Here is a 55638-nt window from a genome sequence, read left to right on the forward strand (position 1 = left end):
CAAAAATGCTGAAGCGATCATGAACGAAGAAATGGATGCAGAAGAATTAGGCGTTAAAGCAATTGATGAGAAGACATTGGAAGTTACCTTAGAGGCAGCAAATCCATTGTTCCAGTCATTGATGACATTCCCGACTTTCCTGCCTCAAAACCAGAAGTTTGTTGAAGAGCAAGGGGACCAATACGCATTGGAAGCGGAAAACATCCTGTTCAACGGACCATTTACATTGGTTGATTGGACACATGAGCAAGGTTGGAAGTACGAAAAGAACGAAGATTACTGGGATGCAGATACAGTTCAGCTTGATGCAGTGAATGCCTATGTCGTCAAAGACCCGGCAGCTGGTGTCAACTTGTACGAAACAAACAAAGTGGATCGCATTGTCTTAAGTTCAGAGGCCGTTGACCAGAACAAAGACGACGAAAACTTTGACACAATCCTGGAACCGGAAATCATTTTCCTTCGCTTCAATCATAACCATCCGGTACTGGGCAATAAAAACATCCGCCAAGCAGTCAATATGGCGATTGATAAAGAAAGTTTAACAGATGTTATTTTGAAGAACGGTTCTACAGCATTAAACGGTGTGGTTCCGGAAGGGTTCTTTAAATCTCCGTCAGGCGAAGATTTCCGTGACTTGAACGGGGACTTTAACACAGGCACGGTTGAAGAAGCTCAAGCACTTTGGGAAAAGGGCTTGAAAGAAACCGGCGCAACAGAAGTCACAGTCTCCATTAACATCGCGGATTCTGAAGACCATAAAAAAGTGGCTGAGTACATCCAGGCACAATTGGAAGACAATCTTCCAGGATTCAAATTGGATATCAAAGCAGTTCCTTTCGCACAGCGTCTGGAAATCGAAAAGGCAGTCGAGTACGACTTGTCCCTTTCCTCATGGGGACCGGATTACAGCGACCCGATGACGTATTTGGATATGTGGCTGGAAGGCGGATCCGCTAACCGCATGGATTATTCAAATGCCAAGTTGGAAGAATTGGTATCAGCAGCAAGAACGGAAACAGATCTTGAAGCCCGCTACCAAATGCTGTTGGACATTGAGAAAATCCTGTTGGAAGAAGATGCAGCAATCGTGCCGCTTTACCAAGAAGGCGCAGCTGTCTTGATGAGAAGCAAAATCAAAAATCTATTGGTGCATCCAACTGGGGCTTCATTCTCCTACAAATGGGTGACGATCGAAGAATAAAGACAGGTTTACAGCTTATAGATACGAGGGTGTAGCCGATTGACGGGCGCCCTCGTATTTTTTGATGACTTGCGCATTTCGGGTTGTCGGGGCTTAACAGGCGCTTGCGCTTTTCTTCCTTGTCCAGGCTTCAGCGCCCAGCTCTTTGGGTCATAAGCCAACTCAGCTGTGCGGCTGAAAACATGCCACTTCGCTGATTCGTCTTATGCCCGGCAGAGCTACACGGGCGCTTGCGCTTTTCTTCCTTGTCCAGGCTTCAGCGCCCAGCTCTTTGGGTCATAAGCCAACTCAGCTGTGCGGCTGAAAACATGCCACTTCGCTGATTCGTCTTATGCCCGGCAGAGCTACACGGGCGCTTGCGCTTTTCTTATTACCCTACAGAACTGAGGTGTTCGCATGAAACGTTATTTACTGCAGCGAATCGGCTTTATGCTCATTACGCTTTTCATCATTGTGACAGCGACCTTTTTCCTGATGCAGCTGTTGCCGGGTACGCCATTCACCAATCCGGAGAAATTGACCGATAGCCAGCTGGCTATTTTGAACGCTAAATATGGGCTGGATCAGCCGGTCGCCATCCAATACATCCAGTACATCGGCAACCTGGTACAAGGTGACTTGGGTTATTCGTTTCAGCATGAAGGACGGACGGTCACCAGCATGATCAGTGATCGGATCGGCCCTTCAGCATTTATCGGGTTGCAGGCGTTGGTTATTGGAGCAATTATCGGGCTTGTATTAGGAATTGTTTCCGCCTTGAAGCATAATTCCGTTCTGGATTATGGCTCAGTGACATTAGCCGTCTTGGGAATGTCAATTCCGTCATTCGTCTTCGCAGCATTGCTGCAATACTATGTGGGCGTTAAATTGGAATGGCTGCCTGTCGCTTTATGGGAAGGCTATTCTAGTACGCTGCTGCCCTCGATTGCTTTGTCAGTGACCGTGACGGCTACAGTTGCAAGATTTATCCGCAGTGAAATGCTCGAAGTGATCGGCCAGGATTACATCATCACAGCGAGAGCAAAGGGTTTGAAAGAAAATCAGGTCATTGTGAAGCACGTCATCCGCAATGCACTGATTCCGGTGGTCACGATGCTTGGGCCGCTTGCGGTGTCGATTATGACGGGAACCTTGGTCATCGAAAAGATATTCGCAGTGCCCGGACTTGGTGAACAATTCACCTTGTCGATTCTGGTATTGGATTATAGCGTAATCATGGGAATCACCATTTTCTATAGCGCTTTGTTCATTTTTGTGGTCTTTGTTGTAGACATTATCTACAGCTTCCTGGATCCACGCATTAATTATAAGGGGGAATCAGCATGACGAAAAACACACCACACCTTCCCCCGCATCAGGACCTGCAGGCACAAAATCAATATGCCTACGATGACATTCCATCAGACTTATTTGTGAAAGCGCCGCTGGATCAGCGAAAAAGCGAAGAAATCGGAACGCCGTCGGTATCTTTCTGGAAAGAAGCTTTTCAGCGTCTCGTCAAAAATAAAGGGGCCATGATTTCGCTCGTACTGCTCATTTTCTTGATTGTGCTGGCGTTGATTGGGCCAAGCATGAATGAGTTTTCCTACCGCGAACAAAATCTGGTGCATTCCAACATGCCACCGAAAGTTCAAGGCTTGGAATGGCTGGGCTTCAATGGTCAAAATTCCCAGGGCGTGGATGAGTACGCTGAGCGGGAAGTCCAGATCAATTACTGGTTCGGAACAGATGAATTCGGCCGCGATCTTTGGACGCGGGTATGGAAAGGGACGCAAATTTCCTTGTTCATCGCTTTAGTGGCCGCCTTTCTCGATTTGGTGATCGGCGTCATTTATGGCGGCATCTCTTCATTTTATGGAGGGCGCATCGATAATGTCATGCAGCGGATCATCGAAATCCTGATGGGAATTCCGAACTTGATTGTCATCATCCTCTTCATCCTGGTCCTGGAGCCGGGCATTACCTCTATTATTCTCGCGATGGTCATCACTGGCTGGGTCGGCATGGCACGTGTGGTGCGTGGCCAGGTGCTGCAGTTGAAAGGGCAGGAATTTGTACTGGCGTCACGGACGCTTGGTGCCTCGAATCCACGGCTGATTTCAAAGCATCTTCTGCCGAATGTCATGGGACCGATCATCGTAACAGTCATGTTCACGATTCCGACCGCTATTTTCTTTGAAGCGTTTTTGAGTTTTATCGGCCTTGGGCTGCAGGCGCCTCTCGCATCGCTTGGTGTATTGATTGAAGACGGCTACAAATCAATGCGGTATTTTCCGTATAAATTGATTTTCCCGGCTTTGGTCATCAGCATCATCATGATTTCATTCAACTTGCTTGGCGACGGTCTGCGTGATGCATTAGATCCGAAAATGAGAAAATAGGGGAGGGTTCACCATGAGCAATACTATTCTGACAGTCGATAACCTGCACGTGGCATTTAAAACCCAAACCGGTAAACTGACAGCGGTGCGGGGAGTCAACTTTGAATTGAAAAAAGGCGAGACGCTGGCGATTGTCGGCGAATCCGGTTCAGGCAAGTCGGTCACCGCCAAATCCATTATGCAGCTGTTGCCGGCAGCCACTACCGAAGTGACCAAAGGCGACATTGTCTATAATGGCAACAGTTTGTTGAAGATGTCCAAACGACAAATCACCGACTTGCGTGGCTCTGAAATTTCGATGGTTTTCCAGGATCCGATGACTTCGCTGAATCCGACAATGAAAGTCGGCAAACAGATCATGGAAGGCGTTCAACGTCATGAGCAGCTGACAAAAGCGCAGGCGCGTGAGCGGGCGCTGGAAATGCTCAAGCTGGTCGGGATTCCGCAAGCGGAAAGCCGGCTCGACAATTACCCGCATCAATTTTCGGGCGGTATGAGGCAGCGCGTGGTCATTGCATTGGCGCTTGCCTGCAACCCGAAAGTGCTGATTGCGGACGAACCGACAACGGCACTTGATGTCACCATTCAGGCGCAGATTCTGGATTTGATGAAGGATCTGCAAAAGAAAACGGAAACTGCCATCATTTTGATCACCCATGATTTGGGCGTGGTCGCCAATATGGCCGATCGGGTCGCTGTCATGTATGGCGGCAAAATTGTGGAGCAGGGAACGCTGGATGAAATCTTTTACAATCCGCAGCATCCCTATACATTGGGCCTGCTGCAATCCATGCCGAAGCTCAATGAAGACCGATCGCAGCCGCTTATGCCGATCGCAGGCTCACCGCCCAATCTGGCAACGCTTGGAGAAGGCTGTGCATTTGCTGCACGGTGTCCGCATACGATGTCGGTATGCCATACCTATACACCGCGCGATACGGTGACGGAAACAGGCCATTCTGTGGCTTGCTGGCTACAGGATGATCGGGTATCGGCATCACGTGATCTTGTAGAGACAGGCAGTTCTTCTTCGTAAACTAGACAGTCAAAAAACCAGTAAGGCCAATTGGCCTTACTGGTTTTTTTTGCTGTGGGCAAGAGGCTTAAAAAAGTCTGTTGTTGCCGTTATTAAACGAATTCGCCTACTTTTGCGATGTCGATCCCGGCTTCTTTCAAGGATTTTGAAATCCGGATGGCAAAATCTAGTGCGTGGATACCGTCACCGTGAATGCAGATGGTATCCGCCTGTAGCTCAGTATCGGTCTGGTCAACGGTCGCCACTTTGTTTTCCTTGACCATCCGAATGACTTGGTCGATGGCAACCTGCGAATCGGTGATCAACGCGTTGCTTTGTGTCCTCGGTGTCAACGAGCCGTCCCTTTGATAAGTTCGGTCGGAAAACACTTCATTGGCCGTCCGCAATCCTATTTTCTCTCCGGCTTTGATGATTTCACTGCCGGATAATCCGAACAGCACCAGCTCCGGATCGATTTTGTAGACAGCTTCCGCAATGGCTTCAGACAAGGCAGCATCTTTAACTGCCATATTGTATAAGGCGCCATGCGCTTTGACATGCTGCAGCTGTCCGCCTTCGGCTTTGACAAAGCCCGACAAGGCACCAATCTGATACACGGTCAAATCGTAGGCTTCCTGAGGCGACAAGGCGATGTTCCGGCGGCCAAAGCCAACCAGGTCCTGCAAACCGGGATGGGCACCAATCCCGACGTTCTTATCGAGAGCCAGTTGAACTGTTTTTCGCATCGTCGACGGATCGCCGGCGTGGAAGCCGCAGGCGATATTCGCTGATGTTATGTAATCGAGTATTTCTTCATCATTGCCCATCCGGTAGGCTCCGAAACTTTCTCCCATATCGCAATTCAAATCCACTTTATTGATCATGTCCATTCCTCCCATTTTAATTGGATGGCGGCTTTCAATTCCCGGATCGATTGTTCCTGCTCGATCAACCGCTGCTGGGCATTGGCCAGGGAAATCTCCTTGAAGCGCAACTGCTGGCCAGGCTTTAATTGGCTGATGAGCGGCAAATCGACAGAAGCGGCCTGTCCGATTTTTGGATAGCCTCCTGTCGTTTGGCGGTCTGCCAGCAATACAATCGGATTGCCGTCTGCTGGTACTTGGACAGAGCCGAAAGCCACCGCTTCCGAAATCAGTTCTGCAGGAGTTTCGAGTGACAGGCGAGGACCTTCCAACCGGTAGCCCATGCGGTCTGAGTTGGAAGAAACGGCAAAAGCTTCATTGAAAATCCGCTTTTTGCTGTCTGCATCGAATACATCGAATTGTCGTCCCGTCATCATGCGAATCACCGGTTCATCAAAATAACGGACAGGCGGCACAAGCCAATCAAACTCGTTTTCGGTGTTCTGTTGTAATGCTTTTTGCTGCTGAGGTGTCATTTGGCCAACTGCAAGCAAGTCTCCTTTTTCCAGCGCGCGCCCTTGAAAACCACCAATTCCAGCACGCAGGTAAGTGGATCTGCTGCCCATAACTAGCGGAACATCGATGCCGCCCGCAATTGCCAAGTAACAGCGGGCGCCTATTCGAGGCTCACCAAACGTTAGGGTGCTGCCTTTGGCGACAGTGAGCATCCGCCACATTTTAACGGCCACGCCATCTATCTCAGGTTCCAGGTCTCCACCGCATAAAGCGATGTTGGCATCTTCGGCGAATTCGATCACCGGCCCCATCAAGGTGATTTCAAGTGTGGCAGCCTGTTCCTCATTGCCGACCAACAAATTGGCTAGCCGGTGTGCAATAGGATCCATAGCGCCGCTGGCAATGACGCCATATTTCTGGAAGCCGGTCCGACCCAGATCCTGTACAGTGGTCTGCAGGCCGCTTTTACGGATTTTCAGCATCTGGATCTTCCCCCCCCCACGTATGATAGTCTTCTTCTGAAATTTCCCGGAAAATAACTTTGTCTCCTGCCCGAAGCAGGCTGGGAATTTCGTTTTCAGGCCGAAACAGGCGAAGCGGCGTTCTGCCGATCAATTGCCAGCCGCCCGGTGTTTCGATCGGATAGACGCCGGTCTGCATACCGGCAATGCCTACTGTCCGTTCGGGAATGCGGAGACGCGGCGAATCGCGCCTTGGTGCTGAAATTTGTTCGGACATCCCGCTGAGAAAAGGAAAACCGGGGGCGAAACCGATCATGTTGACCGAATAAGTGCCTGCGGTATGGATGTCGATGACTTCGCGTGGAGTCAGTCCATTATGCTGCGCTACGAACTCCAGATCAGGACCGAACTCACCGCCATAACAGACGGGAATTTCAACGGTGCTAAATTCGACAGCCAGATCATCGCCGGGATGCATCAGTAGTTCCGCCAGTTCCATTTGGACATTCTCGTATAGAGCCACGCAAGGATTATAGAAGACTGTAACGGTCACGAATGCGGGAATAAATTCAATCATCCATTCCGGCTGCCGGCTTTCCAGCAGAGCCGAGACTTTTCTGACCAGCTGTTCTGTGTGTGCATTGATGTCATTGCCGAGTTCAATGACAATCGCCTGATCACCGAGCGGCGAAAAAGAAGGGTTCATCTACTCATCTCCATTTACAGACTATTCGTGCTTATTCCATTTAGTATAAAGCTTTTGGGAGAACAGGGAAAGATGGGGCAGGTGCAGCTTTCCTGTCGACTGAAAGTATCTGGGCGGTATTGGTAAGTATTCCGGCTCAATTGAAAAGTATGTTGGGTGAAATGGAAAGTATTTTTGCCCAATCAGAAAGTATCTCCAATTAATTGGAAGAAGCCACCCGGCAACAGAAAAAGAAGCCACTCCATCAAGAGCGGCTTCTTTTGTCTCATTCTTCAATATCAACTTGTTCTGTCACATCAGCGCCGTTAAAGAACTCTGCTGAAATTTCGGCGATTGTGCCGTCTTCCAGCATTTCTTCGATTACGCGATTAACGTTTTCGGCCAGCTCTTCGTTGTTTTCATTCATAACAACGCCAACCTCGGATGGACTGTACTTCAAATCCGGATGGATAGTGATCTCCAGTTCCGGAAATGCAGCAATCGCTAATGTCTGCAGGTAATAATCGTTCAAGATGACATCCGTGCGGCCGATGGCAACATCACGCAAATAGGTTTCATTGGTCGCATTGTCGTAGACCACTTCTTCAGCGCCATATTCACGTGCGGTCTCCATATAGACGGAAGTTGAAGCACCAGCAGCTTTTTTGCCTTCCAGGTCCTCCAATGTCTCGATGCCGGACAAGTCACCTGAACGGACGATTGCCGTGCCGTAAGAATATTTGAACGGTGTAGAGAAAATAAAGTTATCTTGGCGGTCTTCCGTAATTTCAATATCGTTGGCCGCAATGTCCACTTGGCCAGTTTGGACGGACGTCAGCATTTCATCAAATCCGAGTTCCGTGAATTCGACTTCCAATTCAAGGCGTTCCCCGATTGCGCGAACCACTTCCACTTCGAAGCCGGTCAATTCGTCCGATCCTTCTTCGCGGTAGGAGGTAGGGTACAAGGTACCTGATGTCGCGACAGTCAGGCTCCCTTCTTCCTGGATTTCATCCCAGGCGGTTGTTGTTTCTTCAGAAGCTGTATCGTCGTTGTTTCCACAAGCACCCACGAGCAATAACGTCATCAGGCCGGCAACTGCTGCAGCATTTTTACGGGAAAATAATGTTTTCAATGAGTCTTCCTCCTCTAATATGATTGCACCTAAAAGATAGCATTCTATGAGAGCGGGAGCAACGGTTTAATCTGCAAATTAAGAAATCAGATTATTTAGATGAATGTATTGACCCGTATGGTCGAAAGGTGTATTCTGTAGTCGACCACGTTGGTCTAAAGTTCAGAAAGAGGGCATGGATATGGAGAAATTTGAGAATCTCGATCCTCAAAAGCAGCAGAAAATCCTTGAATCGGCATTGATGGAATTTGCCGAAAATGGTTATGGGAAAGCTTCGACCAATCGCATCGTCAAACAGGCGGGTATTGGGAAAGGGATGCTGTTCTACTACTTTAAAAATAAAAAAGACTTATATGAATACCTCATTGAATACAGTTTGAATTTCATCATCGATGAATACTTGAGTTTGGTGGATATCAATGAAACCGATTTTATCAAGCGGCTGAAAGGAGCAGCTCAAATAAAAATGAAAGCGCAGTTGGAAAACGAGCAAGTCTTCAACTTTATGGTGACCTTCATGCTGACGAAAGATCTGGATCTGCCTCCACATCTGCAGAAGCGCTATGAACAATTGCAACAGCAGGGATATGCATTGCTGTACGAAGGCATCGATAAAAAGCTTTTTAGAAAAGACGTGGACGTGGACAAGGCGTTCAATTTAATCCGTTGGGGAGTTGATGGCTATCAGCGAGATCTCCTGCAAAGGTTGCAGGGGAAAAAGATGACCGAACTGGATTTCGCACCGTACTGGGATGAATTTTATGAATACCTCGATATTTTGAAGAAAAGTTTCTATACGAATTGAGGAGGGTTAGCCATGACAGTTTTGAGAACGATCGATCTGACGAAGAAGTTTGGGGATTTTGCGGCGTTGGACGGAGTGAACATTGAAGTGGGCGAAGGAGAGATCTACGGCTTCATCGGACCGAACGGGGCAGGAAAGTCAACGACGCTGCGTGTTCTTCTCGGTATTTTGAAAGCTACTGACGGCCGTGCTGAAATTTTCGGAAAGGATTCCTGGAAAGACGCCGTGGAAATCCACAAACGGGTGGCTTATGTGCCGGGGGATATCAGTCTATGGCCAAACCTCACAGGGGGAGAGGTCATTGACCTGTTCGTCAAATTGCGTGGGGGCAATAATTTGGACCGGCGGCAGGAATTGATCCAGAAATTCGATTTGGATCCGACAAAGAAATGCCGCACCTATTCCAAAGGAAATCGGCAGAAAGTGGCTTTGATTGCAGCATTCTCGTCCGATGTGGATCTGTATGTCCTGGACGAGCCGACTTCTGGACTCGATCCCCTCATGGAACGGGTTTTCCAGGAATATGCGATGGAAGCGAAAAAACAAGGGAAAAGTATTTTGTTATCCAGCCACATCTTGTCGGAAGTTGAAAAGCTCTGTGACAAAGTGGCGATTATCCGCGAAGGGAAAATCATTGAAACGGGCACGCTGAAAGAACTTCGGCATTTGACGGGAACGATTCTGCTGGTCGAAACCAAAGAGCCGATTGCCGGTCTGGAAGAACTCAAAGGAGTCAGTGGCATCCAGCAGAAAGGTTCGGCCCTGTCCTTTCAGGTCGAAACAAGCGAAGTGGATCATGTCATCCGCTACATCAGCCGGTTTGGCGTGAGCCGAATCGAAAGCTCGCCGCCAACTCTGGAAGAGCTGTTCATGCGCCATTATGAGGGAACCGGCAAAGCGGTGGAATCAGGAGCAGGAGGCGAATCATAATGACCAGACATCTTTTTGATGGCACCGGAACACTGATTCGTTTTGTCTTGCGCCGCGACCGTCTGCGCTTGCCGATCTGGCTGGTGTCGTTTGCGGCTGTTTCTGCAATCATCGCCTTAGCTTTTGTTGGACTGTATCAGAACCAGGAAGAACGGCAGGCGATGGCTGAAACGATGCGCAATCCAGCCATGACTGCGATGGTGGGGCCAGGCTATGGGCTTGATAATTATACGGTCGGAGCCATGACAGCCCACGAGATGCTGTTGATGACTGCAGTGGTGGTCGGCTTGATGAGCATTTTGCTGGTGACCCGCCATACGCGGACAGACGAAGAAGATGGGCGCATTGAAATGGTCCGTTCGTTGCCTGTAGGGCGCTTGTCGAATCTCCTGTCGATTTTGCTGGTATTGACTGGCGCCAATATTGTTCTGGCGCTGTTGACTGCTTTTTCCTTAACCGCTTTAGGCATTGACAGTGTAGATTTGGAGGGGTCTCTTGTGTACGGTGCTGCTTTGGGAGCCACCGGAATGGTCTTTGCCGGCATTGCGGCTGTCTGTGCACAGCTGTCGCCGAATGCCAGAACTGCGCTTGGCTTGTCGATTACCGTTTTGCTGCTGGCCTATATGATCCGGGCCATCGGGGACGTAACAAACGAAACCTTGTCCTGGTTTTCACCGCTTGGCTGGATTTTACGGTCTGAAGCGTATGTGAATAATTATTGGTGGCCGATTTTATTGACGGTGGCGGGAGCGGTGCTGTTGATGGCACTGGCTTTGTATCTCAATTCCATTCGTGATCTCGGCTCCGGTTTTCTACCTTCACGGGCTGGAAAGGCAAATGCCTCCAGGTCACTGTTAAGCCCATTCGGACTTGTCTTCCGGCTACAGCGGACCGGACTGATCGCCTGGGCAGTGGGATTGCTGCTGATCGGTGCTTCGTATGGTTCGGTTCTTGGAGACCTGGAGTTGTTTTTTGAAGACATTGACCTGATGCAGCAAATGATTGTTCAAGCAGAAGGATTTTCACTGACAGAACAATTTATTCCGGTGCTGATGGCTGTCATGGCTATTTTAGGGACCATTCCTGTGTTGTTGGCTGTTCTTAAACTGAAGACTGAGGAAAAGAACGACCGGCTTGAACATGTCGTAAGCCGATCGGTTTCCAGAAACCACGTGATGGGCAGTTACCTTGGGATGTCTGTGTTGACCGGGTTCATCATGCTGTCTTTAGCAGCGCTTGGCCTTGGATTGGTGGGGAATGCCATGATGGATGAGCAGCTGTCGCTGGGCATGTACTACGGCTCCGCAATGGCTTACTTGCCTGCGATGCTTGCCATGATCGGCTTGGCGGTGGTGCTTCTTGGCTGGGCTCCGAATCTGGCCAGTGCCATGTGGCTGTATCTGGCTTTCTCATTTTTCGTCATTTACTTGGGCGGCCTGTTCCAGTTTCCGGAATGGGTAGGGAAATTGACGCCTTTCGGCTATGTATCTGAAATACCGATTGAAGAAATGAATTATCTCAACGCGGTCATGCTGACGGTAGTGGCAGTGATTCTGACGGCAATTGGCTTCGTTGGTTTCAATCGCCGGGATATTGGAAGGTGATGATAGGTTTGAACAACATGAAAAGGATATTTATATTAATTAAGTAATGAAGATTCATTTCATCATTTTTAAACCGGATGCTGCGCTTCAGGCGGACGCTTTCCGCGGGTTCGCGCCGAACTAACTCGGACTGGCGCCCGAGTGGATTTCGGCACTTCACTGTTCCCGCAGGAGTCGCCGCCTGGCGCTCCGGATCCTTGAGTGAAGGATTTACCAGGTTTGTAGAGACTACATTTCCTGATATTGACTAGCAAGCTTCTCTCTTTGATTGAAGCAGCATGCCCCCAACCGGGCTGGCCACGAAGACTCCTGTGGGAGCAGCGCAGCGACGAAAGCTGAAGACCCCGCAGGAAAGGCAATGGCCGAAACTTGTGAGGCCAAGCCTTTGCGACGAAGCTAGCGCAGCGATGCAGGAGCATGGTTTTCAGTGACGAGGAGGCTGAAGCTGAGCCCACGGAAAGCGAAGTGGCTGGACCGGTTGGGAATTGTGTACCGCTGTTTATTTTGGATAAATTTTGTCTACAGTAAAAGAGCCCTCTTTCCAATTTGGAAAGAGGGCTCTTTTAGGTTTTACAAAAGCAGCAGCCAAGCAGCTACTGGGCCTAATAAGGCGCCGAATACTGCACTCAAGGTCATCGCAACCGAGCTCATCGAGGCTTCCTGTTGGCCATATTCAAATGCTTTTGCAGTTCCCATGCCATGTGCCGAAGTACCAAGGCCGATGCCGCGGCCGATCGCCGAGTCAATATGCAGCCAGTTGAGCAGGGCAGGCCCGACGATATAGCCCGTGAATCCCGCCACCATCACGAAAACTGCGGCTAGTGAAGGGATGCCGCCAAGGTTGCCGGCAACCTGCATGGCGACTGGTGTCGTTAGTGATTTCGGCAATACCGTCAGAATCAGCTCTTCTGAAAAGCGGAACAGCTGAGTAAACAGAATACCGCTTGCCATCCCAACAACTACGCCTGTCGCAATACCCGAAACAATGGGCAGCAGGTTAGTGAAAAGCAACTTCCTTTGTTTGTAGAGCGGTACCGCCAAGGCGACAACTGCAGGGCCGAGGAGTGTGCCGATCCAGCTTCCGCCCATCATATAAGTATCGTAAGGAATGTTTCCCACTACTAAAATAACGGCGATGATCGCTGTAGAAGCAAGTACCGGATTCAGTAAGGTCTTTCTGTACTTTAGATACAAGGAGTTGGTCAGCAAGTAAATCGCAACGGTCAGAACTGCGAAAAAAGCGGCCAGCAGATTGAATTCCATAATCAGGATCGCTCCTTTCGTTCGGGACTTGCTTTCGCTGTATATTGGCTGACCCACCCCGCAGCCGCCATTGTGAGGAATGTACTGATTATCACAATCGGAATCAGCAGCATGCCTTTCCCTGAAAACAACTCCCCGTATTCAACAACGCCAACGGTAGCCGGGATAAAGTAAAGGGAAAGGAATGCCAGCAGGAAATGCGCTCCGGAGTCGATCCATTGGAGTGGATAGATTTTCAGCATAAGTGCAGCAAACAACAAAAGGAACCCGACGATGCTTCCTGGCAACGGAATGTTGAAAAAGTCCTGTACCCCTTCTCCGATCAAATAAAATCCGGTGATGGCGAGAAGCTGAAGAATGATGTGAATGATTTTCAAAGGGAACGCCACCTTCCGGTTAGTTATGAAATGAAAGCCAAATTGTTTCCATAATGAGTTATTTTACAGCATTTCATTTGAAAAGCGAGGACAGATTCCATGCTTCTTCAATTGAATCAGAAATTTCAATGAAAAGTCGGTGAATGTATTTTTAGTGGATAGCTGCATGTCTAGGAGAGTCTTGCAACCTTATGGAATGCTGTCTTAAACTGCATCAGTTTATCTCCCGCAATCGAGTTTTTATGCAGCTCAAAGTATATATACTATATTAAAAAAATGAAGATAAAATTCCGATTCCCGAAATAGACAGAATTTAAGAAAACTTTGAATTATAAAGCTTGCTTTTTAAACGATTTGTTGTATTATTACTTTATGCAATATATCGCATACATTTTTTAAAACGAAAATGTATTATTTCAAGATTATGGATAAGATGATTCAAGCCATCGGCTTTAAATTTAGGAGGAAATGGAAATGGATAGTAAGTTGTCATTTAAATCGTATGCAATAGTAGGGATGATGTTGTTTGCATTGTTCTTTGGAGCAGGAAACTTAATTTTCCCCGCTCAGCTAGGGCAATACGCAGGAACGAATGTCTGGATAGCGATATTCGGATTCTTGATTACCGGTGTCGGTTTGCCTTTGCTTGGAATATTGGCAATCGGTTATTCGAAAAGCAACGACTTGCAAGATTTATCGAGCCGTGTACATCCGGTATATGGACTGATCTTTACAGCCATGCTGTATTTGACAATCGGACCCTTCTTCGCATTGCCAAGAACAGGCGCAGTTTCATATGAAGTGGGGATTGCACCATTTGTTGGGGAAGGGAATGCCGTAATCGGTCTTCTTGTATTCTCCCTCATCTTCTTTGCAGTGTCGTTGGTTGTATCACTGAATCCATCAAAAATGGTGGACAGCATCGGGAAGATTCTTTCACCGGCAATTCTTCTTACGTTGGGAGCATTACTGGTTACAGCCTTTGTCAATCCAATGGGCAAGCAGGAAGCACCACAGCCTGCTTATGCAAATGATGCGTTCTTTACGGGCTTCACGGAAGGCTATAACACGATGGATGCACTCGCTTCATTGGTTTTCGGGATTATCGTCATTTCAGCCGTCCGCAAACTGGGTGTGAATTCGCCTAAAGGCGTCTTAGCTGCTACGTTGAAAAGTGGAGTGGTGGCAGCGGCAATTTTAGCAATCGTCTACACGGGAATTGCTTTACTCGGATCAACAAGTACAGGAACTTTGGGCCTTTTGGACACAGGCGGACCTGTTTTAAGTGGAGCTTCCAATCATTACTTTGGAACTTTCGGTGCCACTTTATTGGCGGTCATCATCATCTTGGCTTGTTTAACAACTGCAATCGGCTTAACAGTGGCCAATGCTGAATTTTTCCATAAACTGACGCCGAAAATCAGTTACAAGACTTATGTGGTCATTTTCTCTGTCTTTTCGCTGGTTGTCACCAATGCCGGCCTTTCGAATATCATTACGTATTCGATTCCTGTCCTGATGTTCCTTTACCCATTGGCGATCGTGCTGATCATTTTGGCTTTCTTGTCGCCATTGTTCAGACACGCTCAGTTGGTTTACGTATCGACAATCGTCGTTACGTTCTTCATCAGCATCATCGACGGATTGAAGACCTTGACTTCTTCGCTGGGTGTCGCTAATCCGACTTGGCTGCAGGCAGTTGTCGATTTTTACACAGCTTCCTTGCCACTCTACAACAACGGTCTTGGATGGCTCTTGCCTGCATTGATCGTCATTGCAATTACGACTGTCATTGCCCGCAGCAAGAAACATGTGAAGGTCCAAACGGCTCAACACAACGCTTAATCATCGGCAACAATGGCTGGTCCGGAAAACCGGATCAGCTGCAAAATAAAAAGCTGTATCAAAAGCCCCCTCGCTTTTGATACAGCTTTTTCAATTGTTTAAACACTTATACAGCCGTAAGCTCTTCTATGGTGCGTACCCAATTGGATTTCATGATCTGTGACACTTTTTCCGGATCTCTTTCCTTCAGCGTTTGAATGATCTGGACATGCTCGTCGTAGGAGCTTTTGGTCAACATCAGTGAATGATGGAAAAATTGTCTTCTGACATGGGATTGAAGGCTGCCGAGCATTGAATGGATATAAGAATTATTTGCAGCATCAACGATGATCTGATGGAACTCCTGATCAATTTTTAAAGCTGAAAAACCGTCCTGGCTATCAATCGCTTTGATGAACCGCTCATTGGTTTCATGCATTAATTGGAACGTCTGATCATCGAGATTGGGAATGGCCAGCTCCGCTGCAAGTGCCTGCAGAACAGCAAGTGGCGGCAGAAGATTCTTGAGATCATCTTTTTTTATGTTCGTGACACGAGTGGCTTTGCCAGGAAACATCTCGACAAATCCCTGAACTTCCAATAATTGAAGTGCTTCACGGATAGGGGTTCTGCTTAAGCTCAAAGCTTGTGCCAGTTCCGTATCGATTAATTTTTCTTCTGGTTGCAGAGTGCCGTCAATGATCCATTGCTGCAATTGAAGATAAGCGCTTTCTTTTGCTGAGACACGAACGGGCTTCGAATGATCGACTGGAATAGGCATTGAAAGCTCTCCTTTTTTACTGCTTTTTTTATCAAGCTCCGAGGAACAGCGGGATTGAAAAGTTCCTGCTAAATTGAAGTTGTTGTTTGTCCCATTATACACCAATTCAGACTACCAATGAAATATTTTATGCAATATATCAGTGAATAGCATCAATATGTCTATAGGCTGCCGTTTGCTGACTGCCAAATAGGGAATAGGAAAAGTAACATCAGACCTATAACGGATGGAGAGGAATAGAAATGCTGTCATTTATTCCGAGTCAGGATCCACAGACCCTCGCTTTTGAAGTGAGTGGGACGGTGACAAAAGAAGACCTGCAAAAGCTGGAGCAGTCGATTGAAGAGAACTTTTCAAAAGATCAGCCGTTTAATGCCTATGCCATTATGCAGGAAGTGAAGATGCCGACAGCCAAAGCACTTATGGAAGAAGCCAAAATCGATATGAAGCGCTGGAGCCAATACAATAAGCTAGCTGTCGTCAGCGAAAAGAAATCACTTGAAACGATGACCACTATCAGTGATTTTCTCCCAGGCATCAAAGCCAAACATTTCAATATGGATGAAATGGAGCAGGCATGGAGCTGGATTAAAGAATGAGCAGTTTAGACAATGAACCGGAGGAGGGGACATATGCTATCTTTTGTGCCAAGTAAAGACACAGAAACCATCGCGATTGAATTTGAAGGAACAGCGACGCGTGAAGATGCATTGAAGATCGACAAGATTATCCAGGAGAAGTTTGAAGACAAAGGAAAGTTCAATATTTATGCCGTGATAAATGGCGTTGAAGACGCTGTTTTTACGGGTCTTGGAGAAAGCATGCAGGTGAATATGGATGCATGGAACCAATTCCATAAATTCGCCGTCATCAGCTCCACTCATTTGAATGAGCAGCTGACGGAAATGGAAAGCCTGCTGCCGAAGCTTGAAGTCAAGCATTTCCAAATGGATGAAATGAATGAAGCCTGGGAATGGATCCAGGAGTAGGAAAAGCGCAAGCGCCCGTGTAGATTCGACGGGCATAAGACGCGCTGGCGAAGCGGCGTTTTTTCAGCCGCCCAGCCAGAGTGGCTTATGACCCCAGAATCTGGGTGCTGGAGCCTGGCCACTAAATGGAAAAGCTGAAAAGTTTATTTCATAAGCATTGAAAAAGCGTTTCGCAGATAGCATGCGAAACGCTTCTTTTTTTTGCAGATAAAGGATTTACCCCTCCACTTTAATCAAATCCGCTTTGACGATATGAAAAATGCTCAGGACAATCGTTTTTCCTTCCATATCCTCGACAGGGAACAGACTTACCGCGACACCGGAGAAATGGTCTTCCAAAGGCCCTTCAATCCGGATATTCTCCAGGTGTTCCCCGGTCGTCAAGAGAATGTTGTAGACATGGAACTTCTGCTTCATGGCAATTCCTCCTATGGGCAGTCTTGGAAAATTCACATGGCCAGGGTGGGAATAAGGACAGCTATCGTATACACTAATTATAAAGCAAAATGGTGTTTTACAGATAGGATGAGAAACGATGAAATCGGAAATTTCAATTAAACTAACAGATAAATTCAAGGCGGAATATGCCAAGGGCTACCCGTTGATCACCAAAGAGGCGTTGGACAATCCGGAGGTTCTGCAAACCGAGGGCAGCATCCTGAAGCTGACAGACAAGCAGGGACGGTTCTTGGCAAAAGGCTATTATGGCCAGCAAAACAAAGGCTTTGGTTGGATTTTGACGCGCGATGAACAGGAAGCCATTGATCAGGCGTTTATTGAGCGCAAGCTGGCAACAGCTATTGCCCATAGAAAATCGTTTTTCAACAACCCAGAAACGACGGCCTTCCGCGTCTTTAACGGGGAAGGCGATGGTTTCGGAGGATTGATCATCGACTATTACGACGGCTTCTATCTGCTCAGCTGGTACAGTGAAGGGGTATATACCTTTAAAGACCAGGTGATTGCGGCGCTTCAGAATGTTGCTGAATGCAAAGGCATCTACCAGAAAAAACGATTTGATACAAAAGGGCAGTATATTGAAGAAGACGATTTCGTTACAGGCGAGCGCGGTGAATTCCCATTGATCGTCAAAGAAAACGGTGTGAATTTTGCTGTTTACTTAAACGACGGAGCCATGACGGGGATTTTCCTGGATCAGCGGGATGTCCGTAATGCCATTAAACAGAAGTATGCCAAAGACAAAACCGTACTCAACACCTTCTCGTATACAGGTGCTTTTTCAGTAGCGGCAGCACTTGGTGGAGCGGTGAAGACGACGAGTGTCGACCTGGCGAAAAGAAGCTCCAGCAAGACAATCGAGCAATTCAGCGTCAATGGCATCGATTTCGAGACCCAGGATATCCTGGTGATGGACGTCTTCAATTATTTTAAATACGCCAAACGGAAAGAATTGAAGTTCGACGTGGTCATTTTAGATCCGCCAAGCTTTGCGCGTTCAAAAAAATACACCTTCAGCACTTCCAAGGACTATACAAATCTGATGAAAGAAGCGATTGCCATTACGGAAAAAAATGGCGTCATTGTCGCTTCGACCAACAGTGCCTCTTTTGGCATGAAAAAGTTTAAAGGGTTTATTGATAAAGCCTTTAAAGATCTTGGCGGCAAATACAGCATTGTTGAGGAATTCACGTTGCCGAGTGATTTTCGCGTACAAAAGGAATTTAAAGAAGGCGATTACCTGAAAGTTCTTTTCGTGAAATTGAGCTGAGGGAGTAAGTGGTGGATCGGCGTTTGTGACGAAAAATTGCAGAGGGAGCCAAATGCTGCTTCTTTTCTTCCGCTAATCCCTGTACAGCAATCTGCTGTGCTTCTATAATGGAAGCAGATTGTGAGGGATAGTGGATGTTTAAGAATGCATTGGGAACATTTCGTTTCATGGGCTTGCTCGAAGGCGGTTCGTTATTGATCCTGCTTTTTGTTGCAATGCCGTTAAAATACTTTGTTGGATTTCCGGAGGCGGTCAGCGTGATCGGACCGATTCACGGAGCCCTGTTCACCGTCTATATCTTAGTGACTGTCTACATGACATTCATCTTCAGATGGCCGTTCCGTTTCTCCATCGGAGCCGTTGCTTCGGCCTTCCTGCCGTTCGGCAATTTCGTTTTAGATAAACGGCTTGAAAATTGGCAGCAGCTGAAAACTTCTGCTGCATAAATGCCTCAAAAGTGATGAATCAGACACCTGCAGGCTTTCCTGCAGGTGTTTTTATTTGGGGTTATCGAAAGGTGCCGAACTCCTCTATAATGGAACTATTGTAATTTACAGATTTGTATTGGGGGTAACGCCATGGCGAAAGCGATAAGTTCTTCTTCTTTAGCCGGAAATCCAGTTTATCCGGTAATGTTTGCGATTGGCGGCTGCCATTTGCTGAATGATTCTTTACAGGCAGTAATTCCGGCGATGTTCCCGATACTTGAAGCGGATCTCGGATTAACGTTCACTCAGTTGGGCTTGATCGCTTTTGTGCTGAATATCGTAGCATCTTTGCTGCAGCCGGTTGTGGGATTCATCAGTGATAAAAAGCCGATGCCTTATGCACTTCCGCTCGGCATGACAAGCTCATTTTTTGGCATTGCAGGATTGGCGTTTGCCCCTGAATATTGGATGATTCTCGTTTCGGTCATATTCCTGGGTCTGGGTTCTGCTGTTTTCCATCCGGAAGGCTCGCGTGTCTCCTATATGGCGGCTGGGTCCAAGCGAGGCTTATCCCAGTCGATTTACCAGGTAGGGGGGAACTCGGGCCAGGCGCTTGCTCCACTGATCAGTGCTTTCATCCTCGTGCCGCTCGGCCAGATAGGCGCTGCCTTGTTCCTGTTTGTCGCTGCGCTCGGTATTTTTATCCTGACGAAAATCTCCATCTGGTACAAGCGGCAGCTGGAGCAGGAAAAGCTTCAGAAAGTGAAGAAAGTGTTATTGTCTTCTCTGCCGGAAATGACGAAAAAACAAGTGGGTATCGCATTGGCTCTCCTGATGATCATTATTTTTGCCCGTTCTTTCTACGTCACCAATATGACAAGCTTTTATATTTTTCATCTGATTGAATCTTATGGTCTGACGATTCAGCAGGGACAACTGTATGTGTTCCTGTTTCTTGGTGTCGGAGCGGCCGGTACCTTTTTCGGAGGGCCAATGGCGGATAAAATCGGCCGGAAGAACGTTATTCTTCTTTCCATCATCGTCCCGATTCCGCTTGCCGCTTTATTGCCGTACCTGCCGCTTTACGCTGTGCTGATTTTCCTGGCATTGATCGGATTTTTCATTATGCTGAGTTTTTCCGTCACGGTCGTCTATGCCCAGGAACTCGTGCCAAGCAAAATCGGCACGATGGCTGGATTGACCGTTGGCCTGGCTTTTGGTATGGGTGCGATCGGTGCTGTTGTCATCGGTATTTTAATGGATGCCATCGGTGTCTACGAAACGATGGTGGTTGTATCCTTCCTGCCGATTATCGGCTTGGTCGGCCTGTGGCTGCCGCGTGACCGGAAAATAGTCGCCGCTTCTTAAAGGGGAGTGTGGCCGTTGGAATGAGTTAAACGAGTAAAGGAGAATGCTGGATGACGAAAAATTTGCCCGAAGTGCCAACAGAAATAAGAACGGAGCGTTTGCTGCTGCGGATGCCGATGCCTGGAGATGGAAAGGCAGTGAATGCAGCGATTCAGGCTTCACTCGACGACCTGAAGCCGTGGCTCGGATTTGCGCAGGAGGAGCCGTCTCCAGAGGAAACGGAAATCAATCAACTGGAATCGCATTTGAATTTCCTGAAAAGGGAATCCCTTCGTTACCTGGTTTTTGATAAAGAGACAGGAAGCTTTATCGGCTCTACTGGCTTCCACGCCATTGAATGGGATGTGCCAAAGATGGAAATTGGGTATTGGCTGGATTCCAGAGCGACCGGAAAAGGGTATATGGCAGAGGCTGTTTCGGCATTGACTGAACTGGCTTTCACGACACTGAAATGCAATCGCCTAGAAATTCAATGCGACGCTGAAAACCTCAAAAGCCGCGCCATTCCTGAGAAGCTCGGCTATGTCCTGGAAGGGACGCTGAAGAATGACGAGCGCTCTGTGGACGGAAAACGCTTGACCGATACATGCATTTACGCAAAATTCGCTTGATGCGACCCAAAGAACAGGGGCTTTTATTATGAAGAAGCAAGACAAAGACAAAGATGCAGGTCTGAAGCCGTTCATTTCGCTGTTATTGACACTGAAGATTCCGAAGCTCGCACTTGCAGTGGGGTTGTTTGCCAGTTTAATTACGACGCTCGTCGGCTTGGTGGTCCCATTGTTGACGAAAAACCTGGTCGATGGTTTTTCACTCGACTCGCTCAGTGTTCCGTTGATTGCTGGAATCGGCGTTGCTTTTATCGTGCAGGCCATCATCAACGGGGTTTCGATTTACTTGCTGAGCATGGTGGGGCAGCGGGTAGTAGCAGGCTTACGGGAACGGATGTGGGCTCAGTTGATCCGGCTGCGCGTCAGCTATTTCGATCAGCACTCCAGCGGTGAAACGGTGAGCCGGGTCGTCAACGACACGGGCATTGTCCGGAATCTGATTACGGACCATTTTCCATCCTTTGTCACAGGCATCATCTCCATTATCGGAGCCGTGATCATTTTGGTCATTCTGGACTGGAAGATGACACTGGTCATGATGCTGGCAGTACCGCTGACGATTGCGGTGATGATCCCTTTAGGGCGCCAAATGGCCAAGATTTCCCGGAATCTGCAGGATGAGACTGCGCATTTTACGGGCCATGTCCAACAGACGTTAGGGGAAATCCGTCTGATGAAATCCTCGACAGCTGAAGATACGGAAGAAACCAAAGGCGTACAAGGCATCCATAAATTGTTTGCACTCGGCATGAAAGAGGCGAAAATCTATGCCTTGATTGCTCCGCTGATGTACTTGGTGGTCATGGTCGTCATCGTGTCGATCATCGGCTACGGCGGGATCCGCGTGGCGAATGGGGAAATGTCCACAGGATCGCTGGTCGCTTTTCTCTTATACCTATTCCAGATTATCGTGCCGATGGCGACTTTTGCCCGATTTTTTACAGAACTTCAAAAAGCCAAAGGCGCAACAGAACGCATCATCGGTATTTTGGAACTGCCCTTGGAAGAACGGGAGCAGAAGCCGGACATGGATATTGCCGGTAAGGTGCTGAGAGTAAGAGGATTGAGCTTCGCCTATGAAAAAGGGGAGCAAGTCCTTGAAGATGTAAGTTTTGAAGCGCAGCCTGGCGAAATGATTGCATTTGCGGGACCGAGTGGCGGCGGGAAAACGACGGTTTTCGGCTTGATCGAGCGATTTTATGAGTCATCATCCGGTGAAATCTCGATTGGCAATATCCCGATCAATGAAATTTCAATCGCTTCCTGGCGCGATCAGATCGGTTATGTCTCCCAGGAAAGTGCCATGATGGGCGGTACGATCCGTGCCAATCTGACCTATGGCTTGCCGGATCCGGAAACGATTTCATCCGAAGAGCTTTGGCGCGTGGCACGTATGGCTTATGCGGAAGATTTTATCCGCGGCTTTGCCGATGGGTTGGATACGGAAGTAGGAGAGCGCGGCGTCAAATTGTCAGGCGGCCAGCGTCAGCGGATCGCAATTGCCCGAGCTTTTCTGCGCGATCCCAAAATCCTGATGATGGACGAAGCGACTGCAAGCTTGGACAGCCAGTCAGAAGGCATTGTTCAGCAGGCGTTAAGCCGCTTGATGGAAGGGCGAACCACTTTGGTGATCGCTCATCGATTGTCGACGATTGTGGATGCGGATAAAATCGTCTTTATTGAAAAAGGGCGCGTCACGGGCATTGGCACACACCGGGAACTGACAGCTTCCCACTCCCTTTACCGTGAGTTTGCTGAACAGCAATTAACTTGACTGGATCACTTGACCTTGACGCAACGTCAAGGTGTAAGCTGGGTTTATCAGGAGGTGGAGAGATGGAATACACCGTACAAAAACTAGGGAATTTGGCTGGAATCAGTACAAGGACATTGCGCTATTACGATGAGATCGGGCTCTTGAAGCCGGCAAGAAAGAGCTCGTCGGGGTATCGGATCTATGGCCAGCAGGAAGTAGACAAGCTGCAGCAAATCCTTTTCTATCGTGAACTAGGCCTGGATTTGGAACACATAAAGAACATCGTCAATGATCCCGGTTTCAGCAGCTCCCAAGCTTTAGAAGAGCACCGGGAAAAACTTCTCGCCAAACGACTGCAATTGGACCTCTTGATAAGCAATGTGGAAAAAACCATTTCTGCAACAGAAGGAGAGAGCATCATGGCTGATAAAGAGAAATTCCAGGGCTTTAAACAACAGCTGGTGGAGGATAACGAAAAGCAATATGGAGATGAAATTCGCGGCAAATACGGCGATGATCTAGTCGACCGATCCAACGCGAAAATGCTGAACATGAGCGAAGAGAAATACCAGGAGTTCATACGCCTGGAGCAGCAGGTACTGGACCAGTTGGAAGAGGCCCTCAGAACAGGCGACCCATCGAGCGAAGCGGCGCAGCAAACGGCTGATCTGCATCGCCGGTGGCTGGGCTTTACGTGGCCGACCTATAGCAAGGACGCGCATATGGGGCTTGCCGAGATGTATGTGGCAGACGATCGCTTTGCTGCCTACTATGACAAAGTAGAGCCGGGAGCTGCACAATTCCTGCGGGATGCGATTGAGGTCTATACGGCACAGCAATAACAGAAGGGAATTTTAACTGCGGACAACTCCGAAAACGGGTTGTCTGCATTTTTTTATGTCTGGATTGATTGTGGGTGGAGGTGTACTGAATTTAGATTTCAATGAACGTACATAAATTTTTTTGAACGTGCATAAATTCTAATAAGCGTGCGTAAACTTTCCGGAACGTGCATAAGCTGAAATCAGCCACAGAAATAGACTGTTGTATGGATCAAAGATGAAGTTATTGCAGCGGGAAGCCTCGTTTTTAGCTTATCCGTCTCCACTTTTCGTGTTGTCCAGTTGCAAGTGCCTAGCTCTTCGGGTCATAAGCCAGCCCGGCTGCGTGGCAAAGAGCGCCACACAGCCGGTCTGTCTTATGCCTTTCAGAGCTGACCAGGCACTTTCACTTTTCGTGTTGTCCAGTTGCAAGTGCCTAGCTCTTCGGGTCATAAGCCAACCCGGCTGCGTGGCAAAGAGCGCCACACTGCCGGTCTGTCTTATGCCTTTCAGAGCTGACCAGGCACTTTCACTTTTCGTGTTGTCCAGCTCCACCGGCCAACTCCTTGGGATGTAAGCCACGCTGGCTGTGCGGCTGAAAACATGCCGCTTCGCCAGAGCGTCTTACACCTGTCGGAGCGGAACGGCCGTCTCCGCTTTTCGTGGTGTCCAGCTCCACCGGCCAACTCCTTGGGATGTAAGCCACGCTGGCTGTGCGGCTGAAAACATGCCGCTTCGCCAGAGCGTCTTACACCTGTCGGAGCTGAACGGCCGTCTCCGCTTTTCGTGTTGTCCAGCTCCAGCAGCCAGCCTCTCGAGTCGCTTCAGCCTGACCAGCAATGGCAAAGAGCGCCATTACCGGTCAGGCTTCCAGCGCTTGTCGAGGCTTAACGGCCGCTTCCGCTTTTCGTGTTTACAAATTCATAACAATCATTTACACCCTTGTTATAGCAATTTTTTTTCAACTTGGTATACTGAAACCAATTAAAGCAGCTGCCAACGATTCGTTTTATTCGAAAAGGAGAGGTTTGCATGCACGGGAAGAAAAAGAAGGCGCCAATTGTAAAAGTCATGTCGTTCAATATTGCTCATGGTCTTGGGATGGATGGAATAGTTGATTTGGAGAAGACAGCTGAAGTCGTGGAAGATTCCTGTGCCACAATTATCGCCCTGCAGGAGGTTGACCGTTATTTTTCTGCCCGCAGTTCATTTGTCGACCAGGTGGAATGGCTGAGCCAAAGACTTGGCATGTATGCGGCTTATGGCGCCAACATGAATTTTGTGCCTGAGGATTCAGAGCGGCCGAATCGGCAGTACGGCAATGTGGTGCTAAGTAAATACCCGATCAAGTACGTAGAGAATCATTTGTTGACCCAGGTCTATTGCCCTTTCGGCAATAACGAGCAACGTGGAATTTTGGAAACCGTCATTGAAGTGGATGGCAATTACTTAAGCGTCTTCAATACGCATTTGGCGCTGAAGGATAGCGAACTCGCCGTCAGCATCGATGAAATTCTGGGGATTACAGGGAAAAGCCGTTTCCCGCGCATCATTGCAGGTGATTTCAATGCTTCTTCTTCAAACGTTCACATGCAAAAACTGACAAGCCATTTTGAAGATGCCTTCCTGCAAATGAAAAGAGGAGATGCCTATACGTATCCTTCTCCTTATGTGAACAACGAAACGGAAGAAGTTTTTTGGCCGGCGACCCGGATCGACTATATTTTTTCAGACAGTGAAGTTGAAGTTGTTCAGACAGCGGTTATTGAAACATCGGTTTCCGATCATTTGCCGATTGTGGCAGATCTGGTACTTGCTGGTGTTAAAGCGGGCAGTAAAGAGCGCGCACAGAAAGCACGCGCGAGAGTATAAGCAATTGCTCTTATAATCTACTATAACCATAAAAAACCGGAAGCTCTATTGGAGAGCTTCCGGTTTTTGGTGTCCGAAAATTTGTTTGCCGGATCGCATTTCACGTCTGCATACTTTGACCAACAAATAAACCAGCGGTGTATCCGCAGCAGCGACCAGTAATTTAAACAGGTATTGTGTGAAAATCATCCCGAGTAATGCGCTGGCGGGCATGGTTCCGTAAAAAGCAATGGAGATGAAAATGCTGGTATCGACCAATTGGCTGGTCATTGTAGAAGCATTATTGCGTACCCACAGCTTGGAATTGCCATGGCGCTGTTTCAGCTTGTGGAAAATGCTGACGTCCAGGTTCTGGCTGATGAAATAAGAGACAAGGCTGGCCAACGTCACCCGGAAGCCTGCGGAAAAAATCGTTTCAAAAGACTGCTGATCTGCAAAGAAGGGTGCAGACGGCAGATGGATAGCGAAGAAAATGAAAGCCAATGCGCAAAGCTGGGTGACAAATCCTGCTGTAACAGTTTGTCGCGCAGCTTCTTTGCCGTATACTTCCGCAATTGTATCTGTAATGGGGAAGGTAAAGACATAGACGATGACAGCCGCCGGCAAAACAGCCCATTCACCGATGCTGAACAACTTGACTGCTAAAATATTCGATAGGATCAATAGGCCGACAAATGCGCCGTTCAAGTAAAGTAACATTTGTTCGGCCCCTTAGCGATTGGTGATCGTTTCCGGATTCATGTCGTGGTTCATCATCCGGTACGATGCCATTTCTTCGTATTTTGTGCCTGGTTTGCCGTAATTTGTATAAGGGTCGATGGACAATCCGCCGCGCGGCGTGAATTTCCCCCATACTTCGATATAACGCGGGTCCATCAACTTGATCAAATCATTCATAATGATATTGACTACATCTTCATGGAAGTCTCCATGATTTCGGAAGCTGAACAGATAAAGTTTCAACGATTTGCTTTCCACCAGTTTTTTGTCTGGAATAAAGCTCAAGTAAATGGTTGCGAAGTCAGGCTGTCCTGTCTGCGGACAAAGCGATGTGAATTCAGGACAATTGAATTTCACGAAGTAGTCCCGGCTGTGCAGATTGTCGATCGGCTCCAAAATCTCCGGATTGTATTCAAATTTATACTTGGTGTTCTGATTGCCGAGCAATGATAAATGATCGAGTGTATCTTCGTTTCTTCCTGCCATGAAAAACGGCCTCCTTTAGATGGCCGGCTTGAAAGAGGGCTATAAAAAACGGACAAAAGAAAAAGCCAAATCGCATGTGGATTTGGCTGAGTTTCGACAATCCATAGTTTTTTATAGAGGGTGAAATGCTATGAACCTCTCCCGTTGCCGGGTTATTTACTTTTCCTCATCTATCGTATAAGACTTGCTATTCGTTGTCAATCGTCCAATTTTGGTAAAATAACAGCAAGAAGATGGAGGCGATTGCGGCATGGGACATCATCATGAACATAATCATTTTGAAGCGGCAAGGGCCGGCAATAAAAAAGCATTGGTTCTGGCGCTCGCCATAACCGCCGGCATCATGGTGCTGGAATTTTTCGGCGGCCTATTTACGAATAGCCTTGCCTTGATTGCGGACAGCGGCCATATGTTATCGGATACCGTTTCACTTGCACTCAGCCTATCAGCGATCTGGTTTGCTGGAAAAGCAGCTTCTGCGAAAAAAACCTATGGCTATTTCCGCTTTGAAATCATAACCGCCTTCATCAATGGCGCGACCTTATTTGTCATTGCGGGCTTTATTGTTTATGAAGCCATCGAACGCTTTTATGAACCGCCGGAAGTACAAGGTGGCTGGATGCTGATGATTGCGGCAATCGGTCTCGCAGCTAATGGTTTAAGTGCGTGGGTGCTCAACCGCAACGCAGATGTCCAGGGCAACTTGAATATGAAAAGTGCCTATATGCATGTTATTGGGGATGCGCTTGGTTCAGTCGGTGCCATAGTGGCTGGTCTGTTAATTCTCTTATTTGACTGGACGCTGGCCGATCCCATCATTTCCGTATTGGTTGCTTTGCTGATTTTGCGGAGTGCCTGGGGGATTCTCAGAAATAGCCTCCATATATTGATGGAAGGCACGCCCCATACAATCGATGCACCAGAAGTGAAGAAACGGCTTCTTGAAATTGAAGGGGTATTGGATGTCCACGATCTTCACATTTGGACCATTACGTCCGGACTCAACCTGTTTACCTGCCATATCGATGTGACAGTCGAAGCAGATGAGCAAATAGTTCTTCAGGATGCGTTAAAGCTGGTTCATGACTATTGTGGAATCGAACATGCGACCATTCAGATTGAAAAGCCGGAAACTGTGCACCACTCACTGGAAGTGTAACTTCGTGTACTCCAAAGCAACTGGATTTCGGCTATTCTATAGAAGAACAACCAGTATGTTTACCAGCAGTCAAACACGTTACTAAATTATAGAATCCTTATTTGTTCATGGTACACTAAAGCTAAAAGATAGGCAGAAAGGAGTGTCCAGGATGGCAGGAAATGAACAGCCCGGCTTGCAGGCGCAATCACTGAAATGGATAAAAGCACAGCTTGGAGAAACGGCAGAAATAACAAGCGTTAAGCCATTGAAAGGCGGAACGTCCTCCACCTTGTTTGAATTAGCTGTTCAAGAGAATGGAAATGTCCTCTCGTACGTTCTCCGATTTTTCCATAAAGCTGATTGGTTGGAAAAAGAACCTGATCTGGCAAAACACGAAGCAGATAGTCTTCAGTTCGCTGAACAAGCCGGCTTCCCTGTTCCTCACTTAATTGCTTATGATGAAACAGGAGAGGAGAGCGGGATGCCTGCCGTCTTGATGACGAAGGTGCCTGGTTCTGTGGTACTTCAGCCAGCAAATGATGAAAAGTGGCTGGAAGGCTTGGCAGCTGCTTTGGCTGAATTGCATCAAACACAGGCAGAAGGCTTTCCTTACGAATACTTTTCCTACAATAATGCGTTTTTATTGGAAAAACCCAAATGGTCGAAAAGACAGAACGATTGGATGCGTGCTTTTTACATTGTAGCCGGCAGCCGTCCCGCAGCTGAGGAATGTTTCATTCATCGTGATTTCCATCCAGCTAATGTGTTGTGGGAAAATGGGGAAATCAGTGCCATCGTGGACTGGGTGAATGCTTGTCGGGGGCCTGCAGGAATTGATGTCGGACATTGCCGGGTCAATTTGGCCCAGATATACGGAATTTCTGTAGCCAATGATTTTTTGGCAGCTTATCAGCGCCATGCCGGCAGTCTATTCACATATGATCCTTACTGGGATCTGGTTTCGCTGACGGATATATTGGATGGTTCGCCAGTAGTGTATCCGGGATGGGAAGCTTTTGGCATGAAAGGCTTGTCTGATGAGTTGATGCGCCACCGTTTGGATGATTATTTATTGAGTTTGCTGGACCGTTTTGACGATTTTTGAGCGGTGCACTACGATACTTTCAGGTTTGATTTCCCCGATAAAGGTAATATATAGGATAAGTGAGTTTTTTGAGGAGGAAATCGGATGAAAGATCAACAACTGAAACAATTGAAAAAGCAATTGGAAGAACAAGTGGAATCTCTGGAAGAGCGTGTGGAGAATACAGAAGAGTTCGAGACTACTGAGCTTTCAAATTATGATAACCATCCTGCTGACAATGCCACCGATTTATACGACCAGGAGCGCGGCATGGCGTTGACACAGTTTAAAGAAGAAGAACTGCAGGAAGCGAAAGCAGCTTTGGCAGCAATCGAAGACGGCACATACGGCAAGTGCTCAGTTTGCGGAAAAGACATTCCGTTTGAGCGGCTGGAAGCGTTGCCGACTGCATTGACTTGCATCGATCACGCGGATCAAGTACCTGATCTGGAAAGCCGGCCGCCAGAAGAAGATGTGCTCCAAGCTTCCACAGCTCAGCCGGTTGAGAAGGAAGACAGTGCTGTTCGCGATTACCAGGACAGCTTTGAAGACGTCGAAGATTTCGGGTCATCTGATACGCCTCAAGATCAGCCAAATGAAGATCCAGAGGATTTCTTTAAAGATGATAAATGATATGGCCCCCTGCCGTTAGGCAAGGGGTTATTTACATACTGAGTTCATTTCCCGGGAAATAATAGGTGAGGAGAATAGGAATGGATAAATTGACAGAAGAGATTTATGAGTTGGAATGCAGTCACTTGAAGCCTGAGTTCCGAGTTTCAACAGAAAAGCTGGGCCAAGTGCTGGACGATGAGTTTTACGAATTTGGCAGTTCGGGCGGCATCATCAAGCGCTCGCATTATAATGGGAATCATCCGTTGAATCCGGATTCTATGGAAATAAAGTCTTTCGTTATGCACGAATTGGGTCCGGATGCGGTCCTGACCACCTATCAAGTCCATAATCACAAGACTGGAAAATTAACGAATCGAAGTTCAATTTGGAAAAAAAGACAACATGGCTGGAAATTATTTTTTCACCAAGGAACAGTTTCAACCGGTAAGGTGTTTCAATAAAGGCGAAAGAGGATATTTAGATAACAGAACTATTTTTGGCAAAGGAGGAAACCGATATGGAACACGCCATTGTTTTATTTGATGGAGATTGTAATTTTTGCGATTCAAGCGTTCAATTCATTATAAATCATGATCCGGCCGGCTATTATCAATTTGCTTCGCTGCAAAGTGAAGTCGGACAGGAACTTTCAAAAAAATATAAGGTGCCTGAGGATGTCGACAGTGTGGTTTTGATAAAAGATGGACAGGCATATGTGAAATCTGAAGGTGCTTTAATGATTTCAAATCATTTAACCGGTCTTTGGAAGCTGGCCTATTACCTGAAACCATTCCCACGCGCGATCCGTGACGGAGCGTATGATATAGTAGCCAAAAACCGTTACAAGGTATTTGGCAAGCTGGACAGCTGCATGCTGCCGCCGCCTCATATCCGTAAACGTTTTTTAGATAAGTAAGAGAGTAAAGGTGGAAGCGCCTCTGTAGATTTGAGAGATATTAAACAAACTAGTGAAGTTTGAATAACTAAAATAAACAAAGCCCGAATCCGGAGTCAGTTCCGGTTCGGGCTTTGTTTAATGAATGAAACAGTGCTCAATAGAAATTAGAGATCCGCCAATACTGGCTGGCAATCGGTCCGGCCATATAGGCCAAGCCTTCACTTTCGGTCTGATGAATTTCCATCCATTCACCATCATCGAGCTTTAAGTACACTTCATGATTTGGTGATTGGTCATGTATTCCGATAATGTCATAACTGCCGTCCCGGTAAAAGGCAGCAGATACTTCATAATCGATATTCGGCGAAGTGGTGATCGGGTTTCCGATACTGTGCTTTAATGTGACGGAAACTTTATGGCCTGTTTCTTCAATCTTTTCCAATTCGATTCCTTCAGAAGAAGCTACGTCCGCCTTACTGAATTTTTTTCGCCAATTGTATCCGATGGTGGGACCGACATCCTTATCGTACTCGAATGACGACTCTTCTTCTTTCAAGTCAACAGTGAAACTCACTTGTGTACGGTAATGCAGTGAGTCCGGATCGAACTCCCGGCCGTCACCTTGGAAATAAGGGAAAGGCGATAAGAGATTCGGATTTTTTAATATCAGCTCAGGCAAGAAGGTGTTGTAGCGGAACTGCCAGACTGGATAGATTTTTGGTTTTTCCTCATCAGACAATAATGAATCCAAAGGAGCGATTTTTTTAGTCAGCCAAAACTCTTCCATGGCCGCTTTCTCCTTTGACGAATTCCAATTCAGCGTGCCAAAAATTTTGGCCAGAGTGAATTTTTCTTCACTGAAACGCTCTTCGGATTTTGCTACAGGACGTTTTCCGCGAATCCAGTAGGTGAATTCTTCATTCATGGGCACTTGGCGGTCGGTGTATTGATTTCTTTCGACAGTTTCAATAAATTTTCCGTTGCAGTAAATATCGAATTGGCTAATGCCTTCAATTTCTCCCCATGCTAAAGAAATCCGGCTTTTAGAAACGATGGTTGTCAGCACAATTTCTTCCAAGCGGTTAATGCTGTCTTTTTTTCGGTTTTCCGTTCCCGTATGCAGCTTGATCTTATCTGTCCAACTTCCTGAAGCGTCCAACCGTTCAAGGGTATAGGTATACAATTCGCCTTTTTTTAATCCTTCATCTTTAAACAGATTTTGAGTGCCGGTATAAACAATCTGTTCATCTCTTTTTACCCGGCAGACATCTTCTGTATCAGTCCATCTAAAATAAATCATTGTTTCGGATTGTTCCAATACCAAAATATCCATTTCGTTTGCCATTTCCCCACCTCCACATGCTATTGTTATGCATATACCCTTTTTAACAAAAGAATGAACCCGTTATTGAAGGAGCGAAATATTTGTTACACAAATTAAATGTAGATTTAAGTATTTTAACTGTATAATTAAGGTAGTAATATAGGCATATTCGGTTTTTATTTATTTTCCAAGCGGATAACATGCAGCTTACATACCTTTTTTTCTATTGCGTATCTTTACATAATAATTATTTACTCATCGATTTGAATCTTATCAAGAAAATATAGAGAACAAAGAGATTGAACAAAAGGGATGGGGGAATGGCAATGGATACTATTCAGAAGGCAAGAGCTTTCAGCAACTTTGATGAGGCGGCGGCTTATATTCTACAGCTGCTGAGTAAGCAAATTGGGATCAATTCCTTATTTATCGCCAGAAATGATGGGACAACAAACCACATTATTAAAGTTCGCAACTCAGAAAAAGAATTGGTCGAAGAAGGCAGTTCCATGCCTCTTCCTCACTCCTTTTGCAGCTTGAGCATCAACCATGGTCCGAAAGCATTGGTTATTGAGGATGTCTCTAAAAATGAGATGACCCGTTCTATGGACATTGCAGCAGATTATGGACAAGGCACCTTTGTCGGCGTTCCGGTTTATTATAACGATGGCACTGTTTACGGCACTATTTGCGGATTGGATGATCAATACTATCGGCTTTCTGAAGATCAGCTCTACACATTTGAAATGATGTCGACATTATTGACTTATGTGCTGGAACTCGAGAAAGCCAATCATCAGATTCAAACATTGACTGCTCCGATTGTCCCCGTCACTAAAGGGGTGGCCATCGTTCCGGTAATCGGAGAAATTACGGCACCGCGTGCACAGGTGATCATCGAGCACGTTCTGGAACAATGCGGCAAAGAGCCGATGGAGTATTTGATCATCGATGTTTCAGGGGTTTTGCAGATCAACACTGTCGTTGGGGAATACTTGCTGAAGCTCGTGAATATCCTTAAAATAATTGGCGTAACACCGGTCATCACAGGAATTCAGCCTTTTATGGCGTTGAAGGTTCCTCATTTTGCGGCTGCACTGAAAGGTGTATTAATTGAAGCCAATTTGGAATCGGCATTAAAGCAGCTGGGCTTTGTATTAATAAAAGACTGCAAAGAAAAATCAGACTCCCTGTGAAGGGAGTCTGATTTTTTATTGGATAAGATTAGTAGTCCAATTTATTGTGGCTTTACCCTTCGGGGCGACTAGCTTTCCTTATCAAAAAAGACATGCTTGAGTTCCCAGGAATCGCCGATTTCGAGTAAACCGAAGGAATACTGTTCCTGCCTGCGCTTGTCGGTTGGGGAGCCGGGATTGAACAGGGTGACCCCTTCGACTTCCCGCATAACCGGGGTATGGGAATGTCCGAATACGATGATGTCGACATCATCATTACTGAAGCTGTCAAAAGCCTGCTTCTCAGTAGGTTTTCGGTCACTGTCGCCATGGACCACACCGATGGTTAAATCTCCGAACGTGAGAATCTTTTTCCGGCCAAACTTTTCGAGGATATCCCATGGATCGACATTGCCGGTGACGCCATCAATTTCTGCATATGCCGCCAGTTCATGGTAAACATCCATCGTCTGCCAATCGCCGGCATGGATGATGAAGTCAGCTTCCTGACATGCATCCACTAGCTGTTGGGGCAATTTCTTGGCGCGGAATGGAATATGTGTATCTGAAACAATAACAATCTTCTTCATCTGAACGCCTCCAGTCAAATTCTTTCTTTCACTTTACCAAATAAACCCTCTGACGTCGAAAGCCAACTGTCAGGATTACATTTCCAATAAACAGGGAAGTAAAGAGTATAGGACGACGAAGATAATCGGAGGGATATTCATGAAAAAGAATACTACCAAAAAATTTGTTTATACAGGAGCCACAATGGCGGGCAGCCTTCTTTTGTTGACTGCCTATAAAAAGAACCAAGCAAAAAAGGTCTGGGTTTATGAAGATAATGATATGAGAAACAGTGTAACGGTCGATCAGGAAGAAAGCGTCAATGCTGATATGGATGAAGCGGAAATCGGGTTGACCCAATTGGATTCTGCTTATCGCTCTGAATGGCAGGCAAATGGCTTTCCTCAAACCCATAAAGCAATGAAAGAACTGGAAAGCAAATAAAAACAAGGTCTCAGTTTTGATGCTGGGGCCATTTTTTTGATAGCTTCATTGAAAAAATCGTTAAGGAGGAAGTCGTATGGTGAATGAAAGAAAAATTGTTTGTTACATTGCGGCTAGCTTGGACGGGTATATCGCAACTGAAGACGATTCCCTCGAATGGCTTTTCAAGACAGCGGGGGAAGAAGAAGGAGGCGCTGGATACGACGAATTCATGGAGACCATCGATACAGTGGTTATGGGACGCAGAACCTATGATTGGGTAATGGAAGCTGAAAAAGGGAAATTCCCTTATCAAGACATGGAAAGTTATGTCTTTACTTCTTCTTTCGCAGAAGAAAACCCTTATGTGAATTTCACGAATCAGGACATCTCCAGCTTCGTAAAAGATCTCAGAGAGAAACCTGGAAAGGATATTTGGGTGATTGGTGGGAGCAAGCTGCTTCATAGTTTTTTGAAAGAAGATTTGATTGATGAATGGATCATTTCGCTCGCTCCCGTCCTTATCGGAAAAGGAATACCATTGTTTCAAGAGCAGGACGTTGAGCGCCGCTTGAAGCTTAAGTCGGTAAAATCATATGGGCAATTTGCGCAGCTGCATTACGGAAGATTATAGGGAAAGACAACAGGCGGTCGAGGATTTCTCGGCCGTCTTTTGCTTTGCTTCAATCAGGACATTCACCTCTTTTTATAATAATAAGAGAAAGTACCTAATTTCTAGAAATAAAAAACCCTTATTTTTTGCATAAAGACAATAAACTATTACTTTTGGTCATTTTATCGACAGAATTTGAGTAGTTACGAGGGATTGAATTCTTATAATTCCAATTATATACTATTAAGAAGAATCATTTGTAGATTCTTGGAATAGAAGGGAGAGAAAGCATGAAGAAATTAAAAGTATTGGTATTCGCTTTATTTACAGTTCTATTCTTAGGTTTTTCTCAAACCTCCGCAGAAGCACATTCTCCAGATTTGCATGAAGGGGTGGCTGGACAGGATGTTTCAGAACTTCAAGCAACCTTGAAAAAACTGGGCTACTTCCAGACGGCACCTACAGGTTATTATGGATCTATCACTAAAAATGCAGTCATTCAGTTCCAGCGTGATTTCAATGTTCCGGCTACTGGTTTTACAGGTCCGTTGACACGAGCGAAACTTTCGGATGTTGATATGATGGCACGTGTCGTACACGGAGAAGCACGTGGAGAAAACCATACAGGTCAAGTAGCGGTAGCAGCTGTTATCCTGAATCGTATCGATTCCTCCCTATTTCCAAACAGTACATACAATGTCATTTTTCAGCGTAACGCGTTTACTGCTGTAAATGACGGGCAGTACAAATTCAAGCCGAACGCTTCAGCTTATCAGGCTGTGAAAGCAGCTGTGAAGGGCTCAGATCCATCACTTGGTGCAACGTATTATTACAATCCAAGCGGCGTGACGGATACGTGGATCTTCTCGCGTACAACCATCACGAAAATCGGCAAACATATATTTGCAAAATGATTTTAAGCATCGCCCTGAAAAAACAGGGCGATTTTTTATGGAATGAAACAGAGTGCTGAAAAGAGTTATACTGAGAAGGAATAAAGAGAGGTGGAGTAGAAATGTCAGAAAATAATGCGCAGCAAATGCCGCCGAAAACCTGCAGTGTCGAAAAACTGGTGACCAATAAGCAGGACGTAGAAAAAGTTTTGGCTGGCACGAAGTCGGCAACTCGAAGAAATGGACGCTATGCAGACATAGGGGAAATCATGGTACTCAAAGACAAGAAATTTGTGGTGGATCAGGTATATCAGCAAACACTTGGTGAATTAACAGATGAAAACATCACTCGGGAAGGTTACGCGTCTGTAGAAGATTATAAACAATCGATCTTGTCGTTTCATCCAGGTATGCCCTGGTTGCCTGAGATGACTGTTTGGGTCCATGAATTCCACTTGGCAACAGAGTAAGTAAACAATGTATATATTTATTCTATACGCCCATATTTTAAGCGCTGTGTTATCCATCGGTCCTTTTTTTGTGCTGCTTCCTTTAATCAAACGAATGGAAACGGCAGCCGGCATTCTATTGGACTCGCATATCACGACGTTCAGATCGGCGACACGTCTTGTAAAACATGCAGGGCACGTGCTGGTAACGACAGGCATCCTGTTGATTTGGCAGGGACCGTGGGAATGGGGCACTTCTTGGATAGTTTGTACGCTGGCCGTGATGGTCGCTTCTGTCTTTTTCTTAGCGCGTGCATTTACACCGACTCTCCGCCAATTTGGGGAAGAAGGAGCCGACCAATTGAGGTTGGTTAAGAAGTTAAACCGTTCTTTATGGATTTATATTTTATTATTATTGCTCATGCTATGGTTCATGGTCGATAAACCGATGTTTTGGTGATGAAAAAGGACGACACCCCTCTGTAATGAGCGGTGTCGTCCTTTTGCTTATCCTTTGACAGCGCCTGCTGTCATACCGGCAACAAAATAGCGCTGCAGGAAAATATAGGCGATGACCATTGGCGCTGAGGCAATGATGACGCCTGTAAAGAGCATTGGGTAGTTCGTTGAATATTCACCCTGGAACTCCAGCAAAGCGAGAGGCAGGGTCTTGTAGGCATTATCCGTAATGAACAGCAAAGGATACAGCAAATCATTCCAATGCATCACAAACAGGAAAATGGCTGTAGCTGATAGAGAAGGAAGCGACAGCGGAATAGCCACTTTGGTGTAAATCTTCCAATTGCCTGCCCCGTCTATTGTAGAAGCTTCAAACAATTCTTTCGGCAAGGTCTTCATGAAACCGGTCAGAATAAAAACAGCAATCGGCATGGTTGTAGAGATGTTGACGAGAATGAGCCCCACTAAGCTATTGGTCAGGTTGAGATCGAGCATCAGCGAATAGAGGGGAATCATGCTGACTTGCGCCGGCACCATCATGCCGAGTGTGAACAGGATGAATAAGGAATTGCCGACCCAATTGTTGAGACGGGTGATGCCATAGGCAATCAACGAAGCAAAGAACAATGTCAACGACACGGAAAACAAAGTGACGATTGTGCTGTTAACAAAATAGCCGGCCATCGTCTGCTCCTGGAAAATCGCCGTATAGTTCTCAAATTGAAGACCAGCTTCCGGAAAACCGAGTGGGTTTCTGAACGTTTCCTGAATGGTTTTCATGGAAGTCAAAACCACAATCAATAACGGAACCAAAATCAGCAGCGCATAGGTGATAAGGGAAAATCTGCGGAAGAACAAGCTGTTGTCCTCCTTTCCTTAGGCTTGAAAAATCAAAATTTCCTCGGTTTGTTTTCTGTTGTCCAGCTCCAGCGCCCAGCTCTTCGGGGTCATAAGCCACTCTGTTGTCCAGTTGCAAGTGCCTAGCTCTTCGGGTCATAAGCCAACCCAGCTGTGCGGCAAAGAACGCCACTCTGCTGGTCTGCCTTATGCCGGTCAGAGCTGACCAGGCACTTTCACTTTTCGTGCTGAACGGCCGTTTCCGCTTTTCTATTGTCCAGCTCTTCGGGGTCATAAGCCCGCCCAGCTATGTGGCTGAAAACATGCCNGGTCAGAGCTGACCAGGCACTTTCACTTTTCGTGCTGAACGGCCGTTTCCGCTTTTCTATTGTCCAGCTCTTCGGGGTCATAAGCCCGCCCAGCTATGTGGCTGAAAACATGCCACTTCGCCGATCTGTCTTATGTCCGTCAGAGCTACATGGGCGCTTGCGCTTTTCTAGTGATCCAGACTCCGGCAGCCAGCCCCTCGAGTCGCTTCAGCTTTACCAAGAATGGCAAAGAACGCCATTCCCGGTAAAGCTTCCAGCGCTTGTCGGGACTAAACGGCTGCCTTTGCTTTTCTAATAAGAAATTCTATCAGAACGCAAAGCTTTGAATTGCAGGAATGTAATAATCGCGATGATGATCATGAAAATAACGGAAATGGCGCTGGCATAGCCGAATTGGTAGCTTCTGAAAGCGATGTCGAAAATATAAGTAGCCACAATCTGCGTTGAATTATTGGGTCCGCCGCCAGTCATTGCAAAGACCAGATCGAATGCTTTGAACGATTGGATTGTGGTATACGCAACGACGATCGTAGCGGAAGGTGCCAGCAGCGGCCACGTTACACGGCGGAAGGTCTGCCATTTGTTGGCTCCTTCTATTTTTGCAACTTCATAGAGTTCATCCGGAATGGCCTGCAATCCTGCAACGAATATGATGAGCATTTGTCCGGCATGGAACCAGATTTGGGTTACAGCTAACGAATAGATGGCAATGTTCGCATTGCCAAGCCAGTTTTGCGTCAGGAATCCAAGTCCGACCAGCTCCAATACCTGATTCAGGATACCAAGTGACGGATCGTAGATGAATGACCAAATAAAGGCTACTGATACAGATGACAAGATGGTCGGGAAAAAATAAAGCGCGCGCAAAAAAATCGTGGTCTTTGTGTTTTTTAAGACAATCATCGCAAAAGCAAGGGCGACGAGTGTCTGGAAGACAACAACGACAAGCATGAATTTCAGGTTATTGCCGATTGTCTTACGGAAAATTGTGTCCCCGGTAAAGGCACGTTCGTAATTGGCGATTCCCACAAACTGAAAACTTGAGCTGAGGCCGTCCCAATCCGTAAACGAATAAAACAGGGCGCTGATTGTCGGGTAAACAAAGAAAATCGCGTACAATAGCAACCCAGGCAAAAAGAATAAGTAGATGGATTTAGAAACTCTCATCCCGTTATTCCCTGTTTTCTTCTACGAGCTGCTGAGCTTCTTCAGCAGCTGTCATCGGATCTGCTCCGCCCAACACGTTTTCGATGGAGCTAAGGACTGCGGCCTCGATTTGAGCATTTGTAATCAGGAAACGCGGCTGGAACCGGGTTTTTCTTTCATCGATCCAATAAGCTGTATTCTGCAATACTTCTGATTCATATTCAACATCATTGACCGTTAGATGCTGACCAGTTTCATTAGCGTATTGGGAAGCGATTTCAGGCTGGCTCAGAAACGTGATGAATTCTTTTGCCTGTTCTTTTTTCTCGGACTGGCTATTGACTGCCAGCATGAAGGTGGCTGTATTGATGCCTTCATAGATAGCTTCGCTTTCTTCAACAGTGATCGGGGCCATTAAATCCAGCTGAAGATCAGGATTCAGATCCAGCAAAGCAGACATATGGTAGGATCCTGTCGCCAGCATAGCGGCTTCTTCATTGGCCACCATCGCCATTGCGGAATCTTGGGAAGTCCCCAGAGCATCAGCCTGGATATAGCCTTTTTGCTCAAGCAATTGGAAATCTTCCAAGGTCTTAACCCACCATTCGTTGGTCAGGGATTCTTCACCGTTCTGAAGTTTCTCGAAAACGTCTTCATCCGGCGCATTGTTCATCATCATGCTGTTCATGAATTGGTTAGGGCCGATGTCTGCCCCAGGAAAGGCGATGGGTGTAATGCCATTCTCAAGGAGTGTATCTGCCATTTCCTGGAATCCACTCCAACTCTTCGGCACTTCCAGTCCAAGCTCTTCGAACATGCCTTTATTATAGACAGGCATATTGAAGACCAGCTGATAAGGAAGTGCAAGCTGAGTTCCATCTTTTTGTCCGACGCTGATGAGTTCCTGATCAAAATTGGAGACAAAATCCTCGCCGCTCAGATCTTCAAACAGACCGGCACTGGCGATGGCTTCGAATTGTGCGCCCGGGAAGGATGTAAAGACGTCGCCCGTCGACCCGTCCTGCAGCAGACGTTGTCCGGTAGCCTGGTATTGCTCAGATGGATAAATGGTCATTTCTACGGAAATGTCAGGATTTTCATCTTCAAACTGGGCAATGATATCATCCAGTACTGCTTTGTCTTCGCCTCTCCAATGGATAAAGCTGATCTGGGTGCTGTCTTCTGCACCTTCATTGCCTGTATCGCTTGGGCTGTCACCTGCGCATCCGGCAAGCAGTAAACTTGAGGCCAAAACTCCTGATGATAAATATGCAAACTTTTTCATCCTCTGTCTCCTCCCTCTATTTAAAAAATTGAAATGCTTACTTTATTTATACCCCAATCTTTCTCTTAAATACAGAATTATCTAAATAAGTCATGTTATCAGTTGACAAATGGGCGGAAATTGAATAAGATTGGCACAACCTTTTTTGTACGGATTGCGGTTGAAGGGGTCGAAAGCGACACCGCCGAATTCCAGTTGAGCAGAGCATAGCAGAGCTAAATCGATGAATAAGAAGAGTAGCGCAGATCAACCTCTCAAAGAGAGCCAGTGGCAGGTGGAAACTGGTGGGGTATCTGAGTGAATGGGCTTATGAGTGGTTCTTTGAACAAGCAGTAGAAGAATCCGTTTTTCCCTACGTTATCGGGGTTCAAGTGAAAGCTGTTTCAGCTTTAACACGAGGTGGTACCGCGGTCAATCCGTCCTCTGCAAGGAACAATTCTGTTCCTGCAGGGGGCTTTTTTGTTTTCAAATAAGGTAAATACATTAAAAAGCATAAGCCGGATAATTTCATTTGCATGTGGTATCCAGCTTTGGCGATCAGACTCTCGAAGGCACCAAACCATGCCGCTTCGCCGGACTGTTTTGTGCCTGTCGAGTCTGGCTGATCGCTTCCGCTTTTAAGAATAGGAGATGAGCCGAGATGAGCAAGGAAATGAAGATGAGAAAAATTGATGGGGATTCTTTGACGCCGATTGCGGTGTTTAATCGATTGACTGGAGAACGCAAATGCCTGCTCGAAAGTTCATTGAAGACCAGTGTGACAGGCCGCTATTCCTTTATTGGAGCGGACCCCTCAACGGGTTATATAGGCCACGGCCAACAATTACAGGAAATCGATTACCGGACAGGCGCCGAAAGAACACATGAAGGCAAACCGTTGGAGCTGATTAAAAAACTGATGCCCCGTTATGAAGCGGAAGTGGAAGGCCTGCCTTTTACAGGCGGTGCACTTGGGTATATCGGTTACGACGCGATCCAGGCCTATGAACCGATCAAGGCTCCGAAAAAAGACAGCCTCCAGATGCCTGATATCCACCTGCAGGTTTATGAAACCATCGTGGTTTTCGACCATGTGAAAAACGACGTGACGATTTTATCGTTTGAAGACAAGTTGGATGACATTGAACAGCAATTGTCGGTGCCGGAAAACCCAGCCGCAGCAGTGGGGCAGGAATCGCTGCAATTCGCTTCCAAAACCACTGATGCTTTTTTTCGGAAACAGGTCGAGCAGGCAAAAGACCATATCCGCAAAGGAGATGTCTTCCAGTTGGTGCTGTCGCAGCGCTTGTCTGCCAGCTATCAAGGAGATGCTTTCGCATTGTACCGGAAATTACGCAAGCAAAATCCGTCTCCTTATCAATTCTTCATCGATTTTGACGGCTATGCCATCGTAGGCGCTTCACCGGAGAGCTTGTTGACGATCCGGGACAGCCATATGGTGACCAATCCGATTGCTGGAACACGCAAGCGCGGCAGAACAGTTGCCGAAGACAATCAGTTGGCCGAAGAATTGGCGGGTGATGAGAAGGAGCAGGCGGAACATAAGATGCTGGTCGACCTCAGCCGCAACGATGTGGGGCGCGTAGCGCAAATTGGCACCGTGGAAGTGCCGAAGTATATGGTCATCGAAAAATACCAGCACGTTATGCACCTGGTTTCGGAAGTGACTGGTGAGCTTGATGGGGAAATGCATCCACTCGATGCATTGGTGTCCTGCTTGCCTGCTGGAACTGTCTCAGGAGCTCCCAAAGTGCGGGCCATGCAATTGATACAGGAATTTGAAGAAGAGCGCAGAGGCGTCTATGGAGGAGCTATCGGGTACTTGGGGTTCAATGGCAATCTGGATGTCGCACTGGCCATCCGCACTTTTGTCGTCAAAGACGGCATGGTTCATGTCCAGGCGGGCGCCGGTATCGTCTTCGATTCGGATCCACAGGCAGAATACGAAGAAACGCTGCATAAAGCGCGTTCACTAACGGAGGTGTTCGGATGATTCTTTTAATCGATCATTACGATTCGTTTACCTATAATATTTACCAGGCCATCGCCGCGATGGACGTTGAAGTTGAAGTGGTCCGGTACGGCGTTTTGACACTTGATGAAATCAAAGCGAAAAATCCGCAGGCCATCATCCTTTCGCCAGGGCCCGGTCATCCCTTGGAATTGCCTGAATCGATCGAGCTGATTCAGGAGCTGTATCAATCCATTCCAATTCTGGGTATTTGTCTGGGGCAGCAATTGATTGGAGCGGCGTTCGGCGGAAATATTGTTCAAGCGCCCTTTATCCGACACGGCAAGGTCTCGCAAGTTTCGCATGATCAGCAAGGTTTGTTCCAAAACATGCCGATGCCACTGCCGGTCATGCGTTATCACTCGCTGGTATTGGAACCGGAGACCTTGGCTGATTGTCTGGAAGTCCAATCCCGGGCACTTGACGATGACACAATTATGGCCGTAAAGCATCGGCAATATCCCGTTTACGGAATCCAATTCCATCCTGAGTCCATCGGTACTCCAGATGGTGTGGAATTGATGAAGGAATTCATTGTGCAGGTACAGCAGGAAAAAGCTGGAATACGATAGACAGAAAGAAAATCCCAAGCCATATCGGCTTGGGATTTTTAGGGTGTTAAAAAAGTTATCATACTTTCATTTCGCAGGGAAATCTATTCACGGATCAATGGCATCGTGCAGCAGCGGAAAGCTCCGCCTGATTTGATGATTTCGGAATAATCAACTTCAATCACATGGAATCCGCGAGACGTCAATTGCTTATTGACCTGCCGGTTCTGTGGTTGGCTGAAGACTTTCCGGTCGCCGATGGACAGTACATTGGTGCCGAGCGCAAACTGCTCTTTTTCGTTGACGCGAATTAAGGTATAGCGTTCTGCGAGCATCTTGACCGTCTCCATATCGAGTGCTTCAGGGAAGATGAGGGCTTCCGTGGGCGACAGGATATTGAAGACACAATCAAGGTGCAGGTATTTCTCGTTAAATGAAACAGGGATGACTTCGAAATCCGGTAATTCCAGCTGCAGATCACGGATGGCTTTTTTGGAAGTCCGGCTGCTGACTCCGACAAAGACAGTATCGCGGTCGATGATGACATCGCCGCCTTCTATGCGATGGCCGGCCAATTCCTTAACGTTCACATCATGTGCCTCCATCCATTTTTGGAGTTCCTGTTCCTCTCCCTGACGGATTTCAGAAGCCATTTCGCTGATGAAAACTGTGTCTCCGATAGTGAATCCGATATCGCGTGTAAAAACCTGTTCAGGATAGTTTTCAGAGGGCTCGATCAAATCGGTTTGAACACCTTGCTCTATCAATGCCTGGACGAATTCATTGTGCTGGTGAAGTGCTTTGTCCACATTGATATTTTCATCTTTGTATCTTTTCTGGACATCGTTGATGACATCTTTTATTTCCATATAGCGTGGCGGGCAAAGCAGGACGCGCCGGAGTGGATCGTATTCGCTTTGGCAACGGGCAGATGGGCTTTCTTTGATATATGACGACATATGGCTTCCTCCAAAAAACATAGTTATTAATTGTATATTCCTTTTAGATGGAAACTTAAAACATTGCAAGAGAAGAAGATGCACAAAATATCCAAAGAGTGAGAAGATGGAGGAAGACTATGAAATCAATTGAAAAAGGGGATTCCAATGAAAATCATTCAACAGGAAGTAGCGGAGGACCGTGACTTTATCCGTAAAAAGGTTATTGAACACAATAATGCGAGTTTACCCAGAGAAAAAACATCTCCATTTGAACAAATGAGCTTTATCGTCCGCAATGAGGAGGGAGAAATCGTAGGGGGATTGACGGCCACCGGTTTTTGGCGGCATCTGCACATTGATTTCCTCTGGGTGGACCCGGCAGCCAGAGGCCAACGGATTGCCGCAAAGCTGATGGCTCAAGCGGAAGTTTATGCGCGCGGCAAAGGTCATCGATTGATGATTGTCGATACGTTAAGCTTTCAAGCTCCTGAGTTTTATAAAAAGCAGGGCTTCTCGGAATTTGGCAGAGTCAATGATTTTCCGGAAGGCCATAGTCACTATTACTTTGAAAAAAGGCTGACGAATCTATCTGAAGATGGAAACTGAACCAATAAAAAAACGGAAGCCTTTTGGGCTTCCGTTTTTTTGATTATTGCTCTTGGTAGAATACTTTATCTACATTGTATTTAGCTTTTTGCGTATTGATCAAATATGTTTCGTAGATATCGCGCTCCATTGGATCTTCCACAATGGAAATGGTGATGCGGTATACTTCTTCGCGGTGATTTTTCAATGGTGATACCGAATCTTCGAAATGCTTTTTCACACGTTGGCGAAGCTTGCGGGCTTTTCCGACAAACAGCAATTCTCCACTATGGTTGAAAAACTGGATGATGCCGCCTTTATCGCGTGGAATTTCATGCAGATCGATAAAGCCGTATAGTGGTTTGATGACGGCTTCGTCACCTGTAATTTCCTGTTTGCGTTGTGTAATCGTCACGTCCGCTTTTGGTGGTTGGATATTAATCATGCTTATCACGTCCTCAAATTATCGTATTGCCTATTTTAACATAAAAAAGAGCGGAAATCCATCCGCTCTTTTTTGCTCGCTCTTCCAGTCTTTTCTATAAGGTCTTCAATTGTTCACTTGCCGGCTGATCGCCTTGCAGCACTTCAAATACTTTGTTATAGGTATTGCTGCGGTCAAGCACATCGACCAGGACATGTGCGACGTCCGCTCTTGGAATGGATCTTCCTTCCATAGAAGAAAAGCCTTCGAGCGATACTTCGATCTTCTCGGACTTGTCTTCGTCTGAAAGTGCACCGGGACGGACAATCGTATAATCCAAATTGGTTGCCTGCAGCAATTCGTCTGCTGTCCGTTTGGCGACAAGATAAGGCTTCATCGCCTCACCGCCGGCATCCGGATCATTCGATCCCATCGAACCTAATTGGACAAAGCGTTTAATGCCTTTATCCTGCGCGTATTGAGCCGCTTTGACAGAGCCCCATAAATCGATGGTCAAGGTCTTGTCAGCTCCTGTCGACGGGCCGGAACCTGCTGCGAAAATAACAGCATCGACCCCTTCAAAGGCATCACTGAAGTCTTTTTCCAGGTCTGCAAGTACGACCTTGGACGCGCCAAGTTCTTTCAACTTATCTATTTGTTCCTCTTTACGGACCATAGCGGTCGCTTCATGTTTTGATTCGGCTAATTCTTTGACAACGTTGCGGCCGACTTGACCGTTTGCTCCAATAACTAATACGTTCATTCGATTTCCACTCCTTTAATTGTCTTCACCTTCCTTATCTTCCCTTTTGTGAATGCATTAAACGTTTTATTTCGCCGTGCAACTGTCCAAAAAGGCACAGACAAGCTAGAATAGAAGAACGGAGGTGTTACAATGCAAATTACAGATTACGTGTTTCACAAAATCAACGACCCTACAGGCATCATGGTGGGCGATCGTTACGAATTCTTGTTGAATGTCGAAGTTGATGAAGATGATGAACTATATACCGATGGTGGCCTGGAACTGCGCGTCATTATTGCTGCAGAAGAAACCGGCGCCCGCATAGCGCATTACAATTTTATCGATAAGCAGACAAGAGGCGCACTTGAGTTTGGACTTGAAGAAGAGGAAGAAGAAGAAATCCTCGCTTACTGTTCAGAAAAACTGGCATAACAAAAAACATCCTGCTCATTGTGAGCAGGATGTTTCTCTTTGTTTACAGTTTAATGTCAATTTCCGCGTTTTCTTTCAGCTCTTCGATGCGGGCAAATACCGCTTCCTGGGTTTTTTGCTCTTCCAGTGACTTCCGTATAGTCGGTTCCATTTCTTCAAAGGCGGGTGCTTCCTCTTCGGAACTCTCGACAAAACCATCATAAGCTTCTTTCACGTCTTCATCCGTGACTTCGCCACGTTGGACTTCCTCTGCAATATACTGTTCATAGATTAACTGTTCACGAAGCTGGTTTTCCATATCATCCAGTGTAAAGCCGGTTTCCTTCAATGCTTTGTCCATTGCTTCTTCCGTCTCAAACTGGCCTTTCAACTCTTCCAAACGTTCTTCGACTGCTGGTTCATCAGCTTCATAGCCTTTTTCTTTAGCATCCTGCATAATGACCTTATTTCCGATCAATACAGACATCGCCTGCTCTTTTACAAGTTCGTTCGTTTCAACCGATGTCGTGTGGCCTTGTGCAGCTAATGTGGTTTCCAATTGGCGTGCCACGCTATTATAGACATTCCCTAAAATTTCATCTCCATTGACTACGACGACAACCTCTTCTTGATCCGGCAATTCCATAGAAGATTCTGCAGGAGTAGCATCTGCTGCCGCTTCTTCCGTGGTTTCAGGTTCTGCGCTTTCTTCAGGTGCAGTTTCTTCATTATCAGAGCACGCGCCCAAGGTCAGCAATAAAAGTAAAGGGACGAATGCGAACTTCATTTTCTTGATCATGTTAAAACTCCTCTTTCAATCTGTCTCTTAAAAGTAAACCATATTTTATTATCCGATACAAATAGTTGGTTAAACGTGTTTAAATAATGTCGCAATTCTGTATAATGAAAGAAGCAGAACTTGTTTTTTCCCTCAGCTCTTACGGCAACCCCAATCGCTACTTTGTACATAAGCTCCACAGCCTTGGAATGAAATCAAAAAAGTTCATGACAAGCCAGGCCATCTGGTTAGTTTGTTCGATTGAACGATAGGAGTTAGATGGTATAATTATAAGAATATATTAATGATGATACAACACTTACATCTTTTGGAGGAATCACTATGACGAGTTCAAACCATATTCAAGCACGTAAAACCCTGGATAAAATTCAACCCTATTCGCCTGGAAAGCCGATTTGGGAAGTACAAAAGGAATTGGGATTGGACCGCGTCATTAAATTGGCATCCAACGAAAATCCACTTGGCCCATCACCTAAAGCCGTAGCTGCCATCCAACAGGGACTGGCGGAATTGAACCGTTATCCCGATGCAGATGCCAGCGCATTGAAAAAAGCCATTGCCGCGGAATTCAATGTAAGCCCGCAGCAGGTCATTCCGACAAACGGCGCGGATGAGCTGATCACGCTGATTTCCGAAGCTTTCCTTGAAGAGGGGGACGAAGTGATCGTTCCTTCGCCATCGTTCAGTGAATATGATTTTGGTGCACATATCATGGGTGCCACAGTCGTACCGGTCAAGTTCATCGAAGGCTTTGAGTTTGATGTGGACGCAATGATTGCGGCTGTGACCGACAAAACCAAGATCATTTACATCTGTACACCGAACAACCCGACAGGCACCTATATGTCCAAACCGGATTTGGACAAATTAGTGGAAGCGATTGATGGGGTATTAGTGGTTATCGACGCTGCCTATAGCCATTTCGCAGATGCCGCTGATTACACCCATGGCATCGAATACATCAATGCCGGCTATCCGGTGCTGACCCTGCAGACCTTCTCGAAGATCTACGGCATTGCCGGAGTGCGGGTCGGATTCGGCATTGCTTCCGAGCCGATCATCCAGTCGATCCTAAAAGTGAAGGAACCGTTCAACGTCAATACCTTAGCGCAGATTGCTGCAACGGCTGCCATTGAAGATATTGAACACGTGAAGACCTCTCAAGATGCCAATAAAGCCGGCCGGGAACAATTGTACAAGGCTTTTGAGGAGCTGGGATTAGCGTATATCGAAAGTATGGCCAATTTCGTATTGGTGCAGATCGGTGAAGATGGTGAAAAGCTGTACAAGGAATTAATGGCGAAAGGTGTCATTGTCCGCTACGGAAAAATCTGGGGCTTGCCTGATTACGTACGGGTTTCTGTTGGAACGCCGGAAGAAAATCAATTCTTCATCGATACATTAAAAGCATTATTAGTGAAACAAGCTTAGAAGAGAGGCTCCTGAAACTGGGAGTCTCTTTTTTTATTGTGATACTCACAGTAAGCCAAACGGCTTTCCATCATTCCATAAGCAAAGATTATCAGGACAACAAAATATAAATGAAACATTTGTTTAGTAAAGGGAAAAAACGGGAATTTTCGGGGAAATGACATTAATGAGGGATGGATGCTATGATTTATGATTGCGCAATAATAGGAGGCGGACCTGCGGGCCTCAATGCTGCATTGGTACTGGGCAGATCCAGAAGGAATACATTGCTTTTTGACGACGACAACGGACGCAATTTAGTGACGAGGGAATCGCATGGCTTCATTACACGGGATGGCATTGAACCGGAGGAACTCAAACGCCTGGGCCGTGAAGATATCGCAAAGTACGGTTGCGTGGAGATTAAAGAGCAGCGGATCACCAGTGTCAACCGGATCTCTAAAACCCATTATGAATTGGTGACAGAAGATGGAGATGTATTCCACAGCATTAAAATCATCATCGCGGCAGGCCTGAAAGAAGAGCAGCCGAACATTCCCGATATTGAGAGGTTTTATGGCACCAGTTTATTCAGTTGTCCCTACTGCGATGGCTGGGAATTGCGTGATCAGCCGCTGGCAGTGATTGCGGATAAACAGGTATTCGAACTGGCAAAGAAAATCTATACATGGAGCCATGACTTGATTGTCTTTACAAACGGTGAAGGCCGTTTGGAGGAAGAGGAAAAGCAAAAACTGCTTCGGAAAGGTATAAACGTAGTGGAGGATCTCATTGGCGGCTTGGAAGGTGAAAACGGACAGTTACGCAGCGTGAGGCTTGAAGATGGTACATTAATCGATCGGACAGGTGGCTTTGTAACCCCTTTATGGAGTCATGCGACTCCATTTGCGGAGCAACTTGGCTGCAAGCAAAACGAACATGGCGGAATTTTGACGGACGATTACGGACGGACGAATGTCTGGAACGTCTATGCAGCGGGCGATGCTTCATTGATTGTACCTTCCCAGCTGGTCATTGCAGCCGGCGAAGGCAGTGCGGCAGCCATCGGCGTCAATGGGGATTTGATCAACGAATACTTCGATACGGAGTAGCAGGTCACGGGTTTTTAATGAATTTTTGAAACAGCAGGTATTGGACAAAAAACAAAGCCAAAGTTGTCAGGCACAAATTGAAGTAATACCACAGCCCATCGCCGAAGAAGTCAAGCGGAGAGGCAGTATTCGGGCGCTGCCTCAAATAAAGAAAATTGGAATCTGTCATTGGGTTGACGAAAAAACCGATGACGGCGGCATAAGCAAGCAGCAAGGCGTAGACTGAAAAAACTGAGTGCATCGTAAGGGCTTTCGGCTGGCATAAAGCTAAAAATAGGCAGGCCCAGGAAATTGCCGTGTGATGGACAAAGAATTTCCAGAAGCGGAAATGGTGATAATCATAGGGCAGTTCAGGGGTGATCAAAGCAAGGAAAGCTGGAAGTATGCCGATATAAAAAGAAAGTTGGATCCAGAAAGGCCGCATCGTCAACAAACCAATCATAGCAGTGATCGATGCCACTCCGCATAGGTGAAGCGGCATTTGTCCATTAAAGCTCCAGACGTCATTCGTGATGGCCCAGTAATGATAGGAGAACTCTGAAGTGAAAAGGATAGCCAGCAATGGCCAGCGCAGCCATTGAAAAAGATGTTTGCTTTCCTTCAATCGCCTCTTTGCTGAGATTAGGGCAATAATTCCAGCCACAGCAATCGCGAGTGCCAGCAGATGGCTTGGAGAAAAAGGAGTGAAAGAATAAGTGGATGTCGCAGCAAACCAGTTTTCCATGACAGCCCTCCTGATCGAGAAGTTATTTTGTGTGTAGTTTATCATTTATTCAGTCAACTGGTCCATTTACTTGAAAACGGCTATTTTACCCTGACATAAACGTATGCTTTGCGTAAAACCCTCTCTATACGATAAACTTCTAGAAAAGGATCCGTAGGAGGAATGCCCGCGTGGACCAACTGAATTTACTGTCGTCCATCACTTACATCGACACGGAGCGTTCCATCGAGGCTGGTGAAATGAAAATCGTTGAAACTGAATGTAATATTCAGCTATACGAAGATACATTGGTGACTTCTGCGACAAAGTTCCATGTAGCGAATGTCTGGGATATCTCCTATAAATCATTTTCTTCTGAAGCCAGCTTATTATATCTTCACACACATCGCGGAGTATTGACTTATAAAGTCTATACAGATCCCGATAAATTTGTGGAGACGTTTAAAAAATTGAAAAACGAGAATTACTAAAGAAGATAGGTTTTTTTCCTATCTTCTTTTTTCAACCTTATAGAGCTGCAGCAAAAGCAGGGCTACGTCTGGAGGAAGGGAGATAAGAAAATGGAGGACAATATCAAAATTGCGGATCAGTGGACAAAGAAAGTAAACGAGCGGGATATCAAAGGCGTTTTGGAAGTGTCAGATCCCCATATTGAATTGGTAGGCCCAAGGGGGATGGCAGAAGGTCATGATATCCTGGAGCAATGGATCAAAGAGTCAGGCGTCAAACTGGAAACGCAGAGCTACTACGCCAAAGGCGACGAAGTGATTTGCGTCCAACAAGCTACATGGGAAAACCAAAACGGCCATGTAACGATTTACACTTTCATGGAAATCAAAAACGGGAAAGTCCACCGCTTGGGCAGGTATGATACCCTGGATGATGCTTTAGGGCAGTGCCAGTTAAATGAAGAAGATAAAGTTGAATAAGAAAGGGGGGCGGGGAAAATTTTCTCGTCCCTTTTTGGAATTGCCTTTCATTTATTAGACGGCGGCTGACCGTCTTCCGAAAGTATAAGACTTTCGAAGTGTTTTGAGAGGTAAACCAAATTTTCTGAAAAAAAGTATTGATTTTAAAAAATCTTTCAATTATACTTTCCTAAAATGACTTACTAAACCGGTTTAGTGCAAGGAGAAAAAAATGAAGAAAATCACAATGCAAGATGTAGCATCGAAAGCGGGAGTTTCCAAAAGCACGGTTTCCCAGTATATAAATAATCGTTTTGAATTTATGGGAGCCTCGACAAAACTGAGAGTAGAAGCAGCTATCAAAGAATTGGGCTATATTCCAAACCAGGTAGCCAAAAGTCTGAAACAGAAAAAGACTGGAACAATCGGAGTGATCGTAGCAAATATTCTGCACGCATTTTCTACAGAGATTATTCGGGCGATTGAAGACGAGTGCGAAAGAAACGGCTTTCATTTATTTGTTTGCAATGCAGACGATCAGCCGGAAAAAGAGCGTTCCTATATTGATATGCTAGTGGCCAAACAAGTTGACGGGTTAGTCATTTTCCCGACAAACGGCAATAACGATTACTACAAGCAATTGAAGAATGCAGAATTTCCGATTGTCTTTGTGGACCGGATGATCAATGAACCAATTTTCCCGACACTTTTGCTCGACAATGAAAGCGCTTCACGGATTGCAGTAGAACAACTGGCGAAAAAAGGACGGAAAAAAATAGGTTTGGTGTCGACTTCCATTGCCCAAAACGTGACGCCAAGAATCGAGCGCATCAGGGGTTACAAAAAGGCATTGGCATCCCACGGACTGTCAGTCGAAGAAGATTGGATTGTGGCAGAGGAGCGTCAGGAAATCGGGAAGAAGCTTCAAAATATATGGGATACCGGCAGTCGCCCAGAGGCATTTTTTGCCACGAATGATTTGGCTTTGATTGAATTGTTGAAGTTCATCAAAAAAAACAAACTGGCTATTCCAGAGGATATTGGTGTGATTGCAATCGACGATTCACCATTTCTTGAGACGGCTACCACACCGATTTCCGTCATTAAGCAACCGACTTTTGAGATCGGGCAAAACGCGGCGGAGACCTTGCTGAAATTGATTGTCAGCAAAGATTTCAAGGAAGTATATGAAGAGCGACGGTATCCACCGATTTTGGTGGAACGGGAATCCATCTGAAGCAAATGAGTTGGAGTCGAAAATTTTCTCGGCGATAAAAAAGCCGTTGAACGAGAGGAGAAACGCCATGGCAACTGTTACTGCAGCTTTTATGGAAGTTCAAACATTAATCGCAGAGAAATTGGAAAGTGCTGGCGTCAACAAAGAACATGCAGCAAAAGTGGCTGAAATTCTTATCCATGCCGATCTGCGCGGAGTGAATTCCCATGGGGCCCTTCGTACGGAACATTATATGAACCGGCTCGAAGCTGGAGGCATTAACCCGGCACCTGAGATTTCATTCACTCAAACCGGTCCGGTGACTGGCGTGGTTGATGGGGATGATGGCTTTGGCCATGTCGTAGCGGATATCGCCATGAATCACGCCATCGGGATGGCTAAGGAAAATGGAGTCGGCATGGTGACAGCTATGAACAGCAGTCATTGTGGAGCACTCAGCTATTTTGTTGAAACCGCAACAAAACACAATTTGATTGGCATCGGAATGACCCACACTGATAAAATCGTTGTTCCTTTCGGCGGGAGAGAATCTTTCCTCGGGACGAACCCTATCGCTTATGGAATCCCTGCTAAATCTGAGAAGCCCTTCATTTTGGATATGGCAACGTCGAATGTGGCGCTGGGTAAGATTCTTCAACACAAAGAAGAAGGCAAAGGGATTCCTGAAGGCTGGGGAGTGGATCGTGACGGATCCCCAGTGACTGACCCCGCGGAAGTGGTGTCTTTAATGCCATTCGGCGGCCCGAAAGGATCTGGGTTATCGATGATTGTCGATATTTTCTCAGGTTTGCTTGCAGGTATGGCGTTTGGTCCTCACATCAATCCCATGTATGAGGACTTGGACAAAAAACGGAAGTTGGGACATTATTTCTGCGCCATTAACCCATCTTACTTTACTGATACCGAAAACTTTCTGGAACAGATGGATCGAATGATCAAGGAGATCCATGAGGTTCCGGCAGCTGAAGGGTTCAGCCGTGTCCTGGTTCCGGGAGAAATCGAACAGGAAAACGAAGAGCGCAATCGAAAAGAAGGCGTCCAGATTGCAGCAACTACCTATGAATATTTGAAAACACCAATAAAAAACAAAGGGGAGAATAAAAAATGAAAAAGAAATGGTTAACAGGTATTTTTGCATCCGTATTGGTATTGGGAGCTTGTGGTTCAAATGGAGGAACAGAAGAAGGCGGTTCAGAGTCAGGCGAAACAATTGAATGGAGATTCGGCCATTTAGCTGATGAAAACCATATCTGGCACCAGACAGCCATGAAATTTGAAGAACTGGTGGAAGAAAACTCAGATGGGCAAATGGAAATCACCATCTATCCGAATAACTCACTGGGCGGAGAAACCGATACCATCAACTCGATTCAAGCAGGAACAGCCGACATGGTTATTTCAGGGGAAACTTTGCAAAACTGGGCTCCGAATGCTGCACTGATGGCAGTTCCTTACGCTTTCCGTGATTTGGATCATGTGAAGTCAGTGGTTGAAGGTGAAATTGGTGAACAGATCAAGCAGGAAGTCAGCGATCAAGCAGGCTTAACGGCTCTTTACTACCATACACGAGCTCCACGTAACTTAACGTCAAACGAGCCGATTACATCTCCAGATGACTTGAGCGGATTCAGTATGCGTGTACCGAACGTACCATTATTCCTGGACGTATGGCAGGCTGCCGGCGCATCTCCACAAGTAATGGATTTCAATGAAGTATTTACAGGCTTGCAGCAAGGCGTAATCGATGGCCAGGAAAACCCGGTTGACTTGATTCAAAGCGGTGGATTGGCTGAAGTACAGGATTACGTAAACCGCACTGAGCATGTCTATTCATGGATCTACATTCTAGTCGGCAACGATCAATACAATGAACTTTCTGATGACTTGAAACAAGTTGTCCAAGATGCAGCAGCAGAAGCACAAACTTTCGGTGATGAGCTTTATGAAACGGAAATTGCTGAAATCGAACAGGAATTGATGGATGCTGGAATGGAATTTGTAGACGTTGACCAGGATGCATTCCGTGAAGCGATGACACCGGCTGTCGAAGCTTCGTTATCCCCGGAGCAATTGGAATTGTACGAACAGATCCTTGCAGTTGAATAATATGTGAGTAGGGCATATTTGGCTGTCATGGTCAAATGTGCCTTTCCATTGGGAAGGGAATGAATTCGGATGTCAAAGTTCCGGAAATTGATTGATAGTACACTCGCTTTTTTGACAGTCCTTAGCTTTGCCGGCGTTATCCTTATCGTCACGGTTCAGATTGTTTCACGTTTTGCTCCATTTTCCTTCATATGGACTGAAGAATTGACACGCTATCTTTTCTTGTACGGCATTGCTTTCGGAGCTCCGCTTGCTTTGATGCGCAATGAATTTATCAACGTGGACATGCTTCTTAATCGAATGTCCAATAATTTCAGAAGATATTACGAAGTGATCATTTACCTGGCCATCATCGTGTTAAGTTTGGTGATGGTTATTGAAGGATACAATTTCACTTTGCTCGGTGATAATCAACGATCGGCAACGATGCCTTTCCAAATGTCAGTTGTCCATGCTTCTTTATTGATCATGAGTGTTTTCCTGGTATTTTACGCAGTCATCAAAATTGTCGACCTCATCAAACACAAACAAGATTACAGTCAGACTTACGGAGGTGACGATCACTGATGGCTACTCTTCTCTTTGTATCCTTTATCGTATTGATTTTCCTGGGCGTTCCGGTTGCCTTCAGTTTGGGGCTGGCTTCCTTTATCTACCTGATGTTGGCTGGAATTCCGCTCAACATCATCCCGCAGCGGATGTTCGGAGGATTAAACTCATTTGTGCTGCTTTGTATTCCGGGCTTTATCCTTGCTGGAAACTTAATGAATGCAGGCGGAATCACCGGGCGGATCATCCAGTTTGCCAATGATCTTTTTGGACATATCCGCGGCGGGCTGGGGCTTGCAAACGTTGGTGCTTCAATGGGCTTCGCGGGAATTTCAGGGACCGCGCTTGCTGATACCGCAAGTATTGGCTCTATTTTGATACCGGCCATGAAAAAAGAAGGATACGGCGCAGGGTTCTCAGCTGCTGTAACAGCATCTTCTTCTACAGTTGGGCCGATCATTCCACCTTCTTTGCCGATGATCATTGTAGGTACGTTGGCCTCTCTCTCTATTGGAGATCTCTTTTTAGCCGGAGCACTTCCAGGTATTCTTCTGGGAGTCGGCTTAATGATCCCTGTGTACATCATTTCGGTCAAACGGAACTACCCGAAAGGTGAACGTCAACCGATAAAGGCCATATGGAAAAGCTTCACGGGTGCTTTTTGGGCATTGTTGATGACATTCATCATTCTTTACGGAATTTTAGGTGGGTTCTTTACGCCGACGGAAGCGTCAATTATTGCCGTTCTTTATGCCTTTGTCATCGGTATTTTTGTTTACAAAGAATTGCCGGTTAAAAAAATACCGGAAATTATGCTGTCTTCGATGACAGCTACTGCATCCATTATGTTGCTTGTCGGGTTTGCCAACCTATTTGGCTGGATTATGGTGCGTGAACAGATTCCACAGCTGGTTGCAGAATCAATTCTTGGCATTTCGACCAATACCATTATCGTTATTTTGTTGATCAACCTACTTTTGCTTTTTGTCGGGACCTTTATGGAAACGATTGCGGCATTGGTTATCCTGTTTCCTGTACTATTGCCGGTTGCCTTGACAGTCGGAATGGATCCTATCCAATTCGGAGTCATGATGGTCTTGAATCTGGTAATCGGATTGGTCACTCCACCGGTGGGCGTCTGTCTCTTTGTGGCTTCCCAAATCGGGAAAGTCTCCATTGGAAAAACAGCAAGAGAGTTGTTGCCGTTTTTAGGTGTCAGTTTAGTGGTGCTTATGCTGGTTGCATTTGTTCCTCAGATTA

At 46.4% G+C, this 55638-nt stretch carries 61 protein-coding genes, 1 riboswitch and 1 other annotated feature (2 of these 63 cut by a window edge); of the genes, 41 read left to right on the forward strand and 20 right to left on the reverse strand.

Annotated elements, in window-relative coordinates; all coding sequences use genetic code 11:
• The 4 genes from K8U60_RS16200 to K8U60_RS16215 form a co-directional block, all read left to right on the forward strand.
• Nucleotides 1–1204, forward strand: the 3' portion of a protein-coding gene (locus K8U60_RS16200; protein WP_223642529.1) for a peptide ABC transporter substrate-binding protein. 440 nt of this gene lie to the left of the window's left edge; the window shows 1204 of its 1644 coding nt (coding positions 441–1644); the start codon falls outside the window, past its left edge; its stop codon occupies nucleotides 1202–1204.
• Between the two features lie 396 nt (nucleotides 1205–1600).
• On the forward strand, nucleotides 1601–2530 hold the full coding sequence (locus tag K8U60_RS16205) for an ABC transporter permease (protein WP_146558707.1): 930 nt from the start codon (nucleotides 1601–1603) through the stop codon (nucleotides 2528–2530).
• Nucleotides 2527–3585 carry an oligopeptide ABC transporter permease gene (gene opp3C / locus K8U60_RS16210; RefSeq protein WP_223642530.1) on the forward strand — a complete coding sequence of 353 codons (1059 nt, stop codon included), beginning with the start codon at nucleotides 2527–2529 and terminating at the stop codon, nucleotides 3583–3585. Before K8U60_RS16205 ends, opp3C begins: the two co-directional genes overlap by 4 nt.
• Nucleotides 3586–3598: 13 nt before the next feature.
• On the forward strand, nucleotides 3599–4621 hold the full coding sequence (locus K8U60_RS16215; protein ID WP_223642531.1) for an ABC transporter ATP-binding protein: 1023 nt from the start codon (nucleotides 3599–3601) through the stop codon (nucleotides 4619–4621).
• A 92-nt stretch (nucleotides 4622–4713) separates the two neighbouring features.
• Here K8U60_RS16215 and K8U60_RS16220 read toward each other — a convergent pair whose 3' ends face one another.
• The 4 genes from K8U60_RS16220 to K8U60_RS16235 all read right to left on the reverse strand — a co-directional run bounded on the left by K8U60_RS16220 (nucleotide 4714) and on the right by K8U60_RS16235 (nucleotide 8260).
• Complete coding sequence (locus K8U60_RS16220) at nucleotides 4714–5484, reverse strand: LamB/YcsF family protein (protein ID WP_263298717.1); 771 nt, start codon at nucleotides 5482–5484, stop codon at nucleotides 4714–4716.
• The gene (locus K8U60_RS16225; protein WP_317851934.1) at nucleotides 5481–6461 is read right to left on the reverse strand and encodes a 5-oxoprolinase subunit C family protein; all 981 of its coding nucleotides are present in this window, start codon (nucleotides 6459–6461) and stop codon (nucleotides 5481–5483) included. The genes K8U60_RS16220 and K8U60_RS16225 overlap by 4 nt, the downstream gene beginning before the upstream one ends.
• Entirely contained in the window at nucleotides 6445–7146 is a 702-nt protein-coding gene (pxpB, locus tag K8U60_RS16230) for a 5-oxoprolinase subunit PxpB (protein ID WP_223642533.1), read from the reverse strand. Before pxpB ends, K8U60_RS16225 begins: the two co-directional genes overlap by 17 nt.
• A gap of 265 nt (nucleotides 7147–7411) precedes the next feature.
• Entirely contained in the window at nucleotides 7412–8260 is an 849-nt protein-coding gene (locus tag K8U60_RS16235; protein WP_223642534.1) for a transporter substrate-binding domain-containing protein, read from the reverse strand.
• A 181-nt stretch (nucleotides 8261–8441) separates the two neighbouring features.
• Here K8U60_RS16235 and K8U60_RS16240 point away from each other — a divergent pair, with 181 nt between their 5' ends.
• From K8U60_RS16240 to K8U60_RS16250, 3 genes are read left to right on the forward strand one after another with little or no spacing between them, the layout of a single operon-like run.
• A complete protein-coding gene (locus K8U60_RS16240; protein WP_223642541.1) occupies nucleotides 8442–9065 on the forward strand; it encodes a TetR/AcrR family transcriptional regulator in 624 nt (207 codons plus the stop codon).
• 12 nt (nucleotides 9066–9077) lie between these two features.
• On the forward strand, nucleotides 9078–9995 hold the full coding sequence (locus K8U60_RS16245; protein ID WP_223642543.1) for an ABC transporter ATP-binding protein: 918 nt from the start codon (nucleotides 9078–9080) through the stop codon (nucleotides 9993–9995).
• Nucleotides 9995–11599 carry an ABC transporter permease gene (locus K8U60_RS16250; RefSeq protein WP_223642545.1) on the forward strand — a complete coding sequence of 535 codons (1605 nt, stop codon included), beginning with the start codon at nucleotides 9995–9997 and terminating at the stop codon, nucleotides 11597–11599. The genes K8U60_RS16245 and K8U60_RS16250 overlap by 1 nt, the downstream gene beginning before the upstream one ends.
• Nucleotides 11600–12169: 570 nt before the next feature.
• Here K8U60_RS16250 and K8U60_RS16255 read toward each other — a convergent pair.
• Nucleotides 12170–12862 (reverse strand): LrgB family protein, encoded by a 693-nt coding sequence (locus tag K8U60_RS16255; RefSeq protein WP_223642548.1) that lies wholly within the window; start codon nucleotides 12860–12862, stop codon nucleotides 12170–12172.
• 2 nt (nucleotides 12863–12864) lie between these two features.
• Nucleotides 12865–13239 (reverse strand): CidA/LrgA family protein, encoded by a 375-nt coding sequence (locus tag K8U60_RS16260; protein WP_223642550.1) that lies wholly within the window; start codon nucleotides 13237–13239, stop codon nucleotides 12865–12867.
• Between the two features lie 474 nt (nucleotides 13240–13713).
• Here K8U60_RS16260 and brnQ point away from each other — a divergent pair, with 474 nt between their 5' ends.
• Entirely contained in the window at nucleotides 13714–15084 is a 1371-nt protein-coding gene (brnQ, locus tag K8U60_RS16265) for a branched-chain amino acid transport system II carrier protein (RefSeq protein ID WP_223642551.1), read from the forward strand.
• Nucleotides 15085–15190: 106 nt separating this feature from the next.
• Here brnQ and K8U60_RS16270 read toward each other — a convergent pair whose 3' ends face one another.
• On the reverse strand, nucleotides 15191–15844 hold the full coding sequence (locus tag K8U60_RS16270) for a GntR family transcriptional regulator (RefSeq protein WP_223642553.1): 654 nt from the start codon (nucleotides 15842–15844) through the stop codon (nucleotides 15191–15193).
• Between the two features lie 242 nt (nucleotides 15845–16086).
• Here K8U60_RS16270 and K8U60_RS16275 point away from each other — a divergent pair, with 242 nt between their 5' ends.
• Nucleotides 16087–16443 (forward strand): SpoIIAA family protein, encoded by a 357-nt coding sequence (locus K8U60_RS16275; RefSeq protein ID WP_223642555.1) that lies wholly within the window; start codon nucleotides 16087–16089, stop codon nucleotides 16441–16443.
• 33 nt (nucleotides 16444–16476) lie between these two features.
• Nucleotides 16477–16833 carry a SpoIIAA family protein gene (locus tag K8U60_RS16280; protein WP_223642557.1) on the forward strand — a complete coding sequence of 119 codons (357 nt, stop codon included), beginning with the start codon at nucleotides 16477–16479 and terminating at the stop codon, nucleotides 16831–16833.
• A 216-nt stretch (nucleotides 16834–17049) separates the two neighbouring features.
• Here the strand turns inward: K8U60_RS16280 and K8U60_RS16285 are convergent, their stop codons facing one another.
• Nucleotides 17050–17250, reverse strand: coding sequence for a hypothetical protein (locus K8U60_RS16285; RefSeq protein WP_223642559.1), 201 nt, complete (start codon nucleotides 17248–17250; stop codon nucleotides 17050–17052).
• A gap of 118 nt (nucleotides 17251–17368) precedes the next feature.
• Here K8U60_RS16285 and K8U60_RS16290 point away from each other — a divergent pair, with 118 nt between their 5' ends.
• The 7 genes from K8U60_RS16290 (at nucleotide 17369) to K8U60_RS16320 (ending at nucleotide 25418) form a co-directional block, all read left to right on the forward strand.
• A complete protein-coding gene (locus K8U60_RS16290) occupies nucleotides 17369–18562 on the forward strand; it encodes a class I SAM-dependent rRNA methyltransferase (RefSeq protein ID WP_223642564.1) in 1194 nt (397 codons plus the stop codon).
• 134 nt (nucleotides 18563–18696) lie between these two features.
• Nucleotides 18697–19008, forward strand: coding sequence for a DUF3817 domain-containing protein (locus tag K8U60_RS16295; RefSeq protein WP_223642567.1), 312 nt, complete (start codon nucleotides 18697–18699; stop codon nucleotides 19006–19008).
• A 132-nt stretch (nucleotides 19009–19140) separates the two neighbouring features.
• Nucleotides 19141–20358, forward strand: a complete 1218-nt coding sequence (locus tag K8U60_RS16300; RefSeq protein WP_223642568.1) for an MFS transporter — start codon at nucleotides 19141–19143, stop codon at nucleotides 20356–20358.
• A 50-nt stretch (nucleotides 20359–20408) separates the two neighbouring features.
• A complete protein-coding gene (locus tag K8U60_RS16305) occupies nucleotides 20409–20969 on the forward strand; it encodes a GNAT family N-acetyltransferase (RefSeq protein WP_223642570.1) in 561 nt (186 codons plus the stop codon).
• A gap of 28 nt (nucleotides 20970–20997) precedes the next feature.
• Nucleotides 20998–22743, forward strand: a complete 1746-nt coding sequence (locus K8U60_RS16310) for an ABC transporter ATP-binding protein (RefSeq protein ID WP_223642572.1) — start codon at nucleotides 20998–21000, stop codon at nucleotides 22741–22743.
• 62 nt (nucleotides 22744–22805) lie between these two features.
• Nucleotides 22806–23567, forward strand: coding sequence for a MerR family transcriptional regulator (locus K8U60_RS16315; RefSeq protein WP_223642575.1), 762 nt, complete (start codon nucleotides 22806–22808; stop codon nucleotides 23565–23567).
• Between the two features lie 1011 nt (nucleotides 23568–24578).
• Nucleotides 24579–25418: an endonuclease/exonuclease/phosphatase family protein gene (locus K8U60_RS16320; RefSeq protein WP_223642585.1), complete on the forward strand. Its 840-nt coding sequence runs from the start codon at nucleotides 24579–24581 to the stop codon at nucleotides 25416–25418.
• Nucleotides 25419–25463: 45 nt separating this feature from the next.
• Here K8U60_RS16320 and K8U60_RS16325 read toward each other — a convergent pair whose 3' ends face one another.
• Together K8U60_RS16325 and queF are read right to left on the reverse strand one after the other, a co-directional pair.
• Entirely contained in the window at nucleotides 25464–26117 is a 654-nt protein-coding gene (locus K8U60_RS16325; protein ID WP_223642593.1) for a queuosine precursor transporter, read from the reverse strand.
• A 12-nt stretch (nucleotides 26118–26129) separates the two neighbouring features.
• Complete coding sequence (gene queF / locus K8U60_RS16330; protein WP_223642595.1) at nucleotides 26130–26624, reverse strand: preQ(1) synthase; 495 nt, start codon at nucleotides 26622–26624, stop codon at nucleotides 26130–26132.
• Between the two features lie 97 nt (nucleotides 26625–26721).
• Nucleotides 26722–26769: riboswitch (PreQ1 riboswitch) on the reverse strand.
• A 105-nt stretch (nucleotides 26770–26874) separates the two neighbouring features.
• Between queF and K8U60_RS16335 the strand changes: the two genes are divergently transcribed.
• From K8U60_RS16335 to K8U60_RS16355, 5 genes are all read left to right on the forward strand, one after another.
• A complete protein-coding gene (locus tag K8U60_RS16335) occupies nucleotides 26875–27783 on the forward strand; it encodes a cation diffusion facilitator family transporter (RefSeq protein WP_223642597.1) in 909 nt (302 codons plus the stop codon).
• Nucleotides 27784–27934: 151 nt separating this feature from the next.
• Nucleotides 27935–28870: a phosphotransferase family protein gene (locus K8U60_RS16340; protein ID WP_223642607.1), complete on the forward strand. Its 936-nt coding sequence runs from the start codon at nucleotides 27935–27937 to the stop codon at nucleotides 28868–28870.
• Nucleotides 28871–28954: 84 nt separating this feature from the next.
• Entirely contained in the window at nucleotides 28955–29482 is a 528-nt protein-coding gene (locus tag K8U60_RS16345; RefSeq protein WP_223642609.1) for a TraR/DksA C4-type zinc finger protein, read from the forward strand.
• 80 nt (nucleotides 29483–29562) lie between these two features.
• Nucleotides 29563–29925 carry a nuclear transport factor 2 family protein gene (locus K8U60_RS16350; RefSeq protein ID WP_223642611.1) on the forward strand — a complete coding sequence of 121 codons (363 nt, stop codon included), beginning with the start codon at nucleotides 29563–29565 and terminating at the stop codon, nucleotides 29923–29925.
• Nucleotides 29926–29981: 56 nt separating this feature from the next.
• On the forward strand, nucleotides 29982–30380 hold the full coding sequence (locus tag K8U60_RS16355; protein ID WP_146558663.1) for a thiol-disulfide oxidoreductase DCC family protein: 399 nt from the start codon (nucleotides 29982–29984) through the stop codon (nucleotides 30378–30380).
• Between the two features lie 136 nt (nucleotides 30381–30516).
• On the opposite strand, the gene K8U60_RS16360 is transcribed toward K8U60_RS16355, so the two are convergent.
• A complete protein-coding gene (locus K8U60_RS16360) occupies nucleotides 30517–31707 on the reverse strand; it encodes a DUF3238 domain-containing protein (RefSeq protein ID WP_223642619.1) in 1191 nt (396 codons plus the stop codon).
• Between the two features lie 305 nt (nucleotides 31708–32012).
• On the opposite strand from K8U60_RS16360, the gene K8U60_RS16365 reads away from it, so the two are divergent.
• A complete protein-coding gene (locus tag K8U60_RS16365; RefSeq protein WP_223642627.1) occupies nucleotides 32013–32882 on the forward strand; it encodes an STAS domain-containing protein in 870 nt (289 codons plus the stop codon).
• A gap of 68 nt (nucleotides 32883–32950) precedes the next feature.
• Here K8U60_RS16365 and K8U60_RS16370 read toward each other — a convergent pair whose 3' ends face one another.
• Entirely contained in the window at nucleotides 32951–33451 is a 501-nt protein-coding gene (locus K8U60_RS16370; protein WP_223642630.1) for a metallophosphoesterase family protein, read from the reverse strand.
• A 139-nt stretch (nucleotides 33452–33590) separates the two neighbouring features.
• On the opposite strand from K8U60_RS16370, the gene K8U60_RS16375 reads away from it, so the two are divergent.
• The 5 genes from K8U60_RS16375 to K8U60_RS16395 all read left to right on the forward strand — a co-directional run bounded on the left by K8U60_RS16375 (nucleotide 33591) and on the right by K8U60_RS16395 (nucleotide 36269).
• Nucleotides 33591–33875, forward strand: coding sequence for a hypothetical protein (locus K8U60_RS16375; RefSeq protein ID WP_223642632.1), 285 nt, complete (start codon nucleotides 33591–33593; stop codon nucleotides 33873–33875).
• 76 nt (nucleotides 33876–33951) lie between these two features.
• Nucleotides 33952–34488, forward strand: a complete 537-nt coding sequence (locus K8U60_RS16380) for a dihydrofolate reductase family protein (RefSeq protein ID WP_223642634.1) — start codon at nucleotides 33952–33954, stop codon at nucleotides 34486–34488.
• A gap of 269 nt (nucleotides 34489–34757) precedes the next feature.
• The gene (locus K8U60_RS16385; RefSeq protein WP_223642636.1) at nucleotides 34758–35381 is read left to right on the forward strand and encodes a cell wall hydrolase; all 624 of its coding nucleotides are present in this window, start codon (nucleotides 34758–34760) and stop codon (nucleotides 35379–35381) included.
• Nucleotides 35382–35482: 101 nt separating this feature from the next.
• Nucleotides 35483–35830 carry an ASCH domain-containing protein gene (locus K8U60_RS16390; RefSeq protein WP_223642638.1) on the forward strand — a complete coding sequence of 116 codons (348 nt, stop codon included), beginning with the start codon at nucleotides 35483–35485 and terminating at the stop codon, nucleotides 35828–35830.
• A gap of 7 nt (nucleotides 35831–35837) precedes the next feature.
• Complete coding sequence (locus tag K8U60_RS16395) at nucleotides 35838–36269, forward strand: hypothetical protein (protein ID WP_223642640.1); 432 nt, start codon at nucleotides 35838–35840, stop codon at nucleotides 36267–36269.
• A gap of 47 nt (nucleotides 36270–36316) precedes the next feature.
• Here K8U60_RS16395 and K8U60_RS16400 read toward each other — a convergent pair whose 3' ends face one another.
• The 3 genes from K8U60_RS16400 to K8U60_RS16410 all read right to left on the reverse strand — a co-directional run bounded on the left by K8U60_RS16400 (nucleotide 36317) and on the right by K8U60_RS16410 (nucleotide 39865).
• The gene (locus K8U60_RS16400) at nucleotides 36317–37126 is read right to left on the reverse strand and encodes a carbohydrate ABC transporter permease (protein WP_223642642.1); all 810 of its coding nucleotides are present in this window, start codon (nucleotides 37124–37126) and stop codon (nucleotides 36317–36319) included.
• Between the two features lie 599 nt (nucleotides 37127–37725).
• A complete protein-coding gene (locus K8U60_RS16405; RefSeq protein WP_223642644.1) occupies nucleotides 37726–38601 on the reverse strand; it encodes a carbohydrate ABC transporter permease in 876 nt (291 codons plus the stop codon).
• 4 nt (nucleotides 38602–38605) lie between these two features.
• The gene (locus tag K8U60_RS16410; RefSeq protein WP_223642646.1) at nucleotides 38606–39865 is read right to left on the reverse strand and encodes an ABC transporter substrate-binding protein; all 1260 of its coding nucleotides are present in this window, start codon (nucleotides 39863–39865) and stop codon (nucleotides 38606–38608) included.
• 214 nt (nucleotides 39866–40079) lie between these two features.
• Nucleotides 40080–40292: a binding site (T-box leader), on the forward strand.
• A gap of 213 nt (nucleotides 40293–40505) precedes the next feature.
• Here K8U60_RS16410 and trpE point away from each other — a divergent pair.
• Both trpE and K8U60_RS16420 read left to right on the forward strand, forming a co-directional pair.
• Nucleotides 40506–41858, forward strand: a complete 1353-nt coding sequence (gene trpE, locus K8U60_RS16415) for an anthranilate synthase component I (RefSeq protein WP_223642648.1) — start codon at nucleotides 40506–40508, stop codon at nucleotides 41856–41858.
• The gene (locus K8U60_RS16420) at nucleotides 41855–42448 is read left to right on the forward strand and encodes an anthranilate synthase component II (RefSeq protein ID WP_223642650.1); all 594 of its coding nucleotides are present in this window, start codon (nucleotides 41855–41857) and stop codon (nucleotides 42446–42448) included. The genes trpE and K8U60_RS16420 overlap by 4 nt, the downstream gene beginning before the upstream one ends.
• 83 nt (nucleotides 42449–42531) lie before the next feature.
• Here K8U60_RS16420 and K8U60_RS16425 read toward each other — a convergent pair whose 3' ends face one another.
• The gene (locus tag K8U60_RS16425; protein WP_223642652.1) at nucleotides 42532–43386 is read right to left on the reverse strand and encodes a dimethylarginine dimethylaminohydrolase family protein; all 855 of its coding nucleotides are present in this window, start codon (nucleotides 43384–43386) and stop codon (nucleotides 42532–42534) included.
• 147 nt (nucleotides 43387–43533) lie between these two features.
• On the opposite strand from K8U60_RS16425, the gene K8U60_RS16430 reads away from it, so the two are divergent.
• The gene (locus K8U60_RS16430; RefSeq protein ID WP_223642654.1) at nucleotides 43534–43974 is read left to right on the forward strand and encodes a GNAT family N-acetyltransferase; all 441 of its coding nucleotides are present in this window, start codon (nucleotides 43534–43536) and stop codon (nucleotides 43972–43974) included.
• A gap of 43 nt (nucleotides 43975–44017) precedes the next feature.
• Here the strand turns inward: K8U60_RS16430 and K8U60_RS16435 are convergent, their stop codons facing one another.
• Both K8U60_RS16435 and K8U60_RS16440 read right to left on the reverse strand, forming a co-directional pair.
• Nucleotides 44018–44398: a nucleotide excision repair endonuclease gene (locus K8U60_RS16435; protein WP_263298718.1), complete on the reverse strand. Its 381-nt coding sequence runs from the start codon at nucleotides 44396–44398 to the stop codon at nucleotides 44018–44020.
• Between the two features lie 94 nt (nucleotides 44399–44492).
• Nucleotides 44493–45140, reverse strand: coding sequence for an SDR family oxidoreductase (locus tag K8U60_RS16440; RefSeq protein WP_223642663.1), 648 nt, complete (start codon nucleotides 45138–45140; stop codon nucleotides 44493–44495).
• 132 nt (nucleotides 45141–45272) lie between these two features.
• Here K8U60_RS16440 and K8U60_RS16445 point away from each other — a divergent pair, with 132 nt between their 5' ends.
• Nucleotides 45273–45554: a DUF6509 family protein gene (locus tag K8U60_RS16445; protein ID WP_223642665.1), complete on the forward strand. Its 282-nt coding sequence runs from the start codon at nucleotides 45273–45275 to the stop codon at nucleotides 45552–45554.
• 43 nt (nucleotides 45555–45597) lie between these two features.
• Here K8U60_RS16445 and K8U60_RS16450 read toward each other — a convergent pair whose 3' ends face one another.
• Nucleotides 45598–46332 carry a SurA N-terminal domain-containing protein gene (locus K8U60_RS16450; protein ID WP_223642667.1) on the reverse strand — a complete coding sequence of 245 codons (735 nt, stop codon included), beginning with the start codon at nucleotides 46330–46332 and terminating at the stop codon, nucleotides 45598–45600.
• A 321-nt stretch (nucleotides 46333–46653) separates the two neighbouring features.
• On the opposite strand from K8U60_RS16450, the gene hisC reads away from it, so the two are divergent.
• Both hisC and K8U60_RS16460 read left to right on the forward strand, forming a co-directional pair.
• A complete protein-coding gene (gene hisC, locus K8U60_RS16455; RefSeq protein ID WP_223642668.1) occupies nucleotides 46654–47763 on the forward strand; it encodes a histidinol-phosphate transaminase in 1110 nt (369 codons plus the stop codon).
• Between the two features lie 182 nt (nucleotides 47764–47945).
• Nucleotides 47946–48854, forward strand: a complete 909-nt coding sequence (locus K8U60_RS16460) for an NAD(P)/FAD-dependent oxidoreductase (protein WP_223642670.1) — start codon at nucleotides 47946–47948, stop codon at nucleotides 48852–48854.
• Between the two features lie 4 nt (nucleotides 48855–48858).
• On the opposite strand, the gene K8U60_RS16465 is transcribed toward K8U60_RS16460, so the two are convergent.
• Nucleotides 48859–49578, reverse strand: coding sequence for a YwaF family protein (locus tag K8U60_RS16465; RefSeq protein WP_223642672.1), 720 nt, complete (start codon nucleotides 49576–49578; stop codon nucleotides 48859–48861).
• A gap of 170 nt (nucleotides 49579–49748) precedes the next feature.
• Here K8U60_RS16465 and K8U60_RS16470 point away from each other — a divergent pair, with 170 nt between their 5' ends.
• From K8U60_RS16470 to K8U60_RS16500, 7 genes are all read left to right on the forward strand, one after another.
• Complete coding sequence (locus K8U60_RS16470; protein ID WP_223642682.1) at nucleotides 49749–50048, forward strand: hypothetical protein; 300 nt, start codon at nucleotides 49749–49751, stop codon at nucleotides 50046–50048.
• Between the two features lie 90 nt (nucleotides 50049–50138).
• Nucleotides 50139–50507, forward strand: coding sequence for a nuclear transport factor 2 family protein (locus K8U60_RS16475; RefSeq protein WP_223642684.1), 369 nt, complete (start codon nucleotides 50139–50141; stop codon nucleotides 50505–50507).
• Between the two features lie 211 nt (nucleotides 50508–50718).
• Nucleotides 50719–51723, forward strand: a complete 1005-nt coding sequence (locus K8U60_RS16480) for a LacI family DNA-binding transcriptional regulator (protein WP_223642686.1) — start codon at nucleotides 50719–50721, stop codon at nucleotides 51721–51723.
• A 67-nt stretch (nucleotides 51724–51790) separates the two neighbouring features.
• Nucleotides 51791–52831: an ureidoglycolate dehydrogenase gene (gene allD, locus K8U60_RS16485; RefSeq protein ID WP_223642688.1), complete on the forward strand. Its 1041-nt coding sequence runs from the start codon at nucleotides 51791–51793 to the stop codon at nucleotides 52829–52831.
• Complete coding sequence (locus tag K8U60_RS16490) at nucleotides 52828–53829, forward strand: TRAP transporter substrate-binding protein (RefSeq protein ID WP_223642690.1); 1002 nt, start codon at nucleotides 52828–52830, stop codon at nucleotides 53827–53829. The genes allD and K8U60_RS16490 overlap by 4 nt, the downstream gene beginning before the upstream one ends.
• 69 nt (nucleotides 53830–53898) lie before the next feature.
• The gene (locus K8U60_RS16495) at nucleotides 53899–54396 is read left to right on the forward strand and encodes a TRAP transporter small permease (RefSeq protein ID WP_223642692.1); all 498 of its coding nucleotides are present in this window, start codon (nucleotides 53899–53901) and stop codon (nucleotides 54394–54396) included.
• On the forward strand, nucleotides 54393–55638 hold the 5' portion of the coding sequence (locus K8U60_RS16500) for a TRAP transporter large permease (RefSeq protein WP_223642716.1). The gene runs 29 nt beyond the window's last position; only the first 1246 of its 1275 coding nucleotides appear in the window; it begins with the start codon at nucleotides 54393–54395; its stop codon lies off the right edge, out of view. Before K8U60_RS16495 ends, K8U60_RS16500 begins: the two co-directional genes overlap by 4 nt.

It is taken from the genome of Planococcus circulans (assembly GCF_020023385.1).
In the GTDB taxonomy this organism is placed as follows: Bacteria; Bacillota; Bacilli; order Bacillales_A; family Planococcaceae; genus Planococcus.

Coding starts and splice junctions, on each gene's coding strand:
- K8U60_RS16215 (WP_223642531.1), top strand. CDS start 3,599: ATGAGCAATACTATTCTGACAGTCGATAACCTGCACGTGGCATTTAAA.
- hisC (WP_223642668.1), top strand. CDS start 46,654: ATGACGAGTTCAAACCATATTCAAGCACGTAAAACCCTGGATAAAATT.
- K8U60_RS16430 (WP_223642654.1), top strand. CDS start 43,534: ATGAAAATCATTCAACAGGAAGTAGCGGAGGACCGTGACTTTATCCGT.
- K8U60_RS16225 (WP_317851934.1), bottom strand. CDS start 6,461: ATGCTGAAAATCCGTAAAAGCGGCCTGCAGACCACTGTACAGGATCTG.
- K8U60_RS16300 (WP_223642568.1), top strand. CDS start 19,141: ATGGCGAAAGCGATAAGTTCTTCTTCTTTAGCCGGAAATCCAGTTTAT.
- K8U60_RS16370 (WP_223642630.1), bottom strand. CDS start 33,451: ATGAAGAAGATTGTTATTGTTTCAGATACACATATTCCATTCCGCGCC.
- K8U60_RS16460 (WP_223642670.1), top strand. CDS start 47,946: ATGATTTATGATTGCGCAATAATAGGAGGCGGACCTGCGGGCCTCAAT.
- pxpB (WP_223642533.1), bottom strand. CDS start 7,146: ATGAACCCTTCTTTTTCGCCGCTCGGTGATCAGGCGATTGTCATTGAA.
- K8U60_RS16480 (WP_223642686.1), top strand. CDS start 50,719: ATGAAGAAAATCACAATGCAAGATGTAGCATCGAAAGCGGGAGTTTCC.
- K8U60_RS16350 (WP_223642611.1), top strand. CDS start 29,563: ATGGATAAATTGACAGAAGAGATTTATGAGTTGGAATGCAGTCACTTG.
- queF (WP_223642595.1), bottom strand. CDS start 26,624: ATGGCAGGAAGAAACGAAGATACACTCGATCATTTATCATTGCTCGGC.
- K8U60_RS16335 (WP_223642597.1), top strand. CDS start 26,875: ATGGGACATCATCATGAACATAATCATTTTGAAGCGGCAAGGGCCGGC.
- K8U60_RS16325 (WP_223642593.1), bottom strand. CDS start 26,117: ATGTTACTTTACTTGAACGGCGCATTTGTCGGCCTATTGATCCTATCG.
- K8U60_RS16240 (WP_223642541.1), top strand. CDS start 8,442: ATGGAGAAATTTGAGAATCTCGATCCTCAAAAGCAGCAGAAAATCCTT.
- K8U60_RS16205 (WP_146558707.1), top strand. CDS start 1,601: ATGAAACGTTATTTACTGCAGCGAATCGGCTTTATGCTCATTACGCTT.
- K8U60_RS16290 (WP_223642564.1), top strand. CDS start 17,369: ATGAAATCGGAAATTTCAATTAAACTAACAGATAAATTCAAGGCGGAA.
- K8U60_RS16385 (WP_223642636.1), top strand. CDS start 34,758: ATGAAGAAATTAAAAGTATTGGTATTCGCTTTATTTACAGTTCTATTC.
- K8U60_RS16490 (WP_223642690.1), top strand. CDS start 52,828: ATGAAAAAGAAATGGTTAACAGGTATTTTTGCATCCGTATTGGTATTG.
- K8U60_RS16320 (WP_223642585.1), top strand. CDS start 24,579: ATGCACGGGAAGAAAAAGAAGGCGCCAATTGTAAAAGTCATGTCGTTC.
- K8U60_RS16280 (WP_223642557.1), top strand. CDS start 16,477: ATGCTATCTTTTGTGCCAAGTAAAGACACAGAAACCATCGCGATTGAA.
- K8U60_RS16220 (WP_263298717.1), bottom strand. CDS start 5,484: ATGATCAATAAAGTGGATTTGAATTGCGATATGGGAGAAAGTTTCGGA.
- K8U60_RS16440 (WP_223642663.1), bottom strand. CDS start 45,140: ATGAACGTATTAGTTATTGGAGCAAACGGTCAAGTCGGCCGCAACGTT.
- K8U60_RS16450 (WP_223642667.1), bottom strand. CDS start 46,332: ATGATCAAGAAAATGAAGTTCGCATTCGTCCCTTTACTTTTATTGCTG.
- K8U60_RS16425 (WP_223642652.1), bottom strand. CDS start 43,386: ATGTCGTCATATATCAAAGAAAGCCCATCTGCCCGTTGCCAAAGCGAA.
- K8U60_RS16465 (WP_223642672.1), bottom strand. CDS start 49,578: ATGGAAAACTGGTTTGCTGCGACATCCACTTATTCTTTCACTCCTTTT.
- K8U60_RS16255 (WP_223642548.1), bottom strand. CDS start 12,862: ATGGAATTCAATCTGCTGGCCGCTTTTTTCGCAGTTCTGACCGTTGCG.
- K8U60_RS16395 (WP_223642640.1), top strand. CDS start 35,838: ATGTATATATTTATTCTATACGCCCATATTTTAAGCGCTGTGTTATCC.
- K8U60_RS16305 (WP_223642570.1), top strand. CDS start 20,409: ATGACGAAAAATTTGCCCGAAGTGCCAACAGAAATAAGAACGGAGCGT.
- K8U60_RS16360 (WP_223642619.1), bottom strand. CDS start 31,707: ATGGCAAACGAAATGGATATTTTGGTATTGGAACAATCCGAAACAATG.
- K8U60_RS16270 (WP_223642553.1), bottom strand. CDS start 15,844: ATGCCTATTCCAGTCGATCATTCGAAGCCCGTTCGTGTCTCAGCAAAA.
- K8U60_RS16445 (WP_223642665.1), top strand. CDS start 45,273: ATGCAAATTACAGATTACGTGTTTCACAAAATCAACGACCCTACAGGC.
- K8U60_RS16315 (WP_223642575.1), top strand. CDS start 22,806: ATGGAATACACCGTACAAAAACTAGGGAATTTGGCTGGAATCAGTACA.
- K8U60_RS16245 (WP_223642543.1), top strand. CDS start 9,078: ATGACAGTTTTGAGAACGATCGATCTGACGAAGAAGTTTGGGGATTTT.
- K8U60_RS16420 (WP_223642650.1), top strand. CDS start 41,855: ATGATTCTTTTAATCGATCATTACGATTCGTTTACCTATAATATTTAC.
- K8U60_RS16345 (WP_223642609.1), top strand. CDS start 28,955: ATGAAAGATCAACAACTGAAACAATTGAAAAAGCAATTGGAAGAACAA.
- K8U60_RS16435 (WP_263298718.1), bottom strand. CDS start 44,398: ATGATTAATATCCAACCACCAAAAGCGGACGTGACGATTACACAACGC.
- K8U60_RS16405 (WP_223642644.1), bottom strand. CDS start 38,601: ATGAGAGTTTCTAAATCCATCTACTTATTCTTTTTGCCTGGGTTGCTA.
- K8U60_RS16295 (WP_223642567.1), top strand. CDS start 18,697: ATGTTTAAGAATGCATTGGGAACATTTCGTTTCATGGGCTTGCTCGAA.
- trpE (WP_223642648.1), top strand. CDS start 40,506: ATGAGCAAGGAAATGAAGATGAGAAAAATTGATGGGGATTCTTTGACG.
- K8U60_RS16410 (WP_223642646.1), bottom strand. CDS start 39,865: ATGAAAAAGTTTGCATATTTATCATCAGGAGTTTTGGCCTCAAGTTTA.
- K8U60_RS16475 (WP_223642684.1), top strand. CDS start 50,139: ATGGAGGACAATATCAAAATTGCGGATCAGTGGACAAAGAAAGTAAAC.
- K8U60_RS16495 (WP_223642692.1), top strand. CDS start 53,899: ATGTCAAAGTTCCGGAAATTGATTGATAGTACACTCGCTTTTTTGACA.
- K8U60_RS16365 (WP_223642627.1), top strand. CDS start 32,013: ATGGATACTATTCAGAAGGCAAGAGCTTTCAGCAACTTTGATGAGGCG.
- K8U60_RS16355 (WP_146558663.1), top strand. CDS start 29,982: ATGGAACACGCCATTGTTTTATTTGATGGAGATTGTAATTTTTGCGAT.
- brnQ (WP_223642551.1), top strand. CDS start 13,714: ATGGATAGTAAGTTGTCATTTAAATCGTATGCAATAGTAGGGATGATG.
- K8U60_RS16340 (WP_223642607.1), top strand. CDS start 27,935: ATGGCAGGAAATGAACAGCCCGGCTTGCAGGCGCAATCACTGAAATGG.
- K8U60_RS16390 (WP_223642638.1), top strand. CDS start 35,483: ATGTCAGAAAATAATGCGCAGCAAATGCCGCCGAAAACCTGCAGTGTC.
- K8U60_RS16275 (WP_223642555.1), top strand. CDS start 16,087: ATGCTGTCATTTATTCCGAGTCAGGATCCACAGACCCTCGCTTTTGAA.
- K8U60_RS16250 (WP_223642545.1), top strand. CDS start 9,995: ATGACCAGACATCTTTTTGATGGCACCGGAACACTGATTCGTTTTGTC.
- opp3C (WP_223642530.1), top strand. CDS start 2,527: ATGACGAAAAACACACCACACCTTCCCCCGCATCAGGACCTGCAGGCA.
- K8U60_RS16285 (WP_223642559.1), bottom strand. CDS start 17,250: ATGAAGCAGAAGTTCCATGTCTACAACATTCTCTTGACGACCGGGGAA.
- K8U60_RS16310 (WP_223642572.1), top strand. CDS start 20,998: ATGAAGAAGCAAGACAAAGACAAAGATGCAGGTCTGAAGCCGTTCATT.
- K8U60_RS16380 (WP_223642634.1), top strand. CDS start 33,952: ATGGTGAATGAAAGAAAAATTGTTTGTTACATTGCGGCTAGCTTGGAC.
- K8U60_RS16375 (WP_223642632.1), top strand. CDS start 33,591: ATGAAAAAGAATACTACCAAAAAATTTGTTTATACAGGAGCCACAATG.
- allD (WP_223642688.1), top strand. CDS start 51,791: ATGGCAACTGTTACTGCAGCTTTTATGGAAGTTCAAACATTAATCGCA.